The sequence below is a fragment of the Arthrobacter ipis genome, from assembly GCF_014694315.1.
Taxonomy (GTDB): Bacteria; Actinomycetota; Actinomycetes; order Actinomycetales; family Micrococcaceae; genus Arthrobacter; species Arthrobacter ipis.
Genome location: NZ_JAAOXD010000001.1, coordinates 869,859 through 927,529 on the forward strand (window position 1 = coordinate 869,859; position 57,671 = coordinate 927,529).

Annotated in this window: 50 protein-coding genes, 1 tRNA gene and 1 riboswitch (1 of these 52 only partly in view); of the genes, 10 read left to right on the top strand and 41 right to left on the bottom strand. The window is 66.4% G+C overall.

The features are described from left to right. Together G9E11_RS04170 and sbnA are read right to left on the bottom strand one after the other, a co-directional pair. The coding region (locus tag G9E11_RS04170) for an acyl carrier protein (protein ID WP_246468674.1) at nt 1–1,047 on the bottom strand (1,047 nt) is incomplete at its 3' end. Nucleotides 1,048–1,049: 2 nt separating this feature from the next. Next, complete coding sequence (gene sbnA, locus G9E11_RS04175) at nt 1,050–2,123, bottom strand: 2,3-diaminopropionate biosynthesis protein SbnA (protein ID WP_190603143.1); 1,074 nt, start codon at nt 2,121–2,123, stop codon at nt 1,050–1,052. A 522-nt stretch (nt 2,124–2,645) separates the two neighbouring features. On the opposite strand from sbnA, the gene G9E11_RS04180 reads away from it, so the two are divergent. Beyond that, nucleotides 2,646–3,665: a M20/M25/M40 family metallo-hydrolase gene (locus G9E11_RS04180; RefSeq protein ID WP_311764287.1), complete on the top strand. Its 1,020-nt coding sequence runs from the start codon at nt 2,646–2,648 to the stop codon at nt 3,663–3,665. A gap of 21 nt (nt 3,666–3,686) precedes the next feature. Here the strand turns inward: G9E11_RS04180 and G9E11_RS04185 are convergent, their stop codons facing one another. Then, nucleotides 3,687–4,454, bottom strand: coding sequence for a 4'-phosphopantetheinyl transferase family protein (locus tag G9E11_RS04185; RefSeq protein ID WP_190603146.1), 768 nt, complete (start codon nt 4,452–4,454; stop codon nt 3,687–3,689). A gap of 74 nt (nt 4,455–4,528) precedes the next feature. Here G9E11_RS04185 and G9E11_RS04190 point away from each other — a divergent pair, with 74 nt between their 5' ends. Both G9E11_RS04190 and G9E11_RS04195 read left to right on the top strand, forming a co-directional pair. Then, complete coding sequence (locus tag G9E11_RS04190; RefSeq protein WP_190603148.1) at nt 4,529–5,029, top strand: GNAT family N-acetyltransferase; 501 nt, start codon at nt 4,529–4,531, stop codon at nt 5,027–5,029. A gap of 106 nt (nt 5,030–5,135) precedes the next feature. Then, nucleotides 5,136–6,413 (top strand): alpha/beta fold hydrolase, encoded by a 1,278-nt coding sequence (locus G9E11_RS04195; RefSeq protein ID WP_246468736.1) that lies wholly within the window; start codon nt 5,136–5,138, stop codon nt 6,411–6,413. Nucleotides 6,414–6,583: 170 nt separating this feature from the next. Here G9E11_RS04195 and G9E11_RS04200 read toward each other — a convergent pair whose 3' ends face one another. The 3 genes from G9E11_RS04200 to coaE form a co-directional block, all read right to left on the bottom strand. Further along, on the bottom strand, nt 6,584–7,609 hold the full coding sequence (locus tag G9E11_RS04200) for a TerC family protein (protein ID WP_190603151.1): 1,026 nt from the start codon (nt 7,607–7,609) through the stop codon (nt 6,584–6,586). A gap of 351 nt (nt 7,610–7,960) precedes the next feature. Then, the gene (uvrB, locus tag G9E11_RS04205; RefSeq protein ID WP_190603153.1) at nt 7,961–10,060 is read right to left on the bottom strand and encodes an excinuclease ABC subunit UvrB; all 2,100 of its coding nucleotides are present in this window, start codon (nt 10,058–10,060) and stop codon (nt 7,961–7,963) included. Between the two features lie 62 nt (nt 10,061–10,122). Next, the gene (coaE, locus tag G9E11_RS04210) at nt 10,123–11,358 is read right to left on the bottom strand and encodes a dephospho-CoA kinase (protein WP_190603155.1); all 1,236 of its coding nucleotides are present in this window, start codon (nt 11,356–11,358) and stop codon (nt 10,123–10,125) included. A gap of 103 nt (nt 11,359–11,461) precedes the next feature. On the opposite strand from coaE, the gene G9E11_RS04215 reads away from it, so the two are divergent. Both G9E11_RS04215 and G9E11_RS04220 read left to right on the top strand, forming a co-directional pair. Then, a complete protein-coding gene (locus G9E11_RS04215) occupies nt 11,462–12,109 on the top strand; it encodes an IMPACT family protein (protein WP_190603631.1) in 648 nt (215 codons plus the stop codon). A 106-nt stretch (nt 12,110–12,215) separates the two neighbouring features. Then, entirely contained in the window at nt 12,216–12,782 is a 567-nt protein-coding gene (locus G9E11_RS04220) for a type 1 glutamine amidotransferase domain-containing protein (RefSeq protein WP_190603157.1), read from the top strand. 91 nt (nt 12,783–12,873) lie between these two features. Here the strand turns inward: G9E11_RS04220 and rpsA are convergent, their stop codons facing one another. The 3 genes from rpsA to polA all read right to left on the bottom strand — a co-directional run bounded on the left by rpsA (nt 12,874) and on the right by polA (nt 18,570). Beyond that, a complete protein-coding gene (gene rpsA / locus G9E11_RS04225) occupies nt 12,874–14,349 on the bottom strand; it encodes a 30S ribosomal protein S1 (protein ID WP_190603159.1) in 1,476 nt (491 codons plus the stop codon). A 192-nt stretch (nt 14,350–14,541) separates the two neighbouring features. After that, nucleotides 14,542–15,843, bottom strand: coding sequence for a GNAT family N-acetyltransferase (locus G9E11_RS04230; RefSeq protein WP_190603633.1), 1,302 nt, complete (start codon nt 15,841–15,843; stop codon nt 14,542–14,544). 90 nt (nt 15,844–15,933) lie between these two features. Next, nucleotides 15,934–18,570: a DNA polymerase I gene (gene polA, locus G9E11_RS04235; RefSeq protein WP_246468738.1), complete on the bottom strand. Its 2,637-nt coding sequence runs from the start codon at nt 18,568–18,570 to the stop codon at nt 15,934–15,936. A gap of 178 nt (nt 18,571–18,748) precedes the next feature. Here polA and G9E11_RS04240 point away from each other — a divergent pair, with 178 nt between their 5' ends. Continuing rightward, nucleotides 18,749–19,315 carry a hotdog fold thioesterase gene (locus tag G9E11_RS04240; RefSeq protein ID WP_311764289.1) on the top strand — a complete coding sequence of 189 codons (567 nt, stop codon included), beginning with the start codon at nt 18,749–18,751 and terminating at the stop codon, nt 19,313–19,315. A 12-nt stretch (nt 19,316–19,327) separates the two neighbouring features. On the opposite strand, the gene G9E11_RS04245 is transcribed toward G9E11_RS04240, so the two are convergent. The 4 genes from G9E11_RS04245 to G9E11_RS04260 form a co-directional block, all read right to left on the bottom strand. Then, nucleotides 19,328–19,876 (bottom strand): dihydrofolate reductase family protein, encoded by a 549-nt coding sequence (locus G9E11_RS04245; protein ID WP_190603163.1) that lies wholly within the window; start codon nt 19,874–19,876, stop codon nt 19,328–19,330. Nucleotides 19,877–20,020: 144 nt separating this feature from the next. After that, nucleotides 20,021–20,242, bottom strand: a complete 222-nt coding sequence (locus G9E11_RS04250) for a hypothetical protein (protein ID WP_190603165.1) — start codon at nt 20,240–20,242, stop codon at nt 20,021–20,023. Further along, nucleotides 20,239–21,468, bottom strand: coding sequence for an inorganic phosphate transporter (locus G9E11_RS04255; protein WP_190603167.1), 1,230 nt, complete (start codon nt 21,466–21,468; stop codon nt 20,239–20,241). The genes G9E11_RS04250 and G9E11_RS04255 overlap by 4 nt, the downstream gene beginning before the upstream one ends. Nucleotides 21,469–21,655: 187 nt before the next feature. Beyond that, entirely contained in the window at nt 21,656–22,219 is a 564-nt protein-coding gene (locus G9E11_RS04260) for an HAD domain-containing protein (RefSeq protein WP_311764290.1), read from the bottom strand. Between the two features lie 177 nt (nt 22,220–22,396). Here G9E11_RS04260 and G9E11_RS04265 point away from each other — a divergent pair, with 177 nt between their 5' ends. Then, nucleotides 22,397–24,838, top strand: a complete 2,442-nt coding sequence (locus G9E11_RS04265) for a phosphoketolase family protein (protein WP_190603169.1) — start codon at nt 22,397–22,399, stop codon at nt 24,836–24,838. A 58-nt stretch (nt 24,839–24,896) separates the two neighbouring features. Here G9E11_RS04265 and G9E11_RS04270 read toward each other — a convergent pair whose 3' ends face one another. From G9E11_RS04270 to G9E11_RS21450, 5 genes are all read right to left on the bottom strand, one after another. Then, nucleotides 24,897–25,328 (bottom strand): VOC family protein, encoded by a 432-nt coding sequence (locus G9E11_RS04270; RefSeq protein ID WP_111902595.1) that lies wholly within the window; start codon nt 25,326–25,328, stop codon nt 24,897–24,899. 128 nt (nt 25,329–25,456) lie between these two features. After that, nucleotides 25,457–26,131, bottom strand: a complete 675-nt coding sequence (locus tag G9E11_RS04275) for a response regulator (RefSeq protein WP_190603171.1) — start codon at nt 26,129–26,131, stop codon at nt 25,457–25,459. After that, nucleotides 26,128–27,519, bottom strand: coding sequence for a sensor histidine kinase (locus G9E11_RS04280; RefSeq protein ID WP_311764291.1), 1,392 nt, complete (start codon nt 27,517–27,519; stop codon nt 26,128–26,130). The genes G9E11_RS04275 and G9E11_RS04280 overlap by 4 nt, the downstream gene beginning before the upstream one ends. 210 nt (nt 27,520–27,729) lie before the next feature. Continuing rightward, nucleotides 27,730–28,380 (bottom strand): response regulator, encoded by a 651-nt coding sequence (locus tag G9E11_RS04285; RefSeq protein ID WP_190603174.1) that lies wholly within the window; start codon nt 28,378–28,380, stop codon nt 27,730–27,732. Next, complete coding sequence (locus tag G9E11_RS21450; RefSeq protein ID WP_190603175.1) at nt 28,377–30,155, bottom strand: ATP-binding protein; 1,779 nt, start codon at nt 30,153–30,155, stop codon at nt 28,377–28,379. Before G9E11_RS21450 ends, G9E11_RS04285 begins: the two co-directional genes overlap by 4 nt. Nucleotides 30,156–30,661: 506 nt before the next feature. On the opposite strand from G9E11_RS21450, the gene G9E11_RS04295 reads away from it, so the two are divergent. After that, a complete protein-coding gene (locus G9E11_RS04295) occupies nt 30,662–31,114 on the top strand; it encodes a hemopexin repeat-containing protein (RefSeq protein ID WP_190603177.1) in 453 nt (150 codons plus the stop codon). A 1,026-nt stretch (nt 31,115–32,140) separates the two neighbouring features. Here G9E11_RS04295 and G9E11_RS04300 read toward each other — a convergent pair. Then, nucleotides 32,141–32,222, bottom strand: a tRNA-Leu gene (locus G9E11_RS04300). A 197-nt stretch (nt 32,223–32,419) separates the two neighbouring features. On the opposite strand from G9E11_RS04300, the gene G9E11_RS04305 reads away from it, so the two are divergent. Continuing rightward, a complete protein-coding gene (locus G9E11_RS04305; protein ID WP_003800911.1) occupies nt 32,420–33,025 on the top strand; it encodes an ANTAR domain-containing response regulator in 606 nt (201 codons plus the stop codon). A gap of 144 nt (nt 33,026–33,169) precedes the next feature. Here G9E11_RS04305 and pyk read toward each other — a convergent pair whose 3' ends face one another. The 11 genes from pyk to hisI form a co-directional block, all read right to left on the bottom strand. Continuing rightward, nucleotides 33,170–34,687, bottom strand: a complete 1,518-nt coding sequence (gene pyk / locus G9E11_RS04310) for a pyruvate kinase (RefSeq protein ID WP_190603179.1) — start codon at nt 34,685–34,687, stop codon at nt 33,170–33,172. A gap of 65 nt (nt 34,688–34,752) precedes the next feature. Continuing rightward, a complete protein-coding gene (locus G9E11_RS04315) occupies nt 34,753–36,210 on the bottom strand; it encodes a glutamate synthase subunit beta (RefSeq protein WP_190603181.1) in 1,458 nt (485 codons plus the stop codon). After that, nucleotides 36,203–40,819 (bottom strand): glutamate synthase large subunit, encoded by a 4,617-nt coding sequence (gene gltB / locus G9E11_RS04320; RefSeq protein WP_190603183.1) that lies wholly within the window; start codon nt 40,817–40,819, stop codon nt 36,203–36,205. Before gltB ends, G9E11_RS04315 begins: the two co-directional genes overlap by 8 nt. A 266-nt stretch (nt 40,820–41,085) precedes the next feature. After that, on the bottom strand, nt 41,086–42,348 hold the full coding sequence (gene lgt, locus G9E11_RS04325; protein WP_190603185.1) for a prolipoprotein diacylglyceryl transferase: 1,263 nt from the start codon (nt 42,346–42,348) through the stop codon (nt 41,086–41,088). Between the two features lie 7 nt (nt 42,349–42,355). Then, nucleotides 42,356–43,159 carry a tryptophan synthase subunit alpha gene (trpA, locus tag G9E11_RS04330; RefSeq protein ID WP_190603188.1) on the bottom strand — a complete coding sequence of 268 codons (804 nt, stop codon included), beginning with the start codon at nt 43,157–43,159 and terminating at the stop codon, nt 42,356–42,358. Next, nucleotides 43,156–44,481, bottom strand: a complete 1,326-nt coding sequence (trpB, locus tag G9E11_RS04335) for a tryptophan synthase subunit beta (RefSeq protein WP_190603190.1) — start codon at nt 44,479–44,481, stop codon at nt 43,156–43,158. The genes trpA and trpB overlap by 4 nt, the downstream gene beginning before the upstream one ends. Nucleotides 44,482–44,575: 94 nt before the next feature. After that, nucleotides 44,576–45,394, bottom strand: coding sequence for an indole-3-glycerol phosphate synthase TrpC (trpC, locus tag G9E11_RS04340; protein ID WP_190603192.1), 819 nt, complete (start codon nt 45,392–45,394; stop codon nt 44,576–44,578). 2 nt (nt 45,395–45,396) lie between these two features. After that, nucleotides 45,397–45,678, bottom strand: coding sequence for an HGxxPAAW family protein (locus G9E11_RS04345; RefSeq protein ID WP_190603194.1), 282 nt, complete (start codon nt 45,676–45,678; stop codon nt 45,397–45,399). A gap of 97 nt (nt 45,679–45,775) precedes the next feature. Beyond that, complete coding sequence (locus G9E11_RS04350; protein ID WP_190603195.1) at nt 45,776–46,411, bottom strand: Trp biosynthesis-associated membrane protein; 636 nt, start codon at nt 46,409–46,411, stop codon at nt 45,776–45,778. Then, nucleotides 46,411–47,988: an anthranilate synthase component I gene (locus G9E11_RS04355; protein ID WP_190603197.1), complete on the bottom strand. Its 1,578-nt coding sequence runs from the start codon at nt 47,986–47,988 to the stop codon at nt 46,411–46,413. Before G9E11_RS04355 ends, G9E11_RS04350 begins: the two co-directional genes overlap by 1 nt. Before the next feature lie 90 nt (nt 47,989–48,078). Next, nucleotides 48,079–48,522, bottom strand: coding sequence for a phosphoribosyl-AMP cyclohydrolase (hisI, locus tag G9E11_RS04360; RefSeq protein ID WP_190603199.1), 444 nt, complete (start codon nt 48,520–48,522; stop codon nt 48,079–48,081). Nucleotides 48,523–48,661: 139 nt separating this feature from the next. On the opposite strand from hisI, the gene G9E11_RS04365 reads away from it, so the two are divergent. Then, nucleotides 48,662–49,306 (top strand): TIGR03085 family metal-binding protein, encoded by a 645-nt coding sequence (locus tag G9E11_RS04365; RefSeq protein ID WP_190603201.1) that lies wholly within the window; start codon nt 48,662–48,664, stop codon nt 49,304–49,306. 92 nt (nt 49,307–49,398) lie between these two features. Here the strand turns inward: G9E11_RS04365 and hisF are convergent, their stop codons facing one another. The 11 genes from hisF to G9E11_RS04420 form a co-directional block, all read right to left on the bottom strand. Next, a complete protein-coding gene (hisF, locus tag G9E11_RS04370; RefSeq protein ID WP_190603203.1) occupies nt 49,399–50,175 on the bottom strand; it encodes an imidazole glycerol phosphate synthase subunit HisF in 777 nt (258 codons plus the stop codon). A gap of 48 nt (nt 50,176–50,223) precedes the next feature. Further along, a complete protein-coding gene (gene hisG / locus G9E11_RS04375; protein WP_190603204.1) occupies nt 50,224–51,084 on the bottom strand; it encodes an ATP phosphoribosyltransferase in 861 nt (286 codons plus the stop codon). Between the two features lie 58 nt (nt 51,085–51,142). Next, complete coding sequence (locus G9E11_RS04380; RefSeq protein WP_003801526.1) at nt 51,143–51,406, bottom strand: phosphoribosyl-ATP diphosphatase; 264 nt, start codon at nt 51,404–51,406, stop codon at nt 51,143–51,145. A 122-nt stretch (nt 51,407–51,528) separates the two neighbouring features. Next, nucleotides 51,529–52,011 (bottom strand): 6,7-dimethyl-8-ribityllumazine synthase, encoded by a 483-nt coding sequence (gene ribH, locus G9E11_RS04385; protein WP_102973087.1) that lies wholly within the window; start codon nt 52,009–52,011, stop codon nt 51,529–51,531. 18 nt (nt 52,012–52,029) lie between these two features. Beyond that, entirely contained in the window at nt 52,030–52,731 is a 702-nt protein-coding gene (gene ribA / locus G9E11_RS04390) for a GTP cyclohydrolase II (protein ID WP_190603205.1), read from the bottom strand. Next, entirely contained in the window at nt 52,728–53,456 is a 729-nt protein-coding gene (gene ribB / locus G9E11_RS04395; RefSeq protein ID WP_190603207.1) for a 3,4-dihydroxy-2-butanone-4-phosphate synthase, read from the bottom strand. Before ribB ends, ribA begins: the two co-directional genes overlap by 4 nt. Next, complete coding sequence (locus G9E11_RS04400; RefSeq protein WP_190603209.1) at nt 53,453–54,124, bottom strand: riboflavin synthase; 672 nt, start codon at nt 54,122–54,124, stop codon at nt 53,453–53,455. The genes ribB and G9E11_RS04400 overlap by 4 nt, the downstream gene beginning before the upstream one ends. Continuing rightward, complete coding sequence (gene ribD / locus G9E11_RS04405; RefSeq protein ID WP_190603639.1) at nt 54,124–55,242, bottom strand: bifunctional diaminohydroxyphosphoribosylaminopyrimidine deaminase/5-amino-6-(5-phosphoribosylamino)uracil reductase RibD; 1,119 nt, start codon at nt 55,240–55,242, stop codon at nt 54,124–54,126. Before ribD ends, G9E11_RS04400 begins: the two co-directional genes overlap by 1 nt. A 59-nt stretch (nt 55,243–55,301) precedes the next feature. Further along, a complete protein-coding gene (pnuC, locus tag G9E11_RS04410) occupies nt 55,302–56,012 on the bottom strand; it encodes a nicotinamide riboside transporter PnuC (protein WP_190603211.1) in 711 nt (236 codons plus the stop codon). Between the two features lie 95 nt (nt 56,013–56,107). Next, nucleotides 56,108–56,256, bottom strand: a riboswitch (FMN riboswitch). Nucleotides 56,257–56,386: 130 nt separating this feature from the next. After that, nucleotides 56,387–57,043, bottom strand: coding sequence for a ribulose-phosphate 3-epimerase (gene rpe / locus G9E11_RS04415; protein WP_190603212.1), 657 nt, complete (start codon nt 57,041–57,043; stop codon nt 56,387–56,389). 71 nt (nt 57,044–57,114) lie between these two features. Then, nucleotides 57,115–57,671, bottom strand: partial view of an RsmB/NOP family class I SAM-dependent RNA methyltransferase gene (locus tag G9E11_RS04420; RefSeq protein ID WP_190603214.1) — the 3' end only. The gene runs 1,066 nt beyond the window's last position; only the last 557 of its 1,623 coding nucleotides appear in the window; its start codon lies off the right edge, out of view; the stop codon is at nt 57,115–57,117.

Sequence of the window (57,671 nt, forward strand, 5' to 3'; positions counted from 1 at the left end):
GGTCGTCAGCGGGGAACCGGTCATCAGCGAAAGGGGCGAGGTCCGCATCAGGGTCTTGACCAGCCAGAACCGGAAGTAGGCCAGGCTCCAGATGCGGATCTCCCGCGGACGGAAGCGCCCGATGACGAGCCACTTCGCCGCCACCGGCAGGATGCAGAGTAGTACGAACACCATTGCGGCGAGGCCGATCGCCCGCAGATAGATCTCCCAGAAAGCCATTCCATGACTCAGCCATTGGTGGTTGCCTGGCCCGGCGTTCGGGAACTCCCACTGGTAGCCCACGACCGCCAGCCAGCCGGCAAGGACGCAATAGCAGAGGTAGACGAGCGCCTGCAGGGCGCCGCACATGACGTACTCCCACCTCCGCGCGTCCATGGGCGCCGCCGTCTCCGGCACGGAGGCCACCGCTGGCGAGGTCTCCGGCTCCTTATCCTTTTGCCGGGGAACCTGCAACGCCGCTGCCAGCGCGGAGATATTCGGGTTGCTGTAGATCTCCTTCATGGACACCGCCGGCAGGTCCGGCTGCTTGCGCACCCGGGCGCAGAACTGCGCCATGACCAGCGAGTCCGCGCCCAGATCCTGGAAGAAGTCATCGCCCACCGCGACCTGCCCGACGTCCAGCACGCCGGCCAGCACCTCCGCCAACCGGTCCTGCACCTGCACCGTCACCGACGCCTCTTCCGCCGGTGCCGTCACCTGTTCCGCCGGCGCCAGGGCCCCGGCCAGCGCCGAGATCGTCGGATACTGGTAGATGTCCTTGATGGACACCGCCGGCAGGTCCGGCTGCTTGCGCACCCGGGCGCAGAACTGCGCCATGACCAGCGAGTCCGCGCCCAAGTCGTAGAAGAAGTTGGCGTCCACGGGGACATCGTCCTTCTTCACCACCGATGCGAGCAGATCCGCCAGCCGGCGCTCCAGGACAACAGCCGTACCCGTGGCCGGAGTGGCTGGAGAGCGGCCCCCGGCCGGAGCTGCGGTTGCCTCAGGAATGGGGGGATTGATGGGAGGTGTGGAACGTGGTGGGCTCTGTAGGTTATCGAGACGCATTTTCACTTTAGGAAATTCCCTAGTGCGGCGGTGCCGACGTAATCGGCCACGGGTACGGGTGCTGGGTGCTGTGGCTCCGGCACGGGATCGGACCGTCGGTCCGGGGCCCCTGTCAAACCGGCGGATGCCAGCGCCGCGGCGCCGAAATGATCGTGCACCCAGTCAGGGTTGTAGATGGTATCCAGGTAGGGACGGCCCATGTCCGGGGAGATGGCCACCGCCGTCAGGTCCTGCGCGCCGTGGTCGGTGAGCCAGGACATGGCGCCGTGGACCACGGTGCCGGTGGAGCCACCGAGCATGAAGCCGGCCGCCGCGAGGCGGTGGCAGGCGCGCACCGTGTCCAGTTCTTCGACCATCACCACGTCATCGATCAAGGACTCGTCGAGCTGCGGCGGCCGCACGCTCATGCCCAGTCCCGGGATCAGGCGGACGGCCGGCTGGCCGCCGAACGAGACCGAACCTGCGGCGTCGACCGCGACAATCCGGACATCGGGCCGGTGCTCACGGAAGTACCGTGCGCAACCCATCAAGGTCCCCGTTGTCCCGGCTCCCACAAATAGCACATCCAGTTCGGGGAACTGATTAGAGATCCCGGGGGCAGTCCAGCGGTAGTGCGCTCCCCAGTTGCCGGGATTGGTGTACTGGTTGAGCCAGATGTACCGCTCGTCGGACGCGCACAGGTCCTGCACGTGGTTAAGCCGGGCTCCGAGGAAGCCGTCGACGGGATCCGGTTCGGTGACCAGGTCCACCTGTGCCCCGAGCGACTCCATGAGCTGCCGGGTTGCCGGGTTGCAGCGCGGATCGATCACGCACACGAAGCGGTATCCCTTGCTGGCGGCGATCATGCTGAGCGCGACGCCGAGGTTGCCCGAGGAGGACTCCACGAGGATCGAGCCAGGGCCGATCAGCCCCTCCCGCTCGGCGCGCTCAACCATCTCCCGCGCGGGCTTGAGCTTGATTGAGCCGGCGAAATTAAACCCCTCGATCTTCAGATAGAGGCGGCAGTCCAGCACCCCTTCCAGGTCGACGAACAGGCTCTGCTCGTTGAACAGGTGCGGATCCTTGATAATCGGCATTTTCTTACTCGTTCCCCTGCCATGAGCTTGGTCAGGGTTGGGATATTCCTGCCATGTTCCTGCCAGCTTGTGTGTGAAGGGTGGCGGACATCTGCGTCCGGCCAAATTCACTTTTCAAGAGAGCCGCCCAGAGCGGCACGAACGGAACACTGCGGTCGCCGCTATTTCCCCCAGCAGCGAATACCTGGCTTCCCCACCGCAATATCCGAGATGCAGTTGAGGCTTGTGTTTCGACACTAGACGGGTTTCGTGGCCTACCGCAATCACTTTGAGTACCTGCATCCAAGTACCTGTGAGTACCTACTTACTCGCACACGCACCCCCCGCGCGGCGTCATACTCGACTCTTGTCAAAGTCCTTCCGGGCAGCCTCACCAGGCAGTAACTTTCAATCATGGACGCGTTCCCCTCGAGGTGCAGACCGCGTAGGACCACAGCGGGAGCATTAGTTGCTGTGGTGGCTGTGTTGTTGGCGGCATGTTCATCGCCTGCGGGGAGGGACCCGTTGCCGGCGCCGCCGGCTGTGACTTTGCCAGCGGAAGAATCTCCGCTGACGCAACCGGCCCGGCCCGCACCCCCACCGGGGGCGCCGTCGGCGCCGAGCACAGTCGCAGCAGCCCCAAAGGCCACTGCCAGGCAGGTATTTTCAGCTTTCACCGGCAGGAACCTGATACAGCACCTTGAGGCACTGCAGAAGGCCGCGGACGAATCGGGCGGAAACCGTGCCTCGGGGACCCGCGGCTACGAAGCATCCGCCCGTTACGTTGAGGAACAGCTGCGTGCTGCTGGGTACAAGCCTGTGCGGCAGGTCTTCACCTATCGGGATGAGAACCGCGGGACGGACGTCGAGACCTTCAACATCCTCGCGGACACGGCGGGCAGCGCCCAGCACACCATCGTGGTGGGCGCGCACCTCGACTCCGTGCGCCGCGGCCCCGGGATCAATGACAACGGCAGCGGCGTAGCCGCCTTGATCGAGACTGCCCGCTGGATGGCCGAAACGGGCATCCAGCCGAAGAACCGGGTGCGTTTTGCTTTCTGGGGCGCCGAAGAGGTGGACCTGCTGGGTTCCCAGCACTACGTGGACTCCCTCAGCAACGGGGAAATCGCGCAGACCATGCTGAACCTGAACCTGGATATGGTCGCATCGCCAAACGGCGGACTATTCGTCCACGACGGTGATGGCTCAAGCTTCGGAGATGCCGGTCCGGCCGGCTCGGACGTCATCGAGCGCACCTTCCTGGACTATTTCGCACAGAACGGACTCGCGGCCGCGCCCACGATATTTGAAAATGGCGATTCCGACTACTGGCCCTTCCTGAAAGCCGGCATTCCCACGGGCGGTCTGTTCACCGGGGACGACGACGAGAAGACGGCAGAACAGGTGCAGGAGTTCGGCGGTGTTGAGAACAGCGAGTACGATGCCTGCTATCACAGGGCTTGCGACGACATTTCAAACATCGACCGGCAGATGCTGCACGATATGGCGGGTGCCCTGGGCTACGTGACGGTCGCCTTCGCGATGCTGCCGCGCCCTGATTAGGAGTGTTGCCCGGTGCTGCAGTTAACTGCGAGGCTTCACGACAAGTGCCACTGCTGCAGTGAATGAAAGCGGCAGCCCCACTGAACCCGGATCCACAGCATCGACCACCCAGCGATTACGGCCACCCGTTCCTGCCACCTGGACCGGCAGCAGGGGAACAGAACCGGCAACATCCACGAGAGCCGGGTCAACGGAGGCCAGCCCCCTGCCGAGGGCCTTCAGGACTGCCTCCTTGCGCGTCCATAGACGTGTCTGGAAACCCGGCTGCAGCGCGGGCTCCACCTTCTGCAGTTCTTCCCGTTCCCGCGCCGAAAGTGCCACCTGTCCGAACCCCTCAAAACCTGCGGCTACGCCGCTCTCCAGGTCGACGCCCACCCCCAACACCTGCCCGTCCGTGGACGCGGCCACCAGGCACCAGTCTTCCGCCCTGCTCAGGCTCGCCAGGACGGTCACCTTCCGTGGGCCCGCTCGATACCGCGGCATTCCGTGCACGTGGTCGTCCCTGGTGCACTCCCGGCAGACGTAGTCGGCCTGCAGGTCCCGTACGTCAACTTCTGCGGCCTCGGCGGCATGGCTCCGTAACGCGATGCGCCCGGCCAGGAACCTCTCCCGCCGCACCTGCGAAGCGAACGTCCATGCCAACTGCCGCTCGGCATCGTCCAGGAAATCGGCATGGCCAAGGTCGACGCTGGACAGCCTTACGGCTGCCAAACGGATCCGCTGCACGTCTGGCTGGGGTGGCCTGTTTACGCCGGCCCCCGAAGGGTTGCTGGATTCTTGACGGGTCATTGGATTCAACAGCCTATACGCCAGCGGCATCCTTCGGGCATGCCGCCTCCCCGGAACGCAGTAAGCTCGGATCCATGAGTGTAATCCGTCCCTCCACACCCGCCGATGTTCCCGTAATCCTGCAGATGATCCACGAGCTGGCCGTCTACGAAAAGGAGCCGGACGCCGTCCGGAACACCCCCGAGATGCTCACCGAGGTCCTCTTCGGCAGCAACCCGCGCGTTTACGCCCACATGGCCGAGAACGAGGACGGGCAGGTACAGGGCTTTGCGCTCTGGTTCCTCAACTACTCAACGTGGGAAGGCGTGCACGGGATCTATCTGGAGGACCTCTACGTGACCCCGGAAGCCCGAGGCGAGGGCCACGGGAAGGCCCTTTTGCAGCATCTGGCGGCGACCGCCGTCGAACGCGGCTACGCGCGTGTCGAGTGGAGCGTGCTGGACTGGAACGAACCGTCCATCAACTTCTACCGGAAGCTTGGCGCGTTCCCGATGGAGAATTGGTCCACGTTCCGGCTGACGGGAGCCGCGCTGGCCGAGTTCGGGAGCCGCAGCGAGGTTGGTGTCCATGGCTGAGGCAGCGCTGGACGCCAGCGTACAGAAGGGCCTCAGCGTACAGAAGGGCCCCAGCTCACAGAAGAGCCCTGTCCATACGGTCCGAGCCCGGCACACATTCCGTGGCATGCGCACGGTGGAGCACTGCTTCACCGTGCCGCTGGACCATTTTGCGGACCCGGCCGCTGACGCCGCAGCCGAGACCATAACAGTGTTCGCCCGCGAATACGTGTCCGAGGAACACAGCGAGGCCGAGGCCGCCGAGCTGCCGTGGCTCCTGTACCTTCAGGGCGGCCCGGGCGGACGCGGCAACCGCTTCGCGTCGCTGGGCGGCTGGAGCAAGGCAGCCGCCAAGGACTTCCGCATCTTGATGCTGGACCAGCGGGGCACCGGCCTCTCCTCCCCCATTGACCGCAACAGCCTGCCCCTGCGCGGGGATGCGGCAGCGCAGGCGAGGTACCTTGAGCACTTCCGGGCCGATTCGATCATCGCCGACGCCGAGCTTATCCGCCAGGCTCTCGGCTCGGAGCCGTGGACTGTCTACGGACAGAGCTACGGCGGCTTCTGCGCGCTCACGTACCTGTCTTTCGCACCCAGGGGCCTGCGCGAGGTGCTGATCACCGGAGGGCTCGCTCCGCTCACCGGTTCCCCGGAGCGGGTCTACCGCGAGACCTTCAGACGGGTGGCAGCCCGCAATGCGGAGTACTTCGGCTGGTACCCCGAGGACCGGGAAACTGTAAACCGCATCGCCAGTCACCTCCGCAGCACGGCGGAGTGCCTCCCGGACGGGTCTCCCCTCACGGTCGAGAGGTTCCAGATGGTGGGGTCCTTCCTCGGCGGGAACACCCGGGTGGACACCCTGCACAACCTGCTGGAGGACGCCTTTGTGGAGGCGCCCGGCGGTCCGCGGCTCTCCGATCCGTTCCTGGAGCAGGTCCGCCCCCTGGTCTCGCGGGCAGCCAATCCGCTGTACGCGCTCATGCACGAGTCCATCTACGGCCAGGGCGCGGCCACGGCATGGGCAGCCTGGCGCGTCCTCGACGAGTTCCCGGAATTCCGCCCGGACGCTGCCGACGTACTCCTGACCGGCGAGATGGTTTACCCCTGGTACTTCGAGCAGGACCCTGCCCTCCGCCCGCTGCAAGAAGTGGCGGAACTGCTGGCGGCCAAGGCTGACTGGAAGCCGCTGTATGACACCGCGCAGCTGGCTGCCAACATCGTGCCCGCGGCGGCCGCCGTCTACCGCGACGACATCTATGTGGACCACGGGCTCTCCATGGAGACCGCAGCGGCCGTCCGCAAGTTGTATACCTGGGAAACCGGCGAGTTCCACCACGACGGCATCGCGGACGACGGTGAGGCCATCTTCGGCCGCCTGCTCGGCATGGTGCGCTCCGCCCGCTGAAGCCAGCGCGAACGGGCACACAAGCCGCGCGAACTGGCAGGTAATGCCCTCAAGACGGGGATTTGCGGGCATTACCTGCCCGTTCGCGCTCCGAACCCTCTCGACATGCAAAAAAAGGCAACCCCGGCCACCAGTTGGCCGGGGTTGCTTTCACGCTGAAGCGGCGGAAGCTAGTCGACGTCGCTCAGGCTCTTCCGGGAGTCTTCCTCGAGGCGGGCATCCAGCTTGGCCTTTTGCGCGCCGGAGCTCACCAGGCTGGCGATCACGGCGATGATGATGGTGCCGATGATGACCGCGAGGGACACGTACGTGGGGATTTCCGGGGCCCATTCGATGTGGTGCCCGCCGTTGATGAACGGCAGCTCGTTGACGTGCATGGCGTGCAGGATCAGCTTCACGCCGATGAACGCCAGGATGATGGACAGCGCGTGCTTCAGGTAGATGAGACGGTTCATCAGGCCGCCGAGCAGGAAGTACAGCTGACGCAGGCCCATCAGGGCGAAGATGTTCGCCGTGAAGACGATGAAGGCGCTCTGCGTCAGGCCGAAGATCGCGGGGATGGAGTCGACCGCGAAGAGCAGGTCGGTCATACCGATGGTGACGAAAACGATCACCATGGGGGTGAAGACCTTCTTGCCGTCCACCGTGGTGCGCAGCTTGCCGCCGTCGAACTTTTCGGACATGGGGATGACCTTGCGGAGCTTGCCGATGAGGGCGTTCTCCTTGTCCTCTTCGTCTTCGCCCTCGTCCTGCGCCTGCTTCCAGGCGGTCCAGAGGAGGAAGGCGCCGAAGATGTAGAAGACCCAGCTGAACTGCTCGATTACGATGGCGCCGAGCATGATGAAGATGCCGCGCAGGATCAGCGCGATGATGATGCCCACCATCAGCACTTCCTGCTGGTACTTACGGGGCACGGAGAAGCGGGCCATGATGATGATGAAGACAAACAGGTTGTCGATGCTGAGGCTGTACTCAGTCACCCAGCCGGCCACGAACTGGCTGCCGTACTCGGGTCCCGTGAACGCGAACATGGCACCGGCGAACACGAGGGCCAATGCCACGTAGAAGGCCACCCAGAGGCCGGCTTCCTTCATGGAGGGCTCATGCGGACGGCGCACGACCAGAAGCAGGTCCATAAGGAGGATGATGCCGAGGACGACGAACGAGCCGACCTCGAACCAGACGGGAAGTTCCACAAAAATGCCTTTCGCAGGGTACAGAAAACCGGTGTAAGTCTCTCCGGCGAACCTGTGCACTTGGTGCTGATGTGGCTGCCCGCTACGCCCGGCAGGGCATCTGTGCCCTGCGTGTTGACGTTCGTAGCGCTTGGGATACTCCCCTACGTGACCTCAACTTTACCCTAGAGGCGCGGTCCCCCGCGCCACGTGACGGCCCCGCGCCGCGTGCCGGCCCTGCGCCACGACGGCCCTGCGCCGCCCCGCCACGTGACGGCCCCGCGCCGCGTGCCGGCCCTGCGCCACGACGGCCCTGCGCCGCCCGATGCGCCAGGTGACGCCCCGCGCCCGCGCCACCTGATCCAAGGGTGGCTAGGCGTGCCCGGCCGACTGCATCTGCCGCAGTTCCTTCTTAAGCTCGGATACTTCGTCGCGGATGCGGGCAGCCACTTCGAACTGCAGTTCGGCGGCCGCTCCGTGCATCTGCTCGGTCAGCTGCTCAATCAGGCCCACCAGGTCCTCGGCAGGCGCCGCCGCCAGCCCGTCGGCGCGGACGGTGGCCGCCCCCTTGGCGGCGGACTTGCCGCGCTTGGCGCCCTTGGCCAAACGGTTGTTGTTGAGCAGTTCCTGGGTGTCCGCGTCTTCCTTGGCCAGCTGGTCGGTGATGTCGGCGATCTTCTTCCGCAGCGGTTGCGGATCGATTCCGTTTTCCGTGTTGTAGGCCACCTGGATGGCGCGGCGCCGGTTTGTTTCATCGATGGCATGGGCCATGGAGTCAGTAATCCGGTCCGCGTACATGTGGACCTGGCCCGAGACGTTGCGCGCCGCACGGCCGATGGTCTGGATCAGGGACGTGGACGACCTCAGGAAGCCTTCCTTGTCCGCGTCCAGGATGCTCACCAGGGAGACCTCCGGCAGGTCAAGGCCTTCCCGGAGCAGGTTGATGCCCACCAGGACGTCGAACACGCCCATCCGGAGTTCGCGGAGCAGCTCAACACGCCGCAGCGTGTCGACGTCGGAGTGCAGGTACTCCACCTTGATGCCATGGCCGAGGAGGTAGTCGGTGAGGTCCTCCGCCATCCTCTTGGTCAGCGTGGTGACCAGGACGCGTTCGTTCTTCTCCGTACGGGTCTTGATCTCACCCAGCAGGTCGTCGATCTGGCCTTTCGTGGGCTTGACCACCACCTCGGGGTCGATCAGACCGGTGGGCCTGATGATCTGCTGGACGAAGCCGTCCGCCTTGCCCAGCTCGTATTTGCCGGGCGTGGCGGACAAGTACACGGTCTGGCCTACGCGCTCCAGGAACTCGTCCCATTTCAGCGGGCGGTTGTCCATGGCGGACGGCAGCCGGAAGCCGAAGTCCACCAGGTTCCGCTTGCGGGACATATCGCCCTCGTACATGGCCCCGATCTGCGGGATGGTCACGTGGGACTCGTCCACCACCAGCAGGAAGTCGTCCGGGAAGTAGTCCAGGAGGCAATGCGGGGCGGTTCCGCGGGCGCGGCCGTCAATGTGCGATGAGTAGTTCTCGATGCCGTTGCAGAAACCCATCTGCTGCATCATCTCGAGGTCGTAAGTGGTGCGCATCCGCAGCCGCTGGGATTCCACGAGCTTGTTCTGGCTCTCCAGGACCTGGAGCCGTTCCGCGAGTTCGTCCTCAATCCGCTTGATGGCACGCGCCATCCGCTCGGGGCCGGCCACATAGTGCGAGGCCGGGAACACGTACATCTCCTCTTCGTCCCGGATCACCTCGCCGGTCAGCGGATGCAGGGTATGGATGTTCTCGATCTCATCCCCGAAAAACTCGATCCGGATGGCCAGTTCCTCATACATGGGAATGATTTCCACGGTGTCGCCGCGGACCCGGAACGTGCCGCGGTGGAAGTCCATGTCATTGCGGGCGTACTGCATGGACACGAATTTGCGCAGCAGGTCATCACGGTTCATCTCGGCGCCCTTGCGCAGCGTCACCATACCGGCGATGTACTCTTCCGGCGTGCCCAGACCGTAGATGCAGGACACGGTTGCCACCACAATCACGTCGCGGCGGGTGAGGAGCGCGTTGGTGGCGGAGTGCCGGAGCCGCTCCACTTCCTCGTTGATGGAGGAGTCCTTCTCGATGAACGTGTCCGTCTGCGCCACGTACGCTTCGGGCTGGTAGTAGTCGTAGTAGGACACGAAGTACTCCACCGCATTGTTCGGCAGAAGTTCGCGGAACTCGTTGGCCAGCTGCGCCGCGAGGGTCTTGTTCTGGACCATCACCAGCGTGGGCCGCTGGACCTGCTCGATCAGCCACGCGGTGGTGGCGCTCTTGCCGGTACCGGTGGCGCCGAGCAGCACCACGTCCTTTTCGCCGTTCCTGATGCGCTCCGTCAGTTCTGCGATGGCTGCCGGCTGGTCACCGGCGGGCTGGAACTCACTGATGACCTCGAAGGGCGCAACGACCCGGTTGACCTCCTGCGCAAGACTCATGCATCTAATCTACAGCCGGCCACTGACAGGAACTCCTGATTCCGCTTTGGGCTGTACTGGGTTCAGCGCTGACCCGCGTTGGCGGAGCTGGAAACGTACGACGGCGGCTGCCAGCCGCTGCTTTCGGCCCACCGTTCCATTCCGGGAGCCCCAACGTCGCGGAACCAGGCCTCTTTGTCGTCGGCGTAGCCGGACGTGTTGGCGTCGGACGCATGCAGGGCGGCCAGCCTGCGCTTCTCCGCGGCATACTCCCCCCGTGCCGCTGGATCGGCGCGCAGCCAGTCGCGGAAGCAGAGGGCAAACCGCCAGCCCGGCGAACCGGCCACCCGGACATGGAGATTCACCGGACGGGCCGGATCTGCGTTGCCGTGCAGGCGCTTGGACCAGGCAGCGGGGTCAAAGCGCCCGTGGGGGCTGTCCATCAGGACGCCCGGCCAGAGCGGGAACCCTGCGGCACCCAGCAGGGGGGCAATCCGGTCTGCCGTCGCCAGATCAGCCACCGCGAGCTGCAGGTCGATGACGTCCTTCGCCCTGAGGCCGGCAACCGACGTCGACCCGATGTGGTCCACGGCCAGGACACCCTCCGGGGCGGCGGCCTTCAGCCGCTCGGCCAGACAGGCAGCCTGGCGCGGCCAGTCCAGGTTCGGGGCCACGAGGAGGGGCGCGCCGCTGCGGCCGGCCACCGCGGCCTGGCTGATGTTCCGCGCGAAGGGCACGAGCCGCCCGTCCCACAGACGGTCCACGGCAGCCAGCAGCTCCTGCCGCGTGCCGGCGTTGGGAAGGACCACGTCCGCAGCGGCGAGCCGGTCCTGGCGGGACGCCTGGGCGGCCATCCGTGCACGGGCGTCCGCTTCAGTCATCCCACGGTGCCCGGTCATGCGCTGCAGCCGGACATCCTCGGGCGCATCCACCACCAGCACGAGGTGGAAGTTCTTCTGCTGTCCGGTTTCCACCAGGAGCGGGATGTCCTGGACCACCACCGCGTCCCCCGGCGCGGCCGCAATCACCGCCGCGGCGCGTTCGCGCACGAGCGGATGCACGATGCCATTGAGCACGGCGCGCTGTTCCGGCTCCTGAAACACGATGGCCCCGAGGCGCGGCCGGTCGAGCCTCCCCTCGCCGTCGAGGATGTCCGGGCCGAACGCTTCCACGACGGCGGCCAGCCCCGGAGTGCCCGGTTCCACCACTTCACGGGCGATCGCGTCGGCATCGACGAGCACTGCCCCCAGTTCTTCCAGGCGCGTTGCCACCAGGGACTTCCCCGAGGCGATGCCGCCCGTCAACCCAATCTTCAGCACTCCCCAAGACTAGACTGAAGCGGTGGCAGACGAGGCAGTCCCAACACATAAAGGGGCAATACAGACCGAGCCGACACAAAGCAGCCGGTCCGCGTACACCGCGCTGGCTGCCGGGGACGGCTTCCGCCATGAGATCGAGATCAAGCGCTCCCGGTTCATCACCGTCCTGCGCCGTGCGGGGACCGAAGAGAATGCCCGCGCGCTGGTGTCTGAACTCCGCCGCGAGTTCCATGACGCCCGGCACCACTGCTCCGCGTTCGTCCTGGGGCCGGACCGGGACATCCAGCGGTCCAGTGACGACGGCGAACCCTCCGGCACCGCCGGAATCCCGATGCTGGAGGCCCTGCTCCGGCGGGAAACCGCACCCGGGGTGACGGACCTCAGCGACGTAAGTACCGTCGTCGTGCGCTACTTCGGGGGGATCCTGCTGGGAGCCGGCGGGCTGGTGCGCGCCTACTCCGAATCAGTCTCGACGGCGCTGGAGCTGGCACCGCTGGTGCAGCGCCGGCGGCTGCGCATCTGTGCCGTCCGGGTACCTCACGCCGCGGCAGGGCGTCTTGAGAACGACCTGCGCAGCGCGGGCTATGCGATGGCGGAGACCGGCTACGAAGCCCAGTCCACGGTGCTGCGCATCGCGCTGCCGGACGCCCCCGGTGACCTGGCCGCGGCCGCCGACCGGCTGGCCGCCCTGACAGCCGGAAGCGCCGGCCTCCAGCGCGAGGACACGGAGTGGATTGACGTTCCGCACTGACGGATTGCCAAGACGGGCGGCTGCCGGAAAAGAATCATCAGCTTGCTTATGACTTTGCGCTTTTCTAGGGTGGACGTGTAAGGCACCACACGGAAAAGGAGGACGCATGTCAGAGCACGACATCACCGGCAAGAGGGTCGCCTTCCTGTTGACGGACGGCGTGGAGCAGGTTGAACTGACCAGCCCGTGGGACGCCGTCAAGAACGCCGGCGGCGAACCTGTCCTGGTGGCTCCGAAGAGCGGGAAGCTCCAGGGTTTTGAGGGCGTCGAAAAGGGCGACACTTTCGACGTCGACCTGACCCTGAAGGACGCCAACGCCGCGGACTTCCACGCACTGGTGATCCCGGGCGGCGTGGTGAACGCAGACCACCTCAGGGTGGACAAGGACGCGCAGGCGTTTGCCCGCAGCTTCTTTGAACAGCACAAGCCGGTGGCGGCCATCTGCCATGGCCCCTGGCTGCTCATCGATGCGGGCGTCGTCAAGGGCAGGAACCTCACTTCCTACCACACGCTGGCCACAGACCTGCGGAACGCGGGCGCCAACTGGAGCGACCAGGAAGTCGTGGTGGACCAGGGCTTCGTGACCAGCAGGAAGCCGGACGACCTTCCCGCATTCAACGACAAGGTGCTGGAGGAGATCGCCGAAGGCGAGCACGCCGGCCAGACCGCCTGACGTTCCCCAGGCAAGAACGGTAAACAAAAAGGTGGCCGCCCCCTCTCGGGGACGGCCACCTTTTCAGTGGCAATTAGCTAATGCCTGGCAATTAGTTGCCGGTCAGCTTCTCGCGCAGAGCGGCAAGCGCCTCGTCCGAAGCAAGCGTGCCTGCACCGGAATCGGTGGCAGCCGGCTCGGAGGAGTAGCTGGTGGTGCCGGAGTCGCTCTCACCGGCCGTTGCAGCTGCAGCGTCATCGGCGGCGTGCTGGGTGACCTGCTTCTTGTGTGCTTCCCAGCGGGTCTGGGCGTCAGCGTACTGCTGCTCCCAGGCGGCGCGCTGGTTCTCGTAGCCTTCAAGCCACTCGTTGGACTCCGGGTCGAAGCCCTCCGGGTACTTGTAGTTGCCCTCTTCGTCGTACTCTGCGGCCATGCCGTACAGAGCGGGATCGAACTCGGTGCTGTCGGCGTCAACGCCCTCGTTGGCCTGCTTGAGGGAGAGGGAGATGCGGCGGCGCTCGAGGTCGATGTCGATGACCTTGACGAACAGTTCGTCGCCAACGGAGACAACCTGCTCAGCGAGCTCCACGTGGCGGACAGCCAGTTCGGAGATGTGAACGAGGCCTTCGATGCCGTCTTCGACGCGAACGAACGCACCGAACGGAACGAGCTTGGTAACCTTACCCGGAACAACCTGGCCGAGGGCGTGGGTGCGGGCGAAGGTCTGCCACGGATCTTCCTGCGTAGCCTTGAGCGACAGGGAAACGCGCTCGCGGTCCAGGTCGACCTCGAGAACCTCGACGGTGACTTCCTGGCCAACTTCGACAACCTCGGACGGGTGGTCGATGTGCTTCCAGGACAGCTCGGAAACGTGAACCAGGCCGTCTACGCCGCCCAGGTCCACGAAGGCACCGAAGTTGACGATGGAGGAAACGACGCCGGGACGGACCTGGCCCTTTTCCAGCTTGTTGAGGAACGTGGAGCGGACCTCGGACTGGGTCTGCTCGAGCCATGCACGGCGGGACAGCACAACGTTGTTGCGGTTCTTGTCCAGCTCGATGATCTTGGCTTCGATCTGCTGACCGATGTACGGAGCCAGGTCGCGCACACGGCGCATCTCGACGAGGGATGCGGGCAGGAAGCCGCGCAGACCGATGTCGAGGATAAGACCACCCTTGACAACCTCGATGACGGTACCGGTGACAACACCGTCTTCTTCCTTGACCTTCTCGATGTCGCCCCAGGCACGCTCGTACTGAGCACGCTTCTTGGAGAGGATCAGGCGGCCTTCTTTGTCTTCCTTGGTGAGCACCAGGGCTTCGACCTGATCGCCAACGGAGACGACGTCTCCGGGGTCAACGTCGTGCTTGATGGAAAGCTCGCGGGAGGGAATGACACCTTCGGTCTTGTAACCGATGTCGAGCAGAACTTCGTCGCGGTCGACCTTGACGACGGTACCTTCGACGAGGTCTCCGTCGTTGAAGTACTTGATGGTGGCGTCGACAGCTGCGAGGAAGTCCTCAGCGGTACCGATGTCGTTGATCGCGACTACGGGGGTACCGGGCTTCTCGGTGGAGGTGATGGTCATGTAGTAGGGGCTCCGTTGTGGATAGTTAGTCGGTCAGGCAAACCGCCGCGCCTGCGTTATGGAACGCAGGCGCAGGTGCGGGCACCTCGCAGGGAAGTGCCTGGTCATCCTGATTTTGTGGATTAAAGAAAAAGCATGCACGTAGTACACGCCCGTTTATTCTAGTGGCAAGCGCCAACCGGGGTCAAAGCGCTAAAAGTGTGTCAGGCAGTGCGGCGGACGTTCGACGGCGAACATGCGGGCGGCGCGGAACGCCGCGCCCGGCGTGTGCTCCAGAATGCGCCCCGACGCCGCCAGGGTCACGGGGCTGACCCCGCCAAGGTAAATGGCGGACAGCGCCGCGACATCCAGCTCGAGGTCCGGTGCGGTGAGGTCCGGCGCGCTGGGGTCTCCGGAGGTGACCTCTGCGCCGCCGCCGTCCGCTTCCAATGTGAAGGTGCCGCCGGTCAGGCCGAGGGAGTCGGAGACTTTCAGCACCAGCCGCCCGTCAGCCGGGTAGTGGCGGGCTTCCAGGGCCTGCTTCACGTCGAGGATCCGCAGCCAGAGCATGTCCCGCGCTTCCGTGGCCTCCACGCAGCGCGCGTCCTCGAGGGCCCACCGGAGCGTATCGTCCACCGGCGCTTCCTCCCAGGTGATCCGGTCCACCAGGTCGATGGCGGCCAGGTACTGCCACAGCTCGAGGTACGCCGCTCCCGTCGCCGCGACCAGGTCCACGACTTCCATGGTGTACGGGGTGCTGGTCCAGCCGGCAAACCTGTACGAGACGTAGCCGTCCACGTCGCCGCCGGGCCCGTAGTGCAGCGCCACCTTGACCTTCGGGTCTTCGCCCCCCTCGCGGCTGACGGATCCCGAGGCGAACTGCCGGTAGAACTCGTGCCGGCCGATGGATCCGGGCGTGCTGCGGTGCAGACGCTCGAAGACCTCCGGAGCCAGGTCCAGCAGCACCTTGGGGTCGGCCACCTCGACGCTGCCCACCGGTGTGTGGTTGAGCCGGAAACGCGCAGTGGTGTCCACCTTCATGGACTGCTCGGACGTTGCCACGCCAAACCCGAACCGGCCATAGATCGAGGCCTCGGACGCCGTGAGGGCGGCCATCGCGAGGCCTTCCTCCCGGGCCAGGGCCAGGTCCTCCCCCATCATGCGGCGCAGCAGGCCGCGGCGCCGGTGTGAGGTGCGGACCGTCACGGCGGTCACCAGCCGGGTGTCCAGCAGCCGGCCAAAGCCGATGTTCAGTGTCTTGGTCATTGTCCCGAAGGTGGCAACGGGCACGTCGGCTCCTAGTGAGTGGCAGGCCACCGTTCCGGCCTGGTACACCCCGGTCATGACGCGCCCGTCGGTGCGCTGCAGCTCGATGCTCTTGTCCACGCGTTCCTCGCTGCGCCGGGCATCGTGGAAGCCGAAGGCTACCGCCTGCATCCAGGCAACCGACTCCCCGTAGGCAGGATCGTCTTTGGCCGCCGCTTGGAACCGACGGATTTCATAGTCAGCGCTCAGATTAGACACAACCCCGAGCCTAGCCAAGGTCCCGACAGCCCGCCATAGGCAAGCTGAAGTGCCCGCGGCGGCCGGCCCCGGCCGCTAAGGCTAGTGCCCGGCGTCGTACCAGCTGGTGCCGACGCCGATCTGGACTTCCAGCGGCACGCTGAGTTCCGCGGCGGCGGCCATCTGCTCCGTAACGAGCTTTTCGACTGCCTCCCGTTCGCCGTTGGCCACTTCCAGCACCAGTTCGTCATGGACCTGCAAAAGCATGCGTGACTTGAGCCCCTGCGCGGCCAGTTCCGAGTGCACGCCCAGCATGGCGCGCTTGATGATGTCCGCCGCGGAGCCCTGGATGGGCGAGTTCAGGGCGATGCGTTCGGCGTTCTCCCGCAGCTGCCGGTCCGTGCTGGTGAGGTCCGGCAGGTAGCGGCGCCGGCCCTCGATCGTGGCCGTGTAGCCGTCCACCCTGGCCTGGTCCACCACGCCGCGGAGGTAGTCCCGCACGGCACCGAACCGGTCGAAGTAGTCCTTCATGAGGTTCCTGGCCTCGTCCACCGAGATCTCGAGCTGCTTGGACAGCCCGAAGGACGTCAGCCCGTAGGCCAGGCCGTAGGACATGGCCTTGACCTTGGATCGCATCGCGCTGGTCACCTCGGCCGGCGGCACGTGGAAGATGGACGAGCCGACGAAGCGGTGCAGGTCCTCCCCCTCGCGGTAGGCCTCGATCAGGCCGGCGTCCCCGGACAGGTGCGCCATGATGCGCATCTCGATCTGCGAGTAGTCCGCGGACAGCAGGCACTCGTAGCCGTCGCTGACCACGAAGATGCCGCGCACGCGGCGGCCCTCCTCGCTGCGGATCGGGATGTTCTGCAGGTTCGGGTTGTTGGACGAGATGCGCCCGGTGGCGGCCACGTTCTGGGCGTAGGTGGTGTGGATGCGGCCGTCCTCCGCCACGGATTTCTTGAGCGTTTCCACCATCTGCCGCAGCTTCGCCGATTCGCGGTGGGCCATGAGCTGGACCAGGAATTCATGCCCGGTTTTCTCCAGCAGGTTCTTCAGCGATGCGGCGTCCGTGGTGTAACCGGACTTGATCTTCTTGGTCTTGGGCAGTTGCAGCTCCTCGAAGAGGACCGTCTGCAGCTGCTTCGGCGAACCGAGGTTCACCTCGTGGCCGATCGCGGCGAACGCCCGTTCCTGGGCATCGTCGATCACCCTGGCCAGGTCCGCCAGTTGTTCGTCCATCAGCTCCATGGAGACGGCGATGCCGGTCTTCTCCATGTCCGCGAGGACTCGGGCCACCGGCAGCTCCAGCGTGGCCAGCAGGTCCTCGGCCTTGCGGTCCCTCAGTTCCGATTCGAAGAACCGGCTCAGTTTATGGACGACGGCGGCCACCTGGACCAGCGCTCCGGAGGCCGCGGCGTCGTCGTCGAAGGCCAGCTCCAGCTGGCCCGCCTTGGCGGCCTCGGGGGTGATGTGGATGTTCAGGTGGAACTGGGCCAGTTCGGCCAGTTCGTACGTGCGGCGGTCGGGCTGGATGAGGTAGCCGGAGATGGAGGTGTCATCCACCACGCCTTCCAGGCCGAACCCGCGGTTGGCCAGCGCCTTCAGCGCAGCCTTGTAGCCATGCATCACCTTCGGGGATCCCGCGTCCCGGAGCCACTGGGCCAGCACATTTTCGGCGTCGGCGTCCAGCGCGGTGAGGTCCACGTAGGCGGCGGCATCGTCCCGCACGATGGCGACCGCGTCCGCGTCCTCGCCGATCCGGCCGGGCAGCACGTCTACTGCGAGGGCGGACCGGTGACCGGCCCCTGCTTGGAGGAAGGCCCGGAGCGAGTCCGCGTCGGTCAGCGCGGCGAAGTCCCTGGCCTCCAGGGGCTCGCGCTCCGGCGCAGGCGCTTCGCTCGCGTACAGATCAAAGAGGCGGGTGCGGATCGTTTTGAATTCGAGCTCGTCGAAGAGCTCCTCGACGGCCTTCTGGTCCGGCCGCGGATCAGCCAGCTCGTCCAGCGTCACCGGGAGGTCAAGGTCGGTGTGGAGCCGGTTCAGCTTGCGGTTGCGCTTGACCGCGTCCACGTTGTCCCGCAGCGCGTCCCCCACCTTCCCGCCGATGGCGTCGAGGTGTTCCAGCACGCCTTCGAGGCCGCCGTAGAGGTTGATCCACTTGGCTGCCGTTTTGGGTCCGACTCCCGGGACGCCCGGCAGGTTGTCAGCGGTCTCCCCCACCAGGGCGGCGAGGTCCGAATACCGGGAGGGGCTGACGAAGTACTTCGCCTCGATGGCGGCGGCATCCATGCGCGGGATGTCGCTGACGCCCTTCCTCGGGTACAGCACGAAGACGTTGTCCGTGATGAGCTGGAACGCGTCGCGGTCACCGGACACGAGCAGGACTTCAAAACCGGCCTTTTCACCCATGGCTGCGAGCGTGGCCAGGATGTCGTCCGCTTCGTAACCGGGCATCTTGATGGTCTTGATGCCCCAGGCGCCCATGACCTGATCGATTAGGTCGATCTGGCCACTCATTTCGCGGGGCGTCTCGTTGCGGCCGCCCTTGTACTCGCTGTACTCGGCCTTGCGGTGAGTGGTGTCGTCCGAGACGTCGAAAGCGACCGCGACGTGGGTGGGCTTCTGTTCCTTGATCAGGTTAATGAGCATGGACGTGAAGCCGTGGATAGCGTTGGTGTGCTGGCCCCGGGCGGTGGAGAACTTGTCAGCCGGGAGGGCAAAGAAAGCCCGGAAGGCCATGGAGTGCCCGTCCAGGACCAGAAGCCGGGGCTGCTCCGTCAGGGGAACGACGGGTGCCTCGGTGGCCGACACCGACGGGGCGTCAGGCGAGGACACCGCGATGTCCTGAAGGGTCTGGGTTGTGGACGGAATTGGGGCCGGTTTGGTTGTTTCACTCACAGGTGCCAGCCTAGTTGCCATGATGGACAATTTCACGCCGGGCCCTGCCGGTGAGGCCAGTCCCGCAGAGGCCGGCGCGGCGGCGGAAGCGCGCTCTGCCGTCGAAACGCCTGCGGCGGTTGGGACGCCCGGTGCGGTGGAGGCCGCGGCCGAAGCCGACTTTCGGGAAGAGCTGTTTGAGGCCGGCGTCCCCGAGCACCTGCACGACTGGCTCGCCGGGTACGGCATCGGCGCCCTCGTGGTGAAGATGGGGATCCGGTTCCTGGAGATGAGCCCTGAACGGTGCGTTGCCACGATGCCGGTGGAGGGGAATACGCAGGTGGCCGGGATCCTGCACGGCGGCGCGCATGTGGTGCTGGCCGAGACCCTGGGATCGTTTGCCGCCGGGATGCACGCCGGTCCCGGCCGCCAGGCGCTGGGCATCGAGGTGGGAGCCACGCACCACCGCGCGGTGTCCGCGGGCACGGTCACCGGAACGTGCACGGCCATCCACCTGGGCCGCACGCTGACCACTCACGAAATCGTGATGACCGACGAACAGGGGCGCCGGTTGTCCACGGCGCGCATCACCAACCTCATCCGGTAGCGGCAGAAGAGACTAGCGCCCAGGCCAGCGGTACCGGAGCTCCACGATCCCCCGCCCCTGGGGCCGCGCCTCCTGAAACTCCAGTGGCGCCGTCGGGCCCTGGGCGAGGGGAAGCAGCCGTTTTCCGCTTCCGAGCACCACCGGGATGACCGAGACAATCAGTTCGTCCAGGAGACCGGCGCCGGCGAACTGGGCGGCGAGCTCGCCGCCGCCCACCACCCAGATGTTTTGGCCGGCAGCGTCGCGCCAGAGGTCGTCAATGAATTCTGTCACCTCGCCGCGCACGAACGTGATGTCAGCTCCCGGCGGGGCGCTGAACTCGTGGTGGGTGAAGATCCAGCAGGGCGTGCCGGGGTAAGGCCAGTTGCCGGGTTCATGCTCTATCAGCCACTCGTAGGTGGTTCCACCCATGACGATGCAGCCGACGCCGGCCATGAAGGCGTCGTAGCTTTCCTTGCCGCCTCCGAAGCCGTCGAACTGCAGCAGCCAGGCAAGGTCGTCGTCTGCCGTGGCGATGAAGCCGTCGAGGGAGGACGCAGCGTAATACTGGACACTGGGCATGGACCCAGCCTAGCCACTCCGCTTCAGCGTTCCCAGAGCGTCACAGGGGCCCGGAGCGGCCAGGGTTCCCAGAGCAGCACGGGGTTCCCAGAGCAGCACGAGGCGGCGCAGTTCCATAGGCGGTCCGTCGCCGGACCCGCCCGGTTAGCCGCTGAAGTACGGAATGATCAGGTACAGCCCGAACATCACGGCGATGGCGCAGAGTCCAAAGCAGACGTAGGAGAGGTATTTGACCCACGCCGGCGCGGCGACCTGGCGGTCACCGGCGATGGCGGTCAGCCGGACGCCGAGGGAATAGAGGACCACTACGGTCACGGCGGCGACGAGTGTGGCGCCGGCTACGGTGAGGAGTTCCAACCACTTCATCGCTGCGGGCCCTTCAGGTTTTTGTTCTTGGCGCGCTCGGCGGCGCGTGCCCTGGCGAGGGCCTTCTTCTTCGCGAAGCGGACTGCCTGCCCGGCCTCTTCGACCTCGACGGCGTTGTGGTGGCCCACTTGGGATTTGCGGGATACCAGGAACATGTACAGCACGGCGCCGATGCCGGCCACTGCCGCGATGACCACGCCGACGACCCCGGTCTTGACCAGCAGCGCGGTCAGAGCACCGACAATGCCTGCGGCGGGCAGCGTGAAGAGCCAGCCGAGGGCGATGCGCCCCACCATGCCCCAGCGCACCGTGGTGCCCCTGCGGCCCATGCCGGAACCGATCACTGAACCGGAGGCCACCTGGGTGGTGGACAGGGCAAAGCCAAGGTGCGAGGAGGCCAGGATGGCGGAAGCTGTGCTCGACTCGGCCGCGAAGCCCTGGGCGGGCTTGACCTCCGTGAGTCCGGCGCCCATGGTCCTGATGATGCGCCAGCCGCCGGCGTACGTTCCGACAGCGATGGCGAGTGCGCACGCCGTGATCACCCACAGCTGCGGGCCGGAGCCCGGCTGCTGCGTTCCTGCCGAGATGAGGACCAGGGTGATGATGCCCATGGTCTTCTGGGCATCGTTGGTGCCGTGCGCCAGGGCCACGAGGCTGGAGGTGAACACCTGGCCCGTCCGGAAACCGCCGCGCTTCTGGGTGAGCTTGCTGCCCGTCTCCGGATCATGGCGGGCCGTGAGCGCGTAGGCGATGCGGGTGCAGATGTAGGCCACAAGCCCGGCGATGACCGGGGCGAAGATGGCGGGCAGAATGACCTTCTGCAGCAGCGTCTCAAGATTGACGGCGTGGAATCCGATGCCGATGATCGCGGCACCGATGAGGCCCCCGAAGAGTGCATGGGATGAACTGGACGGCAGTCCCTTGAGCCAGGTGATCATGTTCCACAGAACGGCGCCCATGAGGCCGGCAAAAATAATGTCCGGGGTGATCTGGACCCCGCCCGACCCCTCGCGGATGATGCCGCCCGAGACCGTTTTCGCGACTTCCGTGGACAGGAAGGCCCCGACAAGGTTCAGGGCCGCCGCGAGGGCAACCGCAGTCTTCGGCTTGATGGCACCGGTGGCGATGGGCGTGGCCATCGCGTTCGCGGTGTCATGGAACCCGTTCGTGAAGTCGAAAAATAACGCCAGCGCAATGACCAGCGCCACCATGAAGGTGATGTCCACCTGTTGCCCAATCTGCAGAGTCTACGTACAGCAGTTCCACTCCCCTGCCTGCACTGCACAGCATAGTTCACCCGCTGTTTAAGAAAACGTCTGGGGGTGGGGGTAGCGGAGCTGCAGAGCGGGCTTGAAACCTTATCGATGGTACGCGTCCTGCAGACGAGGTCAAACCTGGACCGCCCATACTCAGTCACACCTGCCGGTCCGGGGGCCGGGAGAAGGCCCGAATGGCCTCCAGCTGGCGCGGCGACAGTCCAGTCCGGGGGTCCGGCGAGACCAGCAAGGCACGGCGGCCAAGGATCCGTGCCCAAGCCTGCGCCCGGCCTTCAAATGCGAGCTGGTCGTCCACCCAGATGATCCGCTCCGGCGTGTTCCTGCCCACATCCGCCTGAATGGCTTCCAGCTTCCACCATTCCGCGCCGCTGCCCGCCCCGTCCGAGGTAAGCACCGGCCACGTGCTGCCCCTCAGGCCGGTAACCGGGCAGAGGACGGCGGGCGCCAGTTCCTCCCAGCTGGTGAGCCAGACGCAGCGGAGTCCGGGCTGCAGAGACAGCCGGTTCAGGGCCGCCACCAGCTCCGCCGCATAGGCAACTTCCAGCATCCCGGCGAAGGTGTAACGCCAGGCCGAGCCCCACGGCGTGGTGCCCGTCGGGCCGAACGGGCACACCACGCCGTCGACATCGAGGTAGAGGGTCACCTTGTTCCCGGTGTCTCCCTTTAGCCCGGTGTCCCCATTCGGTTCGGCAATTCCCACGGCGTTCCTCCCACGCTGGCAACGCTACGGAACGCCGGCCGGGCCGGGCAAGGCCTCCGGAAAACACGAGGCCCAACTGCCGGTCCCGCAGCCCTGCAGTGGATCTGAGGGCGGCCAAAACGCCCGGGGTAGACTGTGCCCGTCAGCGCTGGAGCGGGATCCGACGGAAGGCAATCCATGGGCATGGCCGGGGCAAACGGGGAAATTTCGGAAGGCGAACTGGACCTCCTCCACCGCTACTGGAGCGCGGCGAACTACCTGACGGTGGCCCAGATCTACCTCCAGGACAATGCACTGCTTCGGGAGCCGCTGCGGCCGGAGCACATCAAGCCGAGGCTGCTGGGCCACTGGGGCACCGGCCCCGGGCTGTCGCTGATCTACGCCCACCTGAACCGGCTGATCCGGAATACATCCGCCGAGGTCCTGTTCATCGCCGGTCCCGGCCACGGCGGACCGTCGGTGGTGGCGAACGTCTACCTCGAGGGCACCTACTCCGAGATCTACCCTGAGATCAGCCGCGACGCCGCCGGGCTGCGCCGGCTGGCACGGCAGTTTTCGACGCCGGGCGGTGTGGGCAGCCATGTGGGCCCGGCCACCCCCGGGTCCATCCACGAAGGCGGCGAGCTGGGCTACTCGCTGATGCACGCCACCGGCGCGGTGATGGACAACCCGGATCTCATCGCGGCCTGTGTGGTGGGCGACGGCGAGGCCGAGACCGGCCCGTTGGCCGCCTCTTGGACGGCGCCGTTCTTCCTCAACCCCGCGCGGGACGGCGCGGTCCTGCCCATCCTGCACCTCAACGGGGCCAAGATTTCCGGCCCTACAGTCCTGGCACGCCGCCCCGACGCGGACGTCGAGGCACTGCTAAGCGCCAACGGCTGGGAACCCGTTACCGTGTCCGGCGACCAGCCCGAGAAGGTCCACCGTGCCCTGGCCGTTGCCCTGGACAACGCGTATGCCACCATCCGGGACATGCAGCAGGCCGCCCGGGGCGCCGGTTCCGGCTCTTCCGGCTCCGGCAGTAACCGGCCGACGGCGGCGCGCTGGCCGGCGATCATCCTGCGGACCCCCAAGGGCTGGACCGGACCGGAGTCCGTGGACGGCACCCGGGTGGAAGGCACGTTCCGTGCGCACCAGGTTCCCCTGTCAGGTGTCAGGGACAACCCGGAGCACCTGGCGCTGCTGGAGCAATGGATGCGTTCCTACCAGCCCGAATCCCTGTTCGACGACGACGGCCGGCTCCTCCCGGAACTGGCCGCTTTGGCGCCCGAAGGCAGGCTCCGGATGGGGGCGGCGCCGTGGGCCAACGGCCAGCCGTCCGTCCCGCTGGACATTCCGGACCTTGCCCAGTACGCCGTCGACCCGCGCCAGCCCGGTTCGACCAGCATCGAAACCACCAAGCCGCTGGGCGAACTGTTCCGTGACCTCTACACCGGAACGGAGGACAACCCGCGGTTCCGGCTGTTCTGCCCGGACGAAACCAACAGCAACAGGCTGGGCGCCGTGTTCGAGGCCACCGACCGTTGCCTGATGCTGCCGGGGACCGACGGGGAGAGCGACGGCGACGACCATGTCTCTCCGGACGGCCGCGTCATGGAGGTGCTCTCCGAGCACCTGTGCCAGGGGTGGCTGGAAGGCTACCTGCTGACCGGGCGGCACGGGTTCTTCGCCAGCTATGAGGCCTTCGCCATGGTCAGCGCCTCCATGACCGTCCAGCACGCCAAGTGGCTGCAGCACGCCCGGGAGCTGGAGTGGCGCTCGCCGGTGCCGAGCCTGAACATCCTGCTGACCTCCACCTGCTGGCGCAACGACCACAACGGCTTCAGCCACCAGGGCCCGGGGCTGATCGACACCGTGCTGTCCCTGTCCGGCGAGGTGACGAGGATCTACCTGCCGCCGGACACCAACACGCTGCTGGCGGCGGCAGAACACGCCCTGCTCAGCAAGGATTACGTGAACCTGGTCGTCGTCGACAAGCAGTCGCACCCCCAGTACCTGACCCTGGCGGAAGCCCGCGCGCATGCCGAGGCCGGCGCCTCCCGCTGGGAGTGGGCCGGCAACGAGGTCGGCAGCAGCACAGAACCGGATGTCGTCCTCGCGTGCGCCGGCGACATCCCCACCGAGGAGGCGCTCGCGGCGGCCTGGCTGCTGCAGCGCCACGTTCCCGATGCCATCGTGCGCGTGGTGAACGTCATGGACGCCATGGTGCTTCCGCCGCGCGACGTGCACCCGCACGGGCTCGACGACGGGACGTTCACTTCGCTGTTCACTGACACCTGCGAGGTGGTCGTGGCATGGCACGGCTACGCCCGCTCGTTCCACCAGCTCCTGCACGGCCGGCCGAACCCGGACCGGTTCCACGTCCGCGGCTACAGCCAGCAGGGCACCACCACCACGCCGTTCGACATGGTGGTGGTCAACCGGATGAGCCGCTACCACCTGGCGCTGGAGGCACTACGCCGGATGCCGCGGCAGTTCGACGGCGCGGAGGCTTTGGCCGATCACTGCAACCAGCAGCTGGACGCCCATGCTGAATACATCCGGGAGCACTTCGAGGACCTGCCCGGCATCCGCGAGTGGGTATGGTCGCCGCCTGGTTCCTCCCCACCCGCGCCCTAACCTCGCAAGCTCGGCCAGGGAACCCTGCGGGCGTGGGCCCCGTTCCTGGCGTTACCCGCTAGGGAGCCGGCGCTGCCGAGGCTCCGCTGACGTTCACCAGCCATGCGATGCCGAACTTGTCGGTGCACATGCCGAAGATGTCGCCCCATGGGGCCTTCTCCATCGGGACGGTGACGGTGCCGCCGTCGCCGGACAGTTTGTCGTAATAGCCGCGAAGTTCCGCCTCGTCGTCGCCGCTGAGAGATACGGAGATGTTGTTCCCCGGCGAATAGTCCATGGAGTTGGGGGTGTCGGCCCCCATGAGCACGAGCCCCTTCTCCGAGGTCAGCATCCCGTGCATGATCTTGTCCGACTCAGCAGGATCTTCACTGGCGTGGAACTCCCCGAAGGTGCTGAGTGCCAGGTCGCCGCCGAATACCGACTGGTAGAAGGTCATGGCGTCCCGGGCGGTGTCACGGAAGCTGAGGTACGGGTTGAGCAGGGTGGACACGATCTGTTCTCCTTCGGCTGTACGTGTGGCGCCCGGTGTGTGCGGCGCCCGGCTCTACACATGTTGCCCGAATCCGGCCTCCCTTCATAGGGGTTCACGGAAGTTCACGGGACGTCCATAAGGGCAGGTCAGGGCCGGAAGCGGTAGCCGATGCCGGCCTCGGTCAGCAGATGGCGCGGGTTCCCTGTGTCCGCCTCCAGCTTGCGCCGGAGCTGCGCCATGTACACCCGGAGGTAGTTGGCTTCCTTCTCATAGGCGGGTCCCCAGACGGTGGCCAGGATCTGCTGCTGGGTGATGAGCTTGCCCGGGTTCCGCACCAGGAGTTCAAGGATGCTCCACTCCGTGGGAGTGAGCCGGACAGGCTCACCGTTCCGGGTAACCATCCGCCGCCCCAGGTCCACGCTGAACTCCGCGGTGTCCACAGTGGACGGCTCGGCGGCTTCCGGCGCGCGCCGCAGGAGTGCACGGAGCCGGGCCAGGAGTTCCTCCAGTCCGAAGGGCTTGGTGATGTAATCGTCCGCGCCCGCGTCGAGGGCGTCCACCTTGTCCGATGAACCGTGCCGGGCCGAGAGCACCAGGACCGGGGCGGAGCTCCAGCGGCGGAGTTCCCTGAGGACCGCCGCGCCGTCCATGTCCGGCAGTCCGAGGTCAAGGACAACAATCCCGGGCGGATTGCGGGAGGCAGCAATCAGTGCGGCCTCGCCGTCCGCGGCCGTCTCCACGGTGTAGCCGTGCGCCTGCAGCGTGATCCGCAGCGCCTTCAGCAGATGCTGGTCATCATCCACGACGAGGACGCCCGTCACTGGGCAGTCTCCTGTGGAGATACGGCAGGTGAAACGCCGGGAACTGAAACGCCGGGAACGGCGGCGGGTGCCCCGCCGCCGGCCCCGGTTGGGTCATGCCCCGTTGACAGTGGAAGCCGGATCACCATGGTGAGTCCCCCGCCGGGTGTTTCCTCTGCCGCCAGGCTGCCGCCCATGGCCGAGACGAACCCCCTTGCGACGGCCAGTCCGAGGCCCACGCCGGTGGACTGGGATACATCATCAAGGCGCTGGAACGGCCGGAACATCGCGGGCACGTTCCGGCCGGGCACACCGCGTCCGTGGTCGATGATGCGCAGTTCACCCGCCGGGTGGCCGTTGAGGATGGTGCGGCTGAGCCCGCCCGCCGCCGCCGTCACCTTGACGTCGGAGGCCGGGGCGTACTTGACCGCGTTTTCCGCGATGTTGGCGATGACGCGCTCCAGCAGGACTGCGTCGGCGTCGACGGCGGGAAGGTTCGGCGGCAGTTCCACCCGCACGCTTCCCGCCGGAAGGCCTCGGAGAGCGGGGGGCACAACATCGAGCCACCGAACGGGTTTCAGCAGGGGCCGGACTGAGTCGGCAGTGATCCTGGACATGTCCAGGAGGTTGCCCACCAGGGCGTCCAGCCGGTCCGAGCATTCGTCGATGGTTTCCAACAGCTCCTGTTTTTCCTCGGGGGGATAGGTGACGGCGGTCTGCAGGAGACCGCCGACGGCGAGTTTGATTCCGGCCAGCGGCGTGCGGAGGTCGTGCGAGACCGCACGCAGGATGGCAGTGCGCATGGTGTTTCCCTCGGCAAGCCGCAGCACCTCGAGGCGGCTGGCGGCCAGCTGCTGACGCTCCAGCTGGGCCAGTACGTGCGCGGCGAAGGCGCCCAGCAGGCTGCTGTCGGCAGCCGGCACGGTCCTGCCGAACAGCACCAGCCAGGTGCCGTCGTCGACCGGTTCCACGGTGTGCCCGGCGAAATCGGTGCCTTCCCGTTCTTGCTCCGTCAGCTCGCCCGCCCTCGCTAGCAGCCGCGCGCCGGGACCGGCGCCGGACGCGGGGTCGAATGCGGGCCCGCTAAAGAGAGCGGCGCCGCGGACCCCGAAGACGTCCAGCGCCTGTTCCAGAAGGCTGCCCACCGTATCCTCGGCGCGGGTGGCGCCGCCCATGTTCCAGATGCCGCTGAGAGACTCCGGCCGGGCCTCCGGATACCGGAGGTAGACCAGGTGTTGCCCTTGCTTAGTGAGCCTGTCGGAGGTCTGTTTCAGGCGCTTCACGGTGAAGTACCAGATCAGAGCAGTCGTGATCGACCCCATCGTGGCGTTGAAGAGAGCATCATCCAGCCGGCCCCCGATGACAAGGCTGATGGCGAAGCCCGTGCCCCAACAGAGGGCAAGAGCCACCGCAATCACTAAAACGGGGTGTTCACTGCCCCACTTCCTCATGGGGCAATACTAGGGGCGGGAGCGGTGATGCTGCCCAGGATAGACGCTGCCCATCGGCCGCCGCCAAACGGGCCTGTAGCCTCTATTCGAGAAAAGTGAAGAAGCTCTTCGGGTAGTCGGCGCCGAAGGCCTTCCTCCGGAGTGGGGCGGGAAGACGGGGCATGGTCTTCAGGGCTGGTGTTTGAGGAAGGCCCGGGTGGCTAGGACACGGGAGTTTTCGTCGGGGGAAGGGTGAATGTCGAGGGCGCGCAAGACCGCAGCGACATGCACCTCCACGGTCCGCACGGAAAGGTGAAGTTGGCGGGCGATGGCGAGGTTGGATCTCCCTTCGGCGATATGTGCGAGGACCTCGCGTTCGCGGGTGGTGAGGCGGCTGAGGGCGGTGTTTGACCGCATGAGCGACGCAACGACGGTGGGGTCCAAGGCGATGCCCCCGTCTGCCACTTCCTCGATGGCCTCGATGAGGCGATCGACGGTGCTGACGCGGTCCTTGAGGAGGTAACCGACGCTGGAGGGGATGACGGCTATGAGTTCTCGCGCCCACGCGGCCTCAGCGTATGTCGAGAGCATGAGGATGCTGAGATCAGAATGGCGCTTACGCAGTGCTATCGCGGCCCGGATGCCTTCGTCCGTGTAGGTGGGGGGCATCCGGATATCGAGGATGGCGACGTCCACGGAGTGTTCTTCCAGCTGCTTCTGCAGGGTTCGCACGTCACCTGCCGATGCGACGACGTGGACTCCAGCTGCTGTCAACAGAGCGGCCAGCCCCGCGCGAAAGATACCGGAGTCATCGGCAAGAGCGACCCGTAGACCGCTCATGGCACACCCAGGGCGGTAGAGGCGTGCACGGATGATCGGATCACTATCATCGTCGGTCCTCCTTCAGGGCTGGTGATCGTCACTCCCCCGCCGACCGCCGCCAGGCGGTCCCTCAGCCCGGCAAGACCACCCCCCGGGACAGGACGCGCCCCGCCGGCTCCTTCATCGACGACGGTGACGGTCACCTGGTGCCCATCGCAGGCGGCCGTGATCTTCACGGGCCTGCTCCCGTACTTGATGGCGTTGGACAATGCCTCGGCCGCGGCGAAATAACACGTCGTTCGGACGGTCTCGTCCAGGCACGCAAAGGACGGCTCCGTTGATTCGAGGACGAATTCGCAGTCATCCCACCGGTCGACCATGGCGCGCAGCCCTCCGGGGAGTCCTCCGTGCCCGAGTGCTACCGGGTGGATGCCACGGGCCAGCCGGCGCAACTCGGCCAGAGCTTCTTTGAGTTGGCTCTGGGCTTGGTCGATGACGTCGGTGCTCTCGGTGAGGTTGTACGCAAGCTGTGCCAGGGACAGGGTTGTCGAGACGGCGAGCAGGTGTTGCTGCACCCCATCGTGCAGGGCGCGCTCCAACTCTATGCGTTGCGTGACGCCGTCAGTTACGATTCGCTTGCGCGATTCGGCCAAGTCCTTCGCGTAGGCGTCTCGCTCCACGGCGAGGCGCGCGGCCTGGAGAACCAGCTGGGTGGCCGAGAGAGCGATGGCCGTCTGGATGGGATCCTCGAGCACGACCTCATCGAGGTCCGCTAAAGCGCTGGCTTGACCCTGCTCATTATCGAGAACCCTCAGCACCCGTCCACGGGCGGATGCGGGGCTCGCCGGGGCGCCGCGGGCATCCAGCAACGTCCCGGCGAGGTCGTAGTACAGCCGCGCGGTCGGGTCGCCGAGCACGCGGCGTAGTGCCGCTTCGACCCCCAAGGCGTCCCCGGCCGTTGCGACCATGATTTCGACCACCCTCGGGCGTTGCGCGAACGACCAATAGACCGATCCGACGGTTAGCAGCACGGCCACGATCGCCAGCGCGGCATGTCCGGTCTCAATCCAGGCCCGGCCTTCCCAGTCGATCCGCTTGGTGTCGACCAGGACGCGGGCGACCTCCCGGCTCCCCAGACCCACGGCGAGAAGGATTCCTGCCGCGGCGACGAGTCGCGACCGCGGCGCCAGGGATCCTTTCGCTAACCGCCACCGCCGCCACATGACGTGGACAGTCCAGATTCCCACCACCATGGAGCCCGCGCTTCCAATGGATGCTGCGATCGACGCTCCCGGTTCGAAGTCCACAAGAGTCATCCAAAGGTTGTGGTATTGCGCCTGGGCATGGGGGTCGGGGCTAAAAAGCGCCGCTGAGACGAGCCAGGGCACGACGGCCCACACCCACGTGACGCGCAGGAGCACTGTCGCCGATCGGCCACGCGGTCCAGGAGCGGGGTAACTGAGCAGCACCCGCAAGAACAACGGCGCCACCAACCACTGGGCGACAAAACCCACCTGGAACCAGTAGCCGATATCGGCGATCGGCTCGGACAACAGGTAACCCGTCGCGCTGGCCACACCAGCAAGAACGAGGTGCGTGGCATTCCACCGGTGTTCGGGCACACGCAGGAGGGCGAACCCGGCAGCGTAGACCACCAGCTGGAACACTACGTTCGGCACGACCCACCAACCGCCCACCGCAACCGTAAAGGGGGCCGGAACGACCCCGACGACAGCAGCAGCCACCAGTAGCCATGGGCCCCATTTCCGCGCCATGCCGTTGTTGGCGATCACGCTCTCTATTGTGCCGGGTGTGCCAGCGGAACACCTACGTGCTGGCACTGATCTAAGTTACGTGAAGACCCGAATGTGCGACGCCCAATGGCTTCCTAACCTTGAGACATACCCAGGAAAGGCCACTGCAACCAAAAGGCTCCCGGGTATCAACCCAGGAAAAAGGTCAAGGCCATGCTGAAGGTGGGAGAAATCGTCGTCGGCGGCACCGAGCCTACTCCTAGGTTCTTTTATTCCTGAAAAGAGCACGCTATGGCGCCTTTGATGCCCCCACATCGACTAACAGAGTGGGAAGTCGCAGAAGCGCCCCGCGCCTACCACGTCACGAGGAACACGCAATGAATACACGAGATTTTTCAAACGACACAGCTCATCCGGCCCCGCCCAGCGGCCTTTCCCGGCGCCATCTGTTTGCAACCGGCGCCGTGCTGGGGCTGAGCTCCGCAATTGCCGTCAGCGGTGGGCAAGCGGCGGACGCAGACACGTTGGGCGCCCTGGTCCCTGACATGAGCAGGAAGAGCGACCGGATCGACGCCGCCGTGAACTGGGGCAACGGCAAGGTGTACTTCTTCCGCGGATCGCAGTACATCCGGTACGACATCGCCGCCGACCGCGTCGACCCCGGCTACCCCAAGCCCATCAAGGGCTACTGGCCCGGGCTGTGGAGCGACCGGATCGACGCCGCCGTGAACTGGGGCAACGGCAAGGTGTATTTCTTCCGCGGATCGCGGTACGTCCGTTACGACATCGCCGCCGACCGCGTCGACCCCGGCTACCCGAAGCCCATCAAGGGCTACTGGCCCGGGCTGTGGAGCGACCGGATCGACGCCGCCGTGAACTGGGGCAACGGCAAGGTGTATTTCTTCCGCGGATCGCAGTACGTCCGTTACGACATCGCCGCCGACCGCGTCGACCCCGGCTACCCCAAACCCATCAAGGGCTACTGGCCCGGGCTGTGAGGGACCGTCACAGAGCCCAGGCCAGCCGAAGGAGGCGGAGGTTGCGGTAGACACTGGGCGACTGGCCTGGCACTTCTTACCGGCAGAACATCGAAGCCTCCCCGATGCAGGCTCAACGAGACTCCTTGTATCCTTAGCCACACAAGACACGTGGCCTGCAGTGGTGCGACATGAGGCGATCACAGAACGACGCCATTTGTCGGCAAAAAGCAGATGTTCTTGAGGGAGCAAGCGGTGTGGCGTTAGATCACCCCCCAACCGGACGTCGGCCGGCCAGTCAAAAGCCGTCAGAATAGAGGTGCCCAGTCCTCATTGCTGACGCACCCTTGCGAAGATCCTAGGTTTCAACCTGACGCTTCTGGCTTGTTCCCGGCACCGGGCGACGGCGAGAGTCACGTGCGGGTTTGGGTCGCTGAGGCTGTGTCGGTGCATCACCGTTCCGTCATGTTGTCATTCAGCAGGTTGGTCATGAAGGAATATGAAAGACCAGCCAAGCGGATACGTCACTTCCGGACGTCGCGCCAAAAAAACTTCACTTCATCATGCAGTAGACGCCGAAGGTAACCATGAACAGGCAACGACGCTAAAACCAGAGATGCAGGAATGAAAGAGGGGTGGGCTTCATGAGCCAAATGCACGGCAACACCGGCTACCAGTCGGCCACGGTAATGCGCCCCAGAGCATCTTCCGGAGTCTGCCAGAACCGATGCTCGAACAGCTGGGCACAAGTCATGTCGCCCTCCCCCGGACCCACCATGAAAAAGCAGAACATCCACCGAACCCAGAAGGAGAAACCTGTGACCCAACGGCCAAGAAAAGAATCCCGACCGGAAATCTTCTCAGGTCATGTTGCCCCAGCCAGTTACGCCCATGAACGGGTAACAAGCACCAAGACCACCGAGCAAGGAACGGAGGCGGAGGCAGGCCACAGCACCGGCCACCAATGAAAAAGGCCCCCGAAGGGGCCCTAACAACACAAATTCTCCACACTCAGAGGCTAAAAAGCCCCTGAACAGGGAAAACACGTGCCCGAGGTGGGACTCGAACCCACACACCTTTCGATACCGCATTTTGAGTGCGGCGCGTCTGCCAATTCCGCCACTCGGGCGCGGAGTAACAATCGTAGGCTCACAGCGAAGTGTGATCAACGCAGCCACTACCAGTGCGCGGAATTACTCTACATGCAGATAGGCTAAAAGCCAGAATCGCGCCACCGCCGTCGCAACAAGCCATGCCGATCCAAGTACAAGCGCGGGGCCCAACTAAGATAGTCATAGTCCCGCCGTACCTTTTCAAGGAGATCCCGTGTCAGAACCGACGGAGTCAAACAAAACGTCCCAGCCGGCGCGCCGCGTAGTTGTGGCCGAAGACGAAACCCTCATCCGCCTGGACATCATCGAAATCCTGCGCGGCGAAGGCTACGACGTCATCGGCGAGGCCGACAACGGCGAGAAGGCCGTGCAGCTGGCCGAGGAGCTCAAGCCGGACCTGGTCCTGATGGACGTCAAGATGCCCGTCATGGACGGCATCTCCGCAGCCGAGAAGATCGTCAAGGCGCGCATCGCCCCCGTGGTGCTGCTGACCGCCTTCAGCCAGAAGGAACTCGTGGAGCGCGCCCGCGACGCCGGCGCCATGGCCTACGTGGTGAAGCCCTTCACCCCTGCCGACCTGATCCCCGCCCTGGAGATCGCGCTGTCCCGCCACGAGGAGATCAAAGCCCTCGAAAGCGAGGTCACCGACCTGCAGGAGCAGTTCGCCACGCGCAAGCTCGTGGAACGCGCCAAGAGCCTGCTGACCACCAAGATGGGCCTGACGGAGCCGGAAGCCTTCCGCTGGATCCAGAAGACCTCGATGGACCGCCGCCTCAGCATGCGCGAAGTGGCCGAGACCATCATCAACCAGGTCAACTAACGCCAGAAGCAACAAAGAGGAAGGACCCCGGCAACGCGCCGGGGTCCTTCTGCTTTCCCCCATACCAGGGAACGAGAAACAAAAAAGGGGAGGACCCCCGCCACCAGTGAACTGATGGCGGGGATCCTCCCTCTCAGAATTTAGCTACTCAGCCGGAGCTGCAGCTTTGTCCTTGTTCTTCTTCTTCTTTTCCGGCCACGGGCCGAGCTTTTCCCGCTTGCCGGCGGCTTCGCCGAGGCGCGTGGTGTCGGCGAGGTCGCCCACCTTGTGGACCTTCAGCGAGTTGGTGGAACCGGCTTTTCCGGGAGGGGATCCGGCAGCAATGACCACGAGGTCGCCGTCTTCCACCAGTCCCATGTCCAGCAGGCTGCGGTCCACCTGTGCGGTCATTTCATCCGTGTGGCCTACTGTGGCAACGAGCTGCGGCTGGATGCCCCAGGTCAGTGCCAGCTGGTTCCACACGTGCTCCACCGGAGTGAACGCGAAGACCGGCTTGATCGGGCGGAGGCGGGACAGGCGGCGAGCCGAGTCACCGGACTGCGTGAACGTACAGATGTACTTGGCGTCCAGCTGGTCCGCGATTTCGACGGCGGCACGGGTGATGGCGCCACCGCGGGTCTTGGGCTTGGTGCCCAGCGGGGGGACGCGCTCCAGGCCGTGCTCCTCGGTGGACTCGATGATCCGGGCCATGGTCTTGACCGTCTCGATCGGGAACTTGCCCACGCTGGTCTCGCCGGACAGCATGACCGCGTCAGCGCCGTCGAGCACGGCGTTGGCGCAGTCAGAGGCCTCCGCACGGGTCGGGCGCGGGTTGTCGATCATCGACTCAAGCACCTGGGTGGCCACGATGACCGGCTTGGCCCAGCGGCGTGCCAGTTCGATGGCGCGCTTCTGCACGATCGGCACTTCCTCCAGCGGAAGCTCCACGCCGAGGTCGCCACGGGCCACCATGATCGCGTCGAACGCGTCGATGATCTCGTGGAGCTGCTCCACGGCCTGGGGCTTCTCGATCTTGGCGATCACCGGAACGCGGCGGCCTTCCTCGTCCATGATCTCGTGGACCCGCTTGATGTCAGCGGCGTCACGGACGAAGGACAGGGCAACGAGGTCCACGCCGCGGCGCATCGCCCAGCGCAGGTCGTCCTCGTCCTTTTCGCTCAGCGCGGGGACGTTGACGGCGACACCCGGGAGGTTGATGCCCTTGTTGTTGGACACGAACCCGCCGACGGTCACCTTGGCGACCACCTTGACGTCGTCCACCTCGATGGCGCGCAGCGCAACCTTGCCGTCGTCGATCAGCAGGGCATCGCCCGGGTTGACGTCCTCGGTAAGGCTCTTGAGCGTGGTGGAGCAGATCTCCTTGGTGCCGGGAACGTCCTCGGTGGTGATCGTGAAGATGTCCCCCACCGCCAGCTCGTGGGGACCGTCGACAAAGCGGCCCAGGCGGATCTTCGGGCCCTGCAGGTCGGCCATGATGGCCACGGCCTTGCCCAGATCGGACGCGGCCTTGCGGACGTTTTCATAGGTGTTGTCATGCACGGAGTAGTCGCCGTGGCTCATGTTCATACGGGCTACATCAACGCCGGCTTCCAGCACCGCAAGGGTGTTTTCATAGCTGGCAATGGCCGGTCCGAAGGTGGCCACAATTTTTGCGCGTCTCATATACCTACCCTATTTGTCACTTGCATTGGTTAAGTTGTCGCGGAGATGAATTCCCCGGATCGGCGCTACAGGACAGCTATGGCACGGTCCGTCGGAGCCACCGGCGCAGGAAGGATGGTGCTTCCCATCAGGTACTTGTCCACCGCAGCCGCGGCTGCACGGCCTTCGGCGATGGCCCACACGATCAGGGACTGGCCGCGGCCGGCGTCGCCTGCCACGAAGACACCCTCGGTGTTCGTCATGTAGTAGCCGTCGCGCGCCACGTTGCCGCGCCCGTCGAACTCGGCGTTGACCTGCTCGGTGATCCCGGCCGGTTCAGGTCCGGTGAAGCCGAGGGACAGGAACACGAGGTCGGCGGGGATGATCCGCTCGGTGCCGGCCTTGGGGAGGCGCTTGCCGTCCACGAATTCAGTCTCTGCAACCTTGACGCCGGTCAGCTTGCCGTCCTCGCCCACGAACTCAACAGTGGAGGCGAGGTACGTGCGCTCTCCGCCTTCCTCGTGGGCGCTGGCCACCTCGAAGAGGGTGGGGAACGTCGGCCACGGCTGGTGGCCGGCTCGCTCCAGCGGGGGCTGCTTGCCGATGGCCAGGGTGGTCACGGAGGCTGCCTGGTGGCGGTGCGCCGTGCCGATGCAGTCCGCACCGGTGTCGCCGCCGCCGAGGATGACCACGTGCTTGCCGCGGGCGTCGATGTGGTTCTCCGGGGACTCCCCTGCCACCACGCGATTGGAGGGAACCAGGTAATCCATGGCGAAGTGCACGCCGTCGAGGTCGCGGCCCGGGATGGGCAGGTCACGCGGCACCGTGGCGCCGGTGGCGATGACCACGGCGTCGTAGCGGCGGCGCAGCTGCTCCCAGGTGACGTCCGTACCGACGGCGACGCCGGTGCGGAAGCGGGTGCCTTCAGCCTTCATCTGCTCGAGCCGGCGGTCCACCTGCTCTTTTTCCATCTTGAAGTCGGGGATGCCGTAGCGCAGCAGGCCGCCGATCTTGTCGTCCCGTTCGTAGACGGCCACGGTGTGGCCCACGCGGGTCAGCTGCTGTGCAGCCGCCAGGCCGGCAGGGCCGGAACCGACGACGGCGACCGTCTTGCCGGTGAGCCGGTGCGGCGGCAGCGGGTTGACCCAGCCGTTGTCGAAGGCCTCATCGATGATGGACACCTCGACCTGCTTGATGGTCACGGCGGGCTGGTTGATGCCCAGCACGCAGGACGCCTCGCAGGGTGCGGGGCAGAGCCGGCCGGTCCATTCGGGGAAGTTGTTGGTGGCGTGCAGCCGCTCAATCGCTTCCTCGCCCTTGTCCCGCCACATGAGGTCGTTCCACTCGGGAATCAGGTTCCCCAGCGGGCAGCCCTGGTGGCAGAACGGCACGCCGCAGTCCATGCAGCGGCCGGCCTGGGCCTTCAGCGTGCCCTTCTCCTGGGCCTCGTAGACTTCCTTCCAGTCCATGATGCGGACGGGAACGGGACGGCGCGGCTGGGTTTCACGCTGGCGTACTTTCAGAAATCCGCGTGGGTCAGCCACCGGTCACCTCCAGGATTCGAGACCAAACTTCTTCGCCGTCGGGGTCAAGGCCCTCTTCGATGGCGTCAAGACGGGTTTGCAGCACTGCGGCGTAGTCGCGCGGCAGCACCTTGGTTATGCGGGCAGCGGTGTCGTCGAAGTTGTCGAGCAGACGCGCGGCCAGCTGGGATTCGGTTTCCTCCACGTGCTTGACCAGCAGGCCGTGGACAATGTCGCGGTCCTCGGCGTCCAGTTCAAGGAGCTGGAGTTCGCCGGACTCGAGGGCTTGCTTGTTCACCCGTTCAGTCCGCAGGTCCAGCACGTAGGCCGTACCGCCGGACATGCCGGCGCCGAAGTTGCGGCCGGTGCGGCCGATGATCAGCGTCTGCCCGCCGGTCATGTACTCGCAGCCGTGGTCGCCGATGCCTTCAACAACAGCGGTGGCGCCGGAGTTGCGGACCAGGAAGCGTTCGCCCACCTGGCCGCGCAAGAACAGCTCGCCGCTGGTTGCGCCGTAGCCGATCACATTGCCGGCAACGACGTTGCGTTCGGCCTGGAATACGTTGGTGCGGTCCGGGCGGACGATGATCCGGCCGCCGGAGAGCCCCTTGCCGACGTAGTCGTTGGAGTCGCCGTACAAGCGCAGCGTGATGCCGGCAGGCAGGAAAGCGCCCAGCGACTGCCCCGCGGTGCCGTTCAGCGTGATGTCAATCGTGTCAGTGGCCAGCACGTCCGTGCCGAACGTCTTGGTCACGACGTGGCCCAGCATGGTGCCCACCGAGCGGTCGGTGTTGATGACGTCCACCGTGATCTTCACCGGGGCACGGTCGGTTAGCGCCTCGGCAGCCATGGTGATGAGCCGCTGGTCGAAGTGCTTGTCCAGCTCGTGGTTTTGGCCCGTCAGGTTCCGCAGCGGGGCGTCGTCGTCGAACTCGAGGCCGTGCAGGATCGGATCCAGGTCCAGCCCTTCCGCCTTCCAGTGGCTGATGGCGTCCTGGGTGTCCAGCATTTCGGCGTGGCCGATCGCTTCCTCGATGCTCCGGAAGCCGAGCTCCGCGAGGATCTCGCGGACTTCCTCGGCCAGGAACTCGAAGAAGTTGACCACGAACTCCGGCTTGCCGCTGAAGCGGGCGCGCAGCTCGGGGTTCTGCGTGGCAACGCCCACCGGGCAGGTGTCCAGGTGGCAGACGCGCATCATGATGCAGCCTTCAACCACCAGCGGTGCCGTAGCGAAGCCGAATTCCTCGCCGCCGAGCAGCGCGGCGATGACGACGTCGCGGCCGGTCTTGAGCTGGCCGTCCACCTGTACCACCACGCGGTCGCGCAGGCCGTTGAGCATGAGCGTCTGCTGGGTCTCTGCGAGACCCAGTTCCCACGGCACACCGGCGTGCTTGAGCGAGTTCAGCGGCGAGGCGCCGGTTCCGCCGTCGTGCCCGGAAACAAGCACGACGTCGGCCTTGGCCTTGGTGACGCCGGCGGCAACTGTGCCGATGCCCACCTCGGAGACGAGCTTGACGTGCACCCGGGCCGAGGGGTTCGCGCGCTTCGCATCGTAGATGAGCTGCGCGAGGTCCTCGATCGAGTAGATGTCGTGGTGCGGGGGCGGGGAGATGAGTCCGACACCGGGGGTCGAGTGGCGCGTCCGGGCAACCCAGGGGTAGACCTTCTGGGCCATCAGCTGGCCGCCTTCGCCGGGCTTCGCACCCTGGGCCATCTTGATCTGGATGTCGTCCGCGTTGCTCAGGTAGAGGCTCGTGACGCCGAAGCGGCCCGAGGCAATCTGCTTGACGGCGGAACGGCGCTCGGGATCGAGCAGGCGGTCCACGTCCTCGCCGCCCTCACCGGTGTTGGACTTGCCGCCCAGCCGGTTCATGGCGATTGCGAGGGTCTCGTGGGCTTCCTTGGAGATGGAGCCGTAGCTCATGGCCCCCGTGGAGAAGCGCTTGACGATGCTGGAGACCGGCTCCACTTCCTCGAGCGGCACGGCGGGACGCGCGCCGTCCTTGAACTTGAGCAGACCGCGCAGGGTCATCAGGTTCTCGGACTGGTCGTCCACGCCCTTGGTGTAGGCCTTGAAGATGTCGTAGCGGCGCTCACGCGTGGCGTGCTGCAGCCGGAAGACCGTCTCCGGGTTGAAGAGGTGAGGCTCGCCGTCGCGGCGCCACTGGTACTCGCCGCCGCCCAGCAGGGGACGGTGCGGCTGTTCAATGCCGCCCTCGGGGTAGGCCATCTGGTGCCGCGCGGAAACCTCTGCCGCGATGACGTCCAGGCCTACGCCGCCCAGCTGGGAGTGCGTTCCGGCGAAGAATTCGTCCACCAGTTCCTGGCCCAGGCCAAGCGCTTCGAACGTCTGCGCGCCGGTGTAGGACGCTACGGTGGAGATGCCCATCTTGGACATGATCTTCAGGACACCCTTGCCGAGGCCCTTGATCAGGTTGTAGACGCCGTCCTGCGGGGTCACGCCCACCACGTCGCCTGCAGCGATGAGCTGCTCCACGGATTCCATGGCCAGGTACGGGTTCACAGCGGAGGCACCGTAGCCCACGAGCACTGCCACGTGGTGCGTCTCGCGGACGTCGCCGGCCTCGACCACCAGGGCGGTCTTGGTGCGGTTGGCGCTGCGCAGCAGGTGGTGGTGCACGGCGCTGACCAGCAGCAAGGACGGGATCGGGGCCCACTGCGCGTTGGAGTCGCGGTCCGACAGGACCACGTACTGTACGCCGCGGTTGATGGCACCGGAGACCTGCTCGCAGATTTCGGTGAGCCGGGCACGCAGCGCGTTCTCGCCACCCTCGGGGCGGTAGAGGCCGCGGACCTTCATGGCCACGCGGTTGCCCTCCGCGTCCTCGATGTTGGCGATCTTGGCGAGCTGGTCATTGTTGATCACCGGGAACGGCAGGGAGACCTGCGGCTGGCGCACCTGCTTGGTGTCCAGGAGGTTGCCGTTGGGACCGATGGCGCAGGTCAGGGAGGTGACCAGTTCTTCACGGATGGCGTCCAGCGGCGGGTTGGTGACCTGCGCGAAGGACTGCACGAAGTAGTCGAAGAGCAGGCGGGGGCGCTTGGACAGCACAGCCACCGGGGTGTCGGAGCCCATGGCGCCCAGCGGTTCGGCGCCGGTGCGGGCCATCGGGCCCAGCAGGATCTTGAGCTCTTCGGTGGTGTAGCCGAAGGTGCGCTGGCGGATGTTCACGGACGCGGCGGTGTGCACCACGTGCTCGCGTTCCGGCAGCTCGTTGAGGTCGATCAGGTTGTCCTTGACCCACTCGGCCCAGGGGTTCGCCGCAGCGACCTCGGCCTTGACCTCGTCATCGCCGATGATCCGGCCGGCCTCGGTGTCCACCAGGAACATCTTGCCGGGCGAGACGCGGCCCTTCTTGACCACCTTGGAGGGTTCGACGTCGATCACGCCCACCTCGGAGGCGAAGACGACCAGGCCGTCCTCGGTGATCCAGTAGCGGCCGGGGCGCAGGCCATTGCGGTCCAGCGTGGCACCCACGAGGGCGCCGTCGGTGAACGACACGGCGGCGGGGCCGTCCCACGGCTCCATCAGGAGGGAGTGGTACTCGTAGAACGCCTTGCGTGCCGGATCCATCGTGGCGTGGTTTTCCCAGGCCTCGGGGATCATCATCATGATCGCGTGGGTGATGGGGCGGCCGGACAGCCACAGCAGCTCGGCCACTTCATCGAAGGAAGCGGAGTCGGATGCACCCGGGGTGCAGATCGGGAACAGCTCTTCCGGCGAGTCGCCCAGCAGCGGGTTGGCGAGCTGGGACTGGCGGGCGCGCATCCAGTTCCGGTTGCCCTTGACGGTGTTGATTTCACCATTGTGGGCGATGGTGCGGAACGGCTGGGCCAGCGGCCAGGACGGGAAGGTGTTGGTGGAGAACCGCGAGTGGACGATCGCCAGCTTGGTCTTGAAGCGCTTGTCCGACAGGTCCGGGTAGAACGGTTCCAGCTGGGCCGTCGTCAGCATGCCCTTGTAGACGATGGTCCGCGAGGACAGCGACGGGAAGTAAACACCGAACTTGTTCTGGGCGCGCTTGCGGATGCGCCAGGCGCGGCCGTCCAGGTCGTTGCGGTCCAGCTGCTCGCCGGTTGCCGAGGCGAAGAACGGCTGGGAGAAGTACGGCATGCAGGCGCGCGCCATGGCACCGACAAGATCTGCGACGACGGGAACCTCGCGCCAGCCAAGGACCGTCAGGCCCTCGTCAGCGGCCAGGCCCTCGATGCCGGCCTTGGCGGCGTCGGCCTCGCGCTGCTCAGCGGGCAGGAAGGCGGTGCCCACCACGTACTGGCCGGGGGCCGGAAGTTCGAATTCGGTGACGGCACGGAAGAACTCGTCCGGTACCTGCATCAGGAGGCCGGCACCATCACCCGTGCCCTCATCTGCGCCGACGGCACCGCGGTGCTCGAGGTTGCGCAGGGCCGTCAGGGCGGCGTCGACAATGTCGTAGCCGGGCTCGCCGCGCAGGGTGGCGATAATCGCAAGACCGCAGGCGTCCTTCTCCTGCTCCGGGTTGTAGAGCCCGGCTGCCTCGGGGAGCGCCGCGAACCGCTTGAACGGCGACATGGCGGCGTCCGGCTGGTTCGGTCCGGACCAGCTGGGGCTTGAAAGAGTTTGGGTCATGGGAGACGTCCTTCCTCCTGATCGTGCGTATGGAAGGGACAACGTTGGCCCCACTCGGAGCGCCACTGTGATGGGCGCAACAAAGTGTTAATGCTTACTGGAAATTGTAGGGCAGGCACACGTGCTGAACTAACAGTTACGCAGGCTTCCGCCCCGGGCTTGACCGGTCAGCAGCTCTATGCTGACCGGAATGTGCCTCTGCCACGACGCTGTGGGTGTCGGGCGCTCTGAGCGGTAACTCTCTGCTGCCCTGGTACCGGTGCCTTCTAGCGTGAGCTGTCGGCCTCCGGTGCGGTCCCGGTGTCTGTGCCACCGGACTTTCCGGTGTTCCGCGGCTCCGCGGCGGCTGGGGTTCCGCCGGTGGATGCCGGGACTGCTTCCGTTTGGGCAGAAGTTAGCCCGGAACCGTTTCGGTTATCAGGGAGACTACCACGCGATTCACTATCTGAGACAACAGGGTCCATATCACGGACCGGATTACCGGTCACATTCGGAGTGGAGCCGGAGTCCTTCGACCCGTCCCCTACCACTGACGAACCGGCGACTTTTGCGCTGGCCGGCGTTCCGCCGTCGGACTTGGCAGCCGCAGCGGGGGCTGGCTCCCGGCCCGGCAGGTAGACACTGTCCGCGTTGCCGTCCTTGCGCCGGCCCAGCCAGATGAACACGGCCAGCGCGGCGAGGAACACGAAGATGCTGGTCCAGACGTTCAGCCGGGTGGTGATCCCGAACAGGCTGATCTGCTCGGCGTCATCGATCCGCATGGCCTCGATCCAGACCCGGCCCAGCGTGTAGTACATGGCATACAGCCAGAAGAGCCGGCCGCGGCGGAAGTGGAACCGGCGGTCCAGGGCCAGCAGGATCAGCACGCCCGCGATGTTCCAGAGGGATTCATAAAGGAACGTGGGGTGGAACAGGGTGTCCGCCGGGTAACCCGCCGGGAAATTGGCGTTGTCCGCATCCACCTGGAGTCCCCACGGCAGCGTGGTGGGGCCGCCGAACAACTCCTGGTTGAAGTAGTTTCCCCACCGGCCGAGGGCCTGCGCCAGGAGAAGCCCCGGAGCCGCGGCATCGAGGAACGCCGTGAGCTTGACCCCTGCACGGCGGCAGCCGATCCAGGCACCGAAGGCACCCAGCACCACGGCGCCCCAGATTCCAAGGCCGCCGCGCTGGATCTGCGGGATCAGGGACAGGTCCCCGGTGCCGTCGAAGCCCGGACCGAAGTACGCGTCCGGGGACGAGAACACGTGGTAGAGCCGGCCCCCGATGATCCCGAAGGGGATGGCCCAGATGGCGATGTCCCAGACGCTGCCTTCGGGCGCTCGGCGCCTGGCCCAGCGGACCGACGTCAGCCAGAGGCCGACGACGATGCCCGCCAGGATGCACAGGGCGTAGGCATGGATGCGGAGCGATCCCCACGGCAGCGGAATATCAAACCCGGACCAGTCCGGGCTCGGGATGCTTGCGGGCACCATACCGGCTGAAAGCAGGCCAGACTGTACCAGCGCGGCTGCGGTGAGGAGCGTCTGCATTGTTGCGTTACTTCCTGGTCAGTCCGGTACAGAGGTCTTTGGTGAGCTGCGCAACGGCGTCCACGCCGCCGTCGCGCACGGCCGCAACGAGCGCCGAGCCGACGATCACGCCGTCCGCGTAGGCAGCGATTTCCGCGACCTGCTCAGCGGTGGAAACGCCGAGGCCCACGCACACGCGTTCGGCACCGGCGGCCTTGGCCGCGGCCACGACGTCCTCGGCCGCCGAGCTCACCGACGAGCGGGCGCCGGTGACGCCCATGATGGAGACCGCGTAGACGAATCCGCGGCTCGCGTCCACAGTCCGGCGCATGCGCTCGGGGGTGGAGGAGGGCGCCACCAGGAAGACACGGTCCAGGCCGTATTTCTCCGACGCGTCCATCCACTCGGCTGCCTCGTCCGGGATCAGGTCCGGGGTGATGAGCCCGGCTCCCCCGGCCTCGGCCAGGCGCCGCGAGAACTCGTCCACGCCCATGCGGACCACGGGGTTCCAGTACGTCATGACCAGGACAGCAGCGTCCGTCTGGCTGGTGATGCCGGCGACGACGTCAAAGACCTGGCGGACGGAGAACCCCTTGGCCAGGGCCTCGGTGGTGGCTGCCTGAATGACCGGGCCGTCCATGACGGGGTCGGAGTACGGAATGCCGACTTCGATCAGGTCGGCGCCGTTGCGGGCCAGGGCGATGCCGGCGGCGATGGTCTCCTCGACGCTGGGGTACCCGGCGGGCAGGTAGCCGATCAGGGCCGCGCGGCCTTCCGCGCGGGCCTTGTCGATAGCGATGGCCGACTTGCTGGTGATGTCCGCTGTAGTCACAGCTGCTCCCCTTCCTTGCCGATGACTGCCTCGGCCGAGTCCTTGTCCAGGAGATCGAACCATTCCGCGGCGGTGGCCACGTCCTTGTCTCCCCTGCCGGACAGGTTCACCACCACGATCTTGTCCGACGCGCCGGCGGTGCCGGCCTCGGCTGCCAGCCGCTGGCCAACCTTGATGGCGCCGGCGAGGGCGTGTGAGGACTCGATCGCGGGGATGATGCCCTCGGTGCGGCACAGGAGCTTGAAGGCTTCCATGGCTTCGCTGTCCGTGATGGGCTCGTAGCTGACGCGTCCGATATCGGCTAGGTAGGAGTGCTCCGGTCCGACGCCGGGGTAGTCGAGTCCCGCGGAAATGGAGTGCGACTCGATGGTCTGGCCGTCGTCGTCCTGCATCAGGTAGGACCGGGCGCCGTGCAGCACGCCGGGCCGGCCGAGCGTGATGGTGGCCGCGTGGCGGCCGGTCTCGACGCCGTCGCCGCCGGCCTCGAAGCCGTAGATCTTCACGGAGGGGTCATCGAGGAAGCCGTGGAAGATGCCGATCGCGTTGGACCCGCCGCCGATGCAGGCGCAGACGGCGTCCGGAAGCCGGCCGGCCTGCTCCAGGATCTGGGCGCGGGCCTCTTCGCCGATGACTTCGTGGAAGTAGCGGACCAGGGCCGGGAACGGGTGGGCGCCCGCTGCCGTGCCCAGCAGGTAGTGGGTGTTGCCGACGTTGGCTACCCAGTCCCGGAGGGCTTCGTTGATGGCGTCCTTGAGGGTCTGCGAGCCGTTGGTGACGGGGATGACCGTGGCGCCCAGGAGTTCCATCCGTGCCACGTTCAGCGCCTGCCGGCGGCAGTCTTCGGCGCCCATGTAGACGACGCATTCCAGGCCCAGCAGGGCGGCAGCAGTGGCGCTGGCCACGCCGTGCTGGCCGGCGCCGGTCTCGGCGATGACGCGGGTCTTGCCCATCCGCTTGGCAAGGAGCGCCTGGCCCAGCACGTTGTTGATCTTGTGGGAGCCGGTGTGGTTCAGGTCCTCGCGCTTGAGGAAGATCCGAACGCCGCCGGCGTGCTCCGCAAAGCGCTTTGCCTCGGTCAGCAGTGAGGGCCGGCCGGAGTAGTTCTTGTTCAGGTCCGCGATCTGCGCGATGAACTCGGGATCGGCCTTGGCCTTCTCGAACGTGTCCTCGAGTTCGTCCAGGGCGGCGATCAGTGACTCAGGCATCCAGCGGCCGCCGTAGGCGCCGAAGTAGGGTCCCGGGGCGTGGCGCAGCGAGGTGCCTCCCTCCAGGAATGCATCCACCGTGCCCTCGTCAGAGCCGGCTGTTGGCGCGTCGGCCATCAGTCTCACCATCCTGTTCACTTTTTCTTATTGATGTCAGGCACCATCTGCCCGCATGTCGTGCGGACGGATGGCGCCACGGTTGGGTGGGAGCTCAGGCCCGGGCGGCGATGGCCGCGGCCCCGGCCGCCGTGAACTCCGCAATGCGTTCACGCGGGGTGGCGTCGCTGACGAGCGCCTCCCCCACCAGGATGGCGTTGGCACCGTGCGCCGCGTAGTGCGCGACGTCGTCGGCGTTCCGAACGCCCGACTCCGCCACCACCACGGCGCCGGCCGGAATGCTGCCGGCGAGTGAGGCGAAAAGGGAGCGGTCGACGTCGAGCGTCTTGAGGTTGCGCACGTTGACGCCGATGATCCGGGCGTCGGCGGCCACGGCGCGCTCGACTTCCTCCGGCGTGTGCGTTTCCACCAGCACGTTCATGCCGAGCTCGCGGCTCAAGCTGCTGAATTCACGCAGCTGCTGGTCGGACAGGGCCGCCACGATCAGGAGGATGAGGTCCGCGCCGTGGGCGCGGGCTTCCCAAATCTGGTACTCGTCCAGGGTGAAGTCCTTGCGCAGCAGCGGGACGTCCACCCGGGCGCGCACGGCATCCAGGTCAGCCAGCGAACCGCTGAAACGGCGCTGCTCGGTGAGCACGCTGATCACCGCGGCTCCGCCGTCGGCGTACTGCACGGCCAGCGACGCGGGGTCCGCGATGCTGGCGAGGTCGCCCTTGGAGGGGCTGCGGCGCTTGATCTCGGCGATGACCTTGAGCTCGCCGCGGTCCGCGGACGTGCCGCCGAGGGCAGCCCAGGCGTCCCGGGCGGGAGCCGCCGCCAAGGCGCGCTCCTTCACCTCTGCGAGGGACACGAGGCGCATCCGGGCCTCCATGTCCTCCCTGACACCGGCGTTGATGTCGTCGAGAACCGTCACGGTTAGTGGCTGTTCTTGATCTTGCTGCCGCCCACGCCGTAGCCGGCCTTGCGCATAATGAAGCCTGCCAGCAGGCCCAGGACCATGACGGCGATGCCGGCCCAGAAGATCGGGGAGTTGGCAATGACGAACGCGATGGAGGCGATGAGGGCGCCGATGAGCATGACGATCACGCAGGTCCAGGCGGCCGGGCTATTGCCGTGGCCCAGGTCGATGCTGTGGTCGATGCCGTGGTGCTCCTTGGGGGCAGCGGGCTTGGTACCGGAAACAGTGGCTTTGCTCATGTGAATCTCCTCAGGATCAATACTGCTTACATTCTGCCATTTTTTGCCGCGGCCTTCGGCATCGCGCCCGGGGCGCGTGGCTGCGTGACCCGCCGGCTCAGGTGGGGTCGTCGCCCCGGGAGAGCCTGTCCCAGCTGTCGATCTCGTCCACCGGGCCGCTCTGGTCCGCTGCGGGACCCGCCGCGGCGGCGTCGTACTTGGTGCGGGACTTCCAGTACCGCCCGGCCGGAACCACCAGCAGGCCGCCGGCGGCCAGCAGGGAACCTGCGATGACGGCCAGCACCGGGAAGGCACTCACGCTCACGTCCGCGCTGCCACCCGAAACGCCGGTGGCCGCGGCGATGGATCCCTGGGCTGCGGCCAGCGGATCAGCGAGGACAGTGGCTGCAGCAGCGATGATGCCAACCGCCGCCAGCACGATGATGGCCGTGGTGACCCAGCGGGCGATCCTTCCGGCGATGGAGGCCGCGAGCCCGCCCGCCAGTGCGACGAGGGCCAGGGCCGTGACCGTGGTGGCGGCTTTGCTGCCCTGGACCTGGAGGCCGCCTTCGCTTCCGGCGGCCTGGCCCAGCTGCTGGGGGTCGAGATGGACCGTCAGCCAGGTCTGCGTGGTGGTGCCGAAGACCGCCAGCGCCAGGGCCGCGATCAGCAGCACCACCGTGGACTTGCGGGCCCAGCCCGGAACCGCGCCGCGCGCTTTGGCCGGGGTGGCGCGTCCTGCGGGTACCGCCATCAGGAGTTTGCCTCGGTTACGGAATCGGGGGCGCTGACGGAATCAGAAGTGATGTTGTGCAGCGAGCCGGCTGTGTGCACAGCCCTCAGCGGGGCCGCCGCCTTGTTGACGGTTTCCTGTGCCTCGGCCGGGTTGCTTGAATCTGCAACGATGCCGCCGCCGGCCTGGACGTAGGCGCGTCCCTCGCGCAGCAGCGCAGAGCGGATGGCGATGGCCATGTCCATGTCGCCGGCGAAGTCCAGGTAGCCCACGACTCCCCCGTAGATGCCGCGCCGGTGGGGCTCGATTTCATCCAGGAGTCGCAGGGCCCGGGGCTTCGGAGCGCCCGAGAGGGTTCCGGCCGGGAAGGTGGCCTTCAGGACGTCATAGGCCTTGGCCGTGGGAGCCAGGCGTCCGACGACGGTGGAGACCAGGTGCATGATGTGGCTGAACCGCTCCACCTCCATGAACTGCGTGACGTCCACGGAACCCGCCACGCAGACCTTCGACAGGTCGTTCCGGGACAGGTCCACCAGCATGAGGTGCTCCGCCCGTTCCTTCTGGTCCGCGAGGAGCTCCTCGGCCATCGCTTTGTCCGCGTCCACGGTCTTGCCGCGCGGCCGGGAGCCTGCAATCGGGTGGGTGATGACGTCCTCGCCGGTGACGGTCACCAGCGCCTCCGGCGACGAGCCGACGATCGAATACTGGCGGCCGTCGGCGTCCTCGAGGCTGAAGATGTACATATACGGGCTCGGGTTGGTGTTGCGCAGCACCCGGTAGACGTCCAGCGGCGACGCCCCGCACTCCATCTCGAAGCGGCGGGAGATGACCACCTGGAAGACCTCGCCGTCCACGATCGCTTCCTTGCCACGGTCGAGGGCGGCGAGGTAGTCGGGCTCGTGCCAGCGCTCCTGGACGCTGGCGGCAAAATCGAGGGCCGCCGGCTCCAGCACGGACACCGGCTGGACCACCGGGGTGCTGATGCGTGCCAGCAGTTGCTTCACGCGGGCGACGGCGTCATGCCAGGCCTCGTCCACGCGATCGGAGCTGTTGTCGAAGTTGATGGCGTTGGCGATCAGCAGCACAGTGCCGTCCATGTTGTCGTGGACGGCCATGTCCGTGACGAGGTTCAGGGCCAGCTCGGGAAGCTGCAGGTCATCCTCGGGCGGGCTGGTCAGCCTTTCCCAGTGGCGGACCGTCTCCCAGCCCAGGAATCCCACCAGCCCGGAGGTGAACGGCGGGAGCCCGTCGAAGCGGTCGGTGCGCAGCGCCTCGATGGTGTCGCGGATGGCATCAACAGGGTTTCCGTCCACGGGGACGCCGGCCGGCGGCTCGCCCAGCCAGTGCGCCTGCCCGTCCTTGGTGGTCAGCGTGGCCCGGGACCGGGAACCAATGAAGGAGTAGCGCGACCAGGCGCCGCCGACGGCCGCCGACTCCATGAGGAACGTTCCCGGCTGGCCCTGCGCCAGTTTCCGGTACAGCCCGATCGGCGTTTCGGCATCCGCCAGCACCTTCAGCCGGACAGGGATGACGCGGCTGTGGGCGGCGAGTTCCCGGAATTCTTCGAGGCCAGGGCTGATGATTCCGAGGTCCTGCATCGCTATTGGTTCTCCGTCTGTTCTTGGTGGTGCCTGTTGAGTGTAGGGCCGTTGGGTGGAGGTGCCTGCTGGGTGGACGAGCTTCGGCCGCTAGCTGGCCGAACCTGCCACAACGTCGAAGGCCCGGCCGTCGAAGCACGTCCGTGTACCGGTGTGGCATGCAGCGCCCACCTGGTCCACCCGCACGAGGAGGGCATCGCCGTCGCAGTCCAGGGCCACCGACTTGACCCACTGCACGTGGCCGGACGTGTCACCCTTGCGCCAATACTCCTGGCGGGAGCGCGAGTAGAACGTCACGCGACCGGTGGTCATGGTCCGGTTCAGGGCCTCGTCGTCCATCCAGCCCAGCATGAGGACCTCGTTGGTGTCGAACTGCTGCACGATGGCAGCCACAAGTCCGGCACCGTCGCGCTTGAGCGCCGAGGCAATCCCGGCCGGAAGGGGGCTTCCGGGCAGGAGGCTATCGCCGGCGTCGGACGAAGGGGCACCGGCTGTAGGGGCGGGGGCGGGGCTGGGGGCGGGCTGCTCAGACATCACGTCAAGTCTAGTGCCCCCGCCGGGACGCTGGCACGAGGGCCGTCTGTCACCCGCCCGCCCCTGTGAACGACGGCACAAATTCACCTGGATCAACAGACTGCGCAACTCTCGCGGGGACGTGCTAGTTTTCCAAGTGATGCATTTCGTCGATCCGTCCCGAGAAGTTCTGGCCGAGACCCTGCTGGCGGCCGGTCCTGACTCCCCCACGCTCTGCAAGGGCTGGCAAACCAGGGACCTCGCAGCTCACCTGTACCTGCGGGAGCGGAAAGCTGCCGTCGGGCTGGGCCTGGTCATCAAGAGCCTGTCCAAGGCCTCGGACAAGGCAACCGCCCGCCTGGCCGGAAAGCTCCGGACCGCCGACGAGTATGCCAAGCTCGTGAACTCCTTCCGCGCCGGACCGCCCGCGCTCTCGCCCATGAAGATCAAGGCGCTGGATGAGAGCTCCAACCTGATCGAATACTTCGTCCACACGGAGGACATCCGGCGCGCCGTTGACCGCTGGGCCCCCCGCGCCCTCGACGCGGAATACTCGGACGCACTGTGGGATGAGCTCGTCAAGCGGGCAGCCATCCTCTACCGCGGCGTGGACCTCGGCATCGTCCTGGTCAGCCCCTCGGGCCCCAGGCACGTCGCCAAGCGCGCACCTGTGTCCGTGGCTATCGTGGGTGAACCCGGCGAACTGCTGATGCACGCCCACGGCCGCACCCGCCATGCGCTGGTGACCTTCGAAGGCCAGCCGGACGCCGTCGCCCTCCTCCAGGCAGCCGAAGTAGGGCTGTAACAAAGCAACGCGGGGTGGTCCCCTATCGCCCAATAACCTCGGGTTTTTGGGCGATAAGTGACCCCGCGTTGCTTTTCAGAGCCAGGGGAGGATCAGCGGACCTCGAAGCCGGCGTCGCGGATTGCGGCCTTGACCTGGGACATCATGTCGTCCGGGCCCCAGTGGAAAATCGAGGCGGCCAGCACTGCGTCCGCGCCCGCCTGGACGGCAGGAGCGAAGTGGGCCGGTTCCCCGGCGCCGCCCGAAGCGATGATCGGAACCTTGACTGCTGACCGGACCAGCCGGATGAGCTCGAGGTCGAAGCCGTCCTTGGTGCCGTCGGCGTCGATGGAGTTCAGCAGGATCTCACCGACCCCGCGGTCCGCCGCTTCCTTGGCCCAGGCAACGGCGTCAATTCCGGTGCCCTGCCGGCCACCGTGGGTGGTCACTTCAAAGCCCGACGGCGTGGGCTGGGATCCGGGGCGGACGCGCCGGGCGTCCACGGACAGCACCAGCACCTGGGACCCGAAGTGCCGGGTGATTTCGTCGATGACGTCGGGGCGGGCCACGGCGGCGGTGTTGATGGAGGCCTTGTCGGCTCCGAAGCGCAGCAGCTTGTCCACCTCGGCAACGCCGCGGACGCCGCCGCCGACGGTGAGCGGTATGAACACTTCCTCGGCGGTGCGGCGGACGACGTCGAACGTGGTCTCCCGGTTGCCGGAGGACGCGGTCACGTCCAGGAAGGTGAGTTCGTCAGCGCCGGCGTTGTCGTAACGGTGCGCCAGTTCCACCGGGTCCCCCGCGTCGCGAAGGCCTTCGAAATTGATGCCCTTGACCACGCGGCCGGCATCAACGTCCAGGCAGGGGATAACGCGGACGGCTACAGCCATGACTTCTCCTGTTGTACTGCTGGGGTGTGCTGTCTGAGGAAAACCGGGTCAGATCCGGCAGGCGTGGATGCTGCTGACCAGGATGGCACGGGCGCCGAGGTCGTACAGCTCGTCCATGATCCGGTTGGTTTCCTTCTTGGGCACCATGGAGCGGACGGCCACCCACTCGGAATCGCGCAGCGGCGAGACGGTGGGTGATTCCAGGCCGGGCGTGAGCCCGGCGGCCTGCTCCACGAGCTCCTTGCGGATGTCGTAGTCCATGAGCACGTACTGCCGCGCCACCAGCACACCCTGCAGGCGGCGGATCAGGACCTCGATCTCCTTGGCTGTGCCGTTGGCGGCCCCGCCGTCGCCGGTGCGGCGGATGAGGACGGCCTCGGACTTCAGGATCGGATCCCCGAAAATTTCCATGCCGGCGGCCTTGAGGGTGTTGCCCGTTTCCACGACGTCGGCGATGGCATCCGCGACGCCAAGACGCACGGAGGATTCCACGGCGCCGTCCAGCCGGACCACCTTCGCCTTGATGCCCCGCTCCGCCAGGTAATCGCGCAGGAGCCCGTCGTAGCTGGTGGCAAGCCGCTTGCCTTCGAGTTCATCTACCGCGCGGAAATCACCGATCGGCCCGGCGAACCGGAACGTTGAGGCGGCGAAGCCCAGCGGAAGCAGTTCCTCAGCCTCCACCTGCGCGTCCAGCAGGAGGTCGCGGCCGGTGATCCCGACGTCGAGCGTTCCCTGCCCGACGTAAACGGCGATGTCCCGGGGGCGGAGGAAGAAGAACTCGATGTCGTTGTCGGGGTCCACCATGACCAGCTCGCGGCTGTCACGGCGCTGGCGGTAGCCCGCCTCGGACAGCATCGCGGAGGCGGCTTCGGACAGGGATCCCTTGTTGGGTACGGCTACACGCAGCATTAGGAGGTCTTTCTGGTTTGGAAGTTTGTGTCAGGCAAGCGGGGCCACGCAGAGGCGGCTAGAGATGCTTGTAGACGTCTTCCAGGCTGAGTCCCTTGGCTAGCATCAGGACCTGCAGGTGGTACAGGAGCTGCGAGATCTCCTCGGCGGCGGCTTCGTCGGATTCGTACTCGGCTGCCATCCAGACTTCGGCCGCTTCCTCCACGACTTTCTTGCCGATGCCGTGGATTCCCGACTCCAGTTCAGCGACGGTGCGGGAGCCCTCGGGGCGGGTCGCTGCCTTCTCGCTCAGTTCTGCGAACAGCGTCTCGAAATTCTTCACGCCCTCCAGCCTACTTGCTCGGGGCGGGGGCCCGCCTGTCGGGCAGTTCCATAACGGCGGGGATGTGAGCGATGACACACGCCCGCATCCCCGCACCTGCCCCGGAACCGGGGAAATACTTTCTAGTAGTTCTTGAGCAACAGCGCCGTGGACAGTGCGGCCGTGACGGCCTCATGCCCCTTGTCCTCGGAGGATCCGGGCAGTCCTGCCCGGTCCAGCCCCTGCTCTTCGGTGTCGCAGGTGAGCACCCCGAACCCCACCGGCACGCCGGTGTTGACGCTCACGTCGGTGAGTCCCGACGTCGCGGCCTGGCAGACGTAGTCAAAATGCGGCGTACCGCCGCGGATGACGACGCCGAGGGCGACGACGGCGTCGAAGTGCGGTGCCAGCCGCGCGGCAGCGACCGGAAGCTCAAAGCTGCCCGGTACGCGCAGCACCGTCGGCTCGTTGATGCCGGCGTCCTTGGCAGCCCGCAGGGCGCCGTCCAGGAGGCCATCCATGATCTGCGTGTGCCAGCTTGCCGCCACGATTGCCAGCTTCAACTGCGAGGTTTCAGCGGGGTCGAGGGTGGTCAGGTCAATCTGGGGTGCGCCGTGTCCGCTCATAAAGTCTTCGTAATCCGTTCAGTCTTGTTCGATATCGAAAGTGTCAGTGCCGGTGCGGGGCAGGCCCGCCGTCTCGGTGTCGAGGGTCAGCAGGTGGTCCATGCGGTCCTTTTTGGTCTGCAGGTACCGGAGGTTCTGTTCGCGGGACGGCACCTCGGTGGGCACCATCTCGACGACCTTGACGCCGGCCATGGCCAGGCGGTTCTGCTTGTCCGGGTTGTTGCTCAGCAGCCGGATCTCGTGCAGGCCCATCTCGGCCAGGATCTGCGCCGCAGCCTTGTAGCAGCGGGCATCCACAGGCAGTCCCAGCTGTTCGTTGGCCTCGACGGTGTCGAACCCGGCCTCCTGCAGGGCGTAGGCCTTGATCTTGTTGGCCAGCCCGATGCCGCGGCCTTCCTGGCCGCGCAGGTACAGCAGCGTGCCGCCGTTCTCGGCGATCAGTTCCAGGGCGTAGGCGAGCTGCTCGCCGCAGTCGCAGCGGTAGGAGCCAAAAACATCCCCCGTGAGGCATTCCGAATGGAGGCGCACCAGGGGCGCCTTCCCGTCTTTGGGCGGATTCGGGGAACTGACGGCGAGGTGTTCGGCGCCGGTCACCAGATCGGTCCAGGCCTGCGACACGAAACTACCGAACGCCGTAGGCAGCTGCACTACGGGTCCTTTGCTCACCGGATGCGGGGACCGGCCGTTGCTGCTCGGTTCCACTGCTTGAGATGCCGTCATCGTGTTTCCCCTTCTCCGGCCGGACTGACTTCCAAACTGCTCTCCTGTGAAGATACACGGTGGCCGGCTCCCAGATAGCCAACCAGGTCCTCGATCGAGATCAAGGGGCAGCCATGCTCGGCAGCGAAAACCCGGAGTCCATCCAGCCGCATCATTTCACCGTCGTCGTACACCACTTCGGCGATCACGCCCACCGGCTGCAAGCCGGCGAGCCGGCAGAGGTCGACGGCCGCTTCGGTGTGGCCGGGGCGCTCACGCACTCCCCCATTAACGGCCCGCAGCGGAAAAATATGCCCGGGACGGGTCAGCGTGTCCGGGCCGCTCTGCGGATCGGCGATGACACGGGCGGTGAGCGCCCGGTCGGTGGCCGAGATGCCGGTGCTTACGCCGGTGGCGGCGTCGCAGGACACGGTGTAGGCCGTGCCCTTCGAATCCTGGTTGACCTCCACCATCGGCGGCAGTTGCAGCGCGTCGGCCCGGGCACCGTCAAGCGGCACGCAGATGACGCCGGAGCTGTACCGGATGGTCCAGCCCATGAGCGCCGGGGTGGCGTGCTGGGCAGCGAAGATGATGTCGCCTTCGTTTTCCCGGTCTTCGTTATCCACCACCAGGACCGGCTTGCCGGCCGCCATCGCGCGGACGGCGTCCTCGATCGGGTCGAGCTTCAGGGGAACCGAGATCAGTGCGTCGGAGACCGCCGCGTCGAGCTTTGCCGTGCCGTTCACCGCTGAACCTCCGAATCTTCCGTGCCGAACTCCGTGACGTGCGCGAATTCCGAACCTCCAGTGCGGAAAGCAAGTAGCCGCTCCGTGTACTTGGCCAGTACATCCACTTCAAGGTTTACCCTGCCGCCGGCAGGCTTGGCTCCGAGGCCGGTGTCGGCCAGGGTGGTGGGGATGAGCCCTACCTCGAACCACGGTGCCGTCTCGGCTGCCGGGCTGACCTCGGTGACGGTGAGGGAGACGCCGTCGATGGCGATGGAACCCTTTTCCGCGATGTAGCGCGCCAGCCGCTGCGGCACGCCGAACCGGAGCCGTTCCCAGTTTCCCTGCGGCTCGCGTTCGAGCAGTTCGCCGACGCCGTCCACATGTCCCTGGACCACGTGGCCGTCGAGGCGCCCGCCGGCCGGGACACAGCGTTCCAGGTTGACGGGGTCGCCCGCCGCAAGCTCGCCGATGGTGCTGCGGATAAGGGTCTCGCCCATGACGTCGACGCTGAAGTCCTTGCCGTCGATGGCCGTGGCGGTGAGGCAGACGCCATTGACGGCGATGGAGCCGCCCAGCGGCAGCCCGTCAGCGGTTCCGGGGGCGTGCAGGCGCAGCGTTGCGCTCGAGTCCCCGTTCCGGTCCACGAACAGGACCTTTCCCTGTTCGGCGATAATTCCGGTGAACATCAGTAGCCTCCCATGGCTGTGCCCGCAGCTGTGCGGGGTGGTAGTGAATCGGTTGACGTTGATTGTGTTGATGCTGGCTTTGCCGCTGCGGGCAGGTCCTGCGGTACGGCCGCTTCCTCCGGGCGCAGGTGCAGGCGAAGGTCCCTGCCCAGGAACTGGACCGCGCCGCCGGATGCGGCATCCCAATCCCAGCGCTGTGCCTCCGCCAGCGTTCCAATGCCGAGGCCGTTGAGTGCCGGCGTTCCGGAGCCCAGCAGCGTGGGGGCCAGGTAGACGATGAGTTCATCCACGAGTCCTTCGCCCAGGAAGGCGCTGAGGATCTTCGACCCACCCTCCACCATGACGTGCCGGGTGCCCGCTGCGAACAGCATGGCCAGGCCCTCGTGCGGGTCCCGTGTGGGCAGGTGCAGCACCTTGCCGTCATCGCCGCGCACGGCGGCGTCTTCAGGCACGTCGCGAAGTCCCATGACGGCGCGCAGCGGCTGCTTTCCGATGGCATCGCCGTTGGCGTCGCGGGCTGTAAGGCGCGGGTTGTCCACCAGAACGGTCTGCGTTCCCACCAGGATTGCATCGATGCGGCTCCGGATGCCGTGGTTGTCCGCCAGCGACTCCGGGCTGGAAATCCACTGGCTGGTGCCGTCCTCGGCCGCGATCCGGCTGTCCAGGGTCTGGGCGATGTGCAGGGTGACGAACGGGCGCTTGGCGTCGACCGCCTGGAACCAGCGCCGGTTCAGCTCCAGCGCACGCTCGGCGGCCAGCCCGCTGCGCACGCTGACACCCGCAGCCCGCAGGGTGGCGGCGCCGCCGGCGGCCGGGTCATGGGGGTCGTCGACGGCGTACACGACGTTCGCTATCCCGGCGTCGATGATGGCCTGCGCGCACGGCCCCGTGCGGCCCACGTGGTTGCACGGCTCCAGGGTGACCACCATGGTTGACCCGTGAAGATCGACGCCGGCGCTGGTCGCCACCGCTATCGCGTCGGCTTCGGCGTGCGCGGTGCCGGCACCGCGGTGGTATCCCGTGGCCAGCTGGCTACCGTCAGGTCCGACGACGACGGCGCCCACCAGCGGGTTGGCGCCCCGGGGACCTTGCAGGGCGGCTTCCAGGGCTATGTCCATGGCGGCTGTTTCAGCGGCGGTGAAGGCCGGTACCGGCTGGCCGTTCGTTTGGAAGCCGGTCACTTGGACACCGCCGGATCCGGGAAGGCGGTCTCAACCTTGACGGCCGCGGGGCCCGACTGGGTCTGGACCCGAGAAGCCCGCCACCAGACGATGAAGCCGGCCAGGGTGAAGAAGCCGTAGAAAAGGTACATGAAAGCGCTGGCAAAGTATCCGGCGCTGAAGAGCAGCGGAACGCCCACCACGTCCACTGCGACCCAGATCAGCCAGAACTCGGTCCAGCCGCGGGCCATGCCGTACGTGGCAAGGAGCGAGCCCGTAAACGTCCAGGCGTCGGCCCACACCGGCGGGTAGGAGCCCAGGGAGTCGAAGAGCGGGGTGAGGGCAGCGGTGCCGGCCACCAGCGCGAGTACCAGCGCCACCCGGGTCCTGGCACTGGCCCACGTGGGTGCGATCGCCGTCGAGGACCCTGACGCCCGGCGGCTCTGCTGCCAACGCTGCCAGCCGTAGACGGCCACGATGATGAACATGACCTGCCGCCCGGCCTGGCCCCAGAGGGTGGCCGGCGTGGCGGAGCCGAAGACGTTGCCCAGAAAGACCGTCAACAGAAGGAGGTTGCCGGCGATGCCTACCGGCCAGGCCCAGACCTTGCGCCGCATGCCGCCGAGGGCACTGGCCAGGCCGAAGATGTTTCCCAGCACTTCGCGGAGAATGAGCACTGATCCGCCCACGGGTATCTGTGCCTCGAAGAGCCAACGCAGAATGTCCATGCGTGCGTGCCGTTCCTTCCCTCAAGAGCCGAGACTGCTCCGGGGGTATACGACAGCGAAACGCAGCGGCGTTCTGGAACGCCACAAGTACAGCTGTACGTGCTTCTCTCATCCAGACTTTAACTGTCGGTACCGGAATTTCACCAGTTCAACCGTCCGCCGGGCTTCCGTGAAGGAAACACCGGCTCGCGGGTCGCGGACTGTCACCGCCGGTTCGGACTTACACCGACCCCGGAGCACGTATTGTGTGTTGCTATTCTGACACAACTTGGCGGGTGCCCAGGCTATTCCCGCTACAAGCCGTCATGCGGCCGTCATGGAGGCCAATGGCGGCTTCCATGACGGGCTCCTGACTGGGCCTCGGGGACTGAACGCTAAAGGCTGCCCGCTTTGCGCAGCCGGTCGATAGCGCCGGACGGATCTGCGGCGCCGTACACTGCGGACCCGGCGACGAAGACGTTGGCCCCGGCTTCCGCCGCACGGACAATGGTCTCCTCGGTAATCCCGCCATCAACCTGAATGGCGACGTTCACGCCGGATCCCTCGATCGCGGCGCGGGCACGGCGGATCTTGGGCAGCGTGAGGTCGAGGAACGCCTGGCCGCCAAAACCGGGCTCCACTGTCATGATCAGCAGCATGTCCAGCTCCGGGAGCATGTCCAGGTAGGGCTCCAGCGCGGTGGCGGGACGCAGCGCCATCCCGGCCTTCGAACCACGGGCCCGCAGCTCCCTGGCAAGTTTCACCGGCGCGATGGATGCCTCGGCGTGGAACGTCACGGAGGCAAGGCCGGCGTCCGCATAACCGGGCGCCCAGCGGTCGGCGTCGGAAATCATGAGGTGGGCATCCAGTGGAACCGGGCTGACCGCCTGGATCCGCTGTACTACCGGAAGTCCCAGGGTGAGGTTGGGGACAAAGTGGTTGTCCATCACATCCACATGCACGGAATCGGCGTTGCTGATTTTCTGCAGCTCGGCTTCGAGGTTCACGAAGTCGGCGGAGAGGATGCTGGGGTTGATGCAGCACTGCGTCATGCGGGGTCCTTTCGCGGGACGGAAGTCCGGGGTGTGGAAACGGTCATTGGGAACTCAGCGCTTGCGCGGACTCAGCGCTTGCGGCGGATAAGGGCCAGGAACATCGCATCCGTGCTGTGGACGTGCGGCCACAGCTGGGCTGTCTTCTCATGCCCCGCACCCAGGCCGCTGCCCAGGCTAACGGCGTCCAGCACGCTGCCGGCGTCCAGTAGTTCCAGGTCATCGCGTTTCCGTAGGGCGTCGCTGACCACAGCGGTGGTTTCGGCCGGGTGCGGTGAGCAGGTCACGTAGGCCACCACGCCGCCGGGCCGCACGGCCGCCAGGGCTGAGTTCAGCAGTTCGCGCTGCAGCGGCCCGAGATCGGCGAGGTCTTTGGGGGTCCGGCGCCAGCGGGATTCGGGCCTGCGGCGCAGGGCTCCGAGTCCGCTGCAGGGCACATCCACAAGCACACGGTCAAAGCTGGCGGGCCGTTCCGACCCGACCTCACGGCCGTCGCCGGTCCTGACGGTCCAGACCTCGGACGGAACAGCGGACAGTGCCTGGCTGACCAGTTTGGCCCGGTGCGGTGCGGGTTCGTTGGCCAGGAGCGTGGCTCCGCGTTCCTTCGCCAGCGCGGCCAGCAAGGCCG

Excerpts from the sequence above, each read along its gene's own strand:
- sbnA (WP_190603143.1), bottom strand. The coding sequence starts at position 2,123 with ATGCCGATTATCAAGGATCCGCACCTGTTCAACGAGCAGAGCCTGTTC.
- G9E11_RS04185 (WP_190603146.1), bottom strand. The coding sequence starts at position 4,454 with ATGACCCGTCAAGAATCCAGCAACCCTTCGGGGGCCGGCGTAAACAGG.
- G9E11_RS04190 (WP_190603148.1), top strand. The coding sequence starts at position 4,529 with ATGAGTGTAATCCGTCCCTCCACACCCGCCGATGTTCCCGTAATCCTG.
- G9E11_RS04195 (WP_246468736.1), top strand. The coding sequence starts at position 5,136 with ATGCGCACGGTGGAGCACTGCTTCACCGTGCCGCTGGACCATTTTGCG.
- uvrB (WP_190603153.1), bottom strand. The coding sequence starts at position 10,060 with ATGAGTCTTGCGCAGGAGGTCAACCGGGTCGTTGCGCCCTTCGAGGTC.
- G9E11_RS04220 (WP_190603157.1), top strand. The coding sequence starts at position 12,216 with ATGTCAGAGCACGACATCACCGGCAAGAGGGTCGCCTTCCTGTTGACG.
- rpsA (WP_190603159.1), bottom strand. The coding sequence starts at position 14,349 with ATGACCATCACCTCCACCGAGAAGCCCGGTACCCCCGTAGTCGCGATC.
- polA (WP_246468738.1), bottom strand. The coding sequence starts at position 18,570 with ATGGCCTTCCGGGCTTTCTTTGCCCTCCCGGCTGACAAGTTCTCCACC.
- G9E11_RS04240 (WP_311764289.1), top strand. The coding sequence starts at position 18,749 with ATGATGGACAATTTCACGCCGGGCCCTGCCGGTGAGGCCAGTCCCGCA.
- G9E11_RS04245 (WP_190603163.1), bottom strand. The coding sequence starts at position 19,876 with ATGCCCAGTGTCCAGTATTACGCTGCGTCCTCCCTCGACGGCTTCATC.
- G9E11_RS04250 (WP_190603165.1), bottom strand. The coding sequence starts at position 20,242 with ATGAAGTGGTTGGAACTCCTCACCGTAGCCGGCGCCACACTCGTCGCC.
- G9E11_RS04265 (WP_190603169.1), top strand. The coding sequence starts at position 22,397 with ATGGGCATGGCCGGGGCAAACGGGGAAATTTCGGAAGGCGAACTGGAC.
- G9E11_RS04285 (WP_190603174.1), bottom strand. The coding sequence starts at position 28,380 with ATGAGCGGTCTACGGGTCGCTCTTGCCGATGACTCCGGTATCTTTCGC.
- G9E11_RS04295 (WP_190603177.1), top strand. The coding sequence starts at position 30,662 with ATGAGCAGGAAGAGCGACCGGATCGACGCCGCCGTGAACTGGGGCAAC.
- pyk (WP_190603179.1), bottom strand. The coding sequence starts at position 34,687 with ATGAGACGCGCAAAAATTGTGGCCACCTTCGGACCGGCCATTGCCAGC.
- gltB (WP_190603183.1), bottom strand. The coding sequence starts at position 40,819 with ATGACCCAAACTCTTTCAAGCCCCAGCTGGTCCGGACCGAACCAGCCG.
- lgt (WP_190603185.1), bottom strand. The coding sequence starts at position 42,348 with ATGCAGACGCTCCTCACCGCAGCCGCGCTGGTACAGTCTGGCCTGCTT.
- trpB (WP_190603190.1), bottom strand. The coding sequence starts at position 44,481 with ATGGCCGACGCGCCAACAGCCGGCTCTGACGAGGGCACGGTGGATGCA.
- G9E11_RS04345 (WP_190603194.1), bottom strand. The coding sequence starts at position 45,678 with ATGAGCAAAGCCACTGTTTCCGGTACCAAGCCCGCTGCCCCCAAGGAG.
- G9E11_RS04350 (WP_190603195.1), bottom strand. The coding sequence starts at position 46,411 with ATGGCGGTACCCGCAGGACGCGCCACCCCGGCCAAAGCGCGCGGCGCG.
- G9E11_RS04355 (WP_190603197.1), bottom strand. The coding sequence starts at position 47,988 with ATGCAGGACCTCGGAATCATCAGCCCTGGCCTCGAAGAATTCCGGGAA.
- hisI (WP_190603199.1), bottom strand. The coding sequence starts at position 48,522 with ATGTCTGAGCAGCCCGCCCCCAGCCCCGCCCCCGCCCCTACAGCCGGT.
- G9E11_RS04365 (WP_190603201.1), top strand. The coding sequence starts at position 48,662 with ATGCATTTCGTCGATCCGTCCCGAGAAGTTCTGGCCGAGACCCTGCTG.
- hisF (WP_190603203.1), bottom strand. The coding sequence starts at position 50,175 with ATGGCTGTAGCCGTCCGCGTTATCCCCTGCCTGGACGTTGATGCCGGC.
- hisG (WP_190603204.1), bottom strand. The coding sequence starts at position 51,084 with ATGCTGCGTGTAGCCGTACCCAACAAGGGATCCCTGTCCGAAGCCGCC.
- ribH (WP_102973087.1), bottom strand. The coding sequence starts at position 52,011 with ATGAGCGGACACGGCGCACCCCAGATTGACCTGACCACCCTCGACCCC.
- ribA (WP_190603205.1), bottom strand. The coding sequence starts at position 52,731 with ATGACGGCATCTCAAGCAGTGGAACCGAGCAGCAACGGCCGGTCCCCG.
- G9E11_RS04400 (WP_190603209.1), bottom strand. The coding sequence starts at position 54,124 with ATGTTCACCGGAATTATCGCCGAACAGGGAAAGGTCCTGTTCGTGGAC.
- ribD (WP_190603639.1), bottom strand. The coding sequence starts at position 55,242 with ATGGACATAGCCCTGGAAGCCGCCCTGCAAGGTCCCCGGGGCGCCAAC.
- pnuC (WP_190603211.1), bottom strand. The coding sequence starts at position 56,012 with ATGGACATTCTGCGTTGGCTCTTCGAGGCACAGATACCCGTGGGCGGA.
- rpe (WP_190603212.1), bottom strand. The coding sequence starts at position 57,043 with ATGACGCAGTGCTGCATCAACCCCAGCATCCTCTCCGCCGACTTCGTG.